We start from the raw sequence: 57342 nt of genomic DNA on the forward strand, positions 1-57342 counted from the left end.
TGCGTAGGGAGGAAATTTCCCAAGGTTAGATTAAACACTTCTTATTCTTTTGGCATCAACGATCAAGATTTTATGTTAGCTTTTGAAGTAGATGATTTGATAATTTTTCAAGATCTGATAGTTCAGCTGCGTGAAACCAGGCTGAGCAAATATGTAATTAAGGACACACCCATGATAGTCGGTGTCCACAAGGATGCTGAGGACATAATTAGGAGCGTAGGATAATAAAAATGTCTTTTTCTATCAAAAGGCAAGCAGCGGACTCCTCTGAGATCTTAGAAGCCGCAACATCCAAAGCCCTAGCACTCAAAGAATGGGCAGTGGTGTGTAAGGCGTTAGAGAAAGGGCGGCAAACAATTCTGCTCCGTAAAGGGGGGATTATGGAATATCGACAGGGGTTCGAGGTGAAGCATAATGACTTTTTTCTTTATCCGACTTTTGAGCATCAGTCCAAAGAATATCTTCAAAATGACTATTTAGATGAGCTCGATAATATACCAATAAACAGACCGGTGAATAATAGAAGTACTATAACAGCTTATGCCAAAGCCGTGGAGGTTAGAGAGACAAATGATGAAAGGGTGTTACAGCAGTTGAGAAAATTTCACATTTGGAATGATCATTATGTCAGCATTAGATTAAACTATAACCCCAAAAGACCAATGAGTGTGATACTTTTACGGGTTTATAAATTGAGTAAGCCGCTTGAAATCGAGAACAGGCCTGAATTCGCGGGGTGCAAGTCATGGATACCCATTCCGCTATCCAATTCCGAATGTGAACCGTCATCAACCGATAAGATGCAACACACTCCCGGTCGATTGAACTCGGTAATAGGACCCATCCAGCCAGTATTAGATGATTCAGACTTCAGTGAAATTGTAACAAACATTCGGCAGGTGCTTGACTAAATGAAATATCGAAGATTAGGCAAAAGCGGAATCAAAGTAAGTGAAATTGGATTTGGGACTTGGACCATAGCTTTAGATTGGTGGACGACTGGAAATAAAAAGATTGACGATGAATATGCAATCAAGATGCTGAAACGCGCTTACGATCTCGGAATTAATTTCTTTGAAATGGCTGATATGTATGGAAGCGGCAAAAGTGAAAAGTTGGTCGCCCAAGCATTCAAGGAGATGCACAACGCAGGTAGCGCCCACGATAAAGATGAAATCATATATTCTACAAAATGGGGTTACGACATGTACAGTAACAGACAAATTGGCCATAGCGAAATACCGCAGAAACATAACGATCCTCAATATCTCGAATTTGCGTTAGAACAGAGCTTGCAAAGGCTACAAACAGACTACATCGATGTATATAGTCAACACAATCCCAAGATGGAGGCAGTTGAAAATGACCGACTTTTCGCAACCCTAGACAATTTAGTAAAAAATGGTAAAATTAGAAGCCACGGTGTGGCTTTGGGTCCGGCAATCGGATGGAAGGACGAAGGCATATCTGCAATGAAGCACAGAAACATTACATGCCTGCAAACCGTATATAACGTTCTAGAACAGGATCCTGGGAGAATTTTTTTTGAATTCGCGAAAAAGAATCAAGTAGGTATTCTAGTTAGGGTCCCTGACGCTTCCGGTGTCTTGACTGGCAAGGTAAATGAGAAAACAGTTTTTGACAAGAATGATCATAGGAGTACTAGGAAGAAAGAATGGATTGCCGAAGCGTTGCAAAAGGTAGAAAAAATCCGACCATTCGCTGACGCTCACAATTGGGATATGGCACAGCTTGCAATAAAATTCATTTTGTCTCAAAAAGAAGTATCAGTCGTACTCCCAACCATCTCTGATCTAGAAGAGTTGGAGAGATTCGTTGAAATGTCAGACGGAAATTATCTTGCTGAGAATGAGATATCGGAAATTAGAGAAATCTATGATAACAATTTTGGCATCCAAGCTGTCGTATGAATGCGAACTTGAGTAGTTTTAAGCTATTGTCTGCTTACCATACCGAAGTGTCCCTCCTATTCTTGCACATATAAGAGGATAGGTTTTTAATAGATGAACAAGCAAAACGACTGCTTTTGGTACCAAAGCAAACTCAGGCGCATCAAATCGATTCTATAGACAAGCAGCTTTTAAACGAAATTCAGTGGGTCTTCCCCTTGGCCGATAGACCATTCTATGAAATTTCAAAGCAGCATAATATTTCTGAAGAGGAAGTTATGAGAAGAATATCACGCTTGAGCCAGATCGGCTTAATTAGACAAATCAATGCGATTTTTGATACAAGACGACTTGGTTACAAGAGCGCTCTGGTTGCTCTTGAGGCAGAAGTTGATAAACTTAATCATGTCGCTCAAGAAATTAACAAACATCCCGGCGTTAGCCACAATTACGAGAGAAATCACGAATTTAATATGTGGTTTACCCTTGCTGTTCCCCCTGATGCCGAAATAAAATCAGAATTAGAACGATTCGCTTCGATAGATGGAGTCAAGAAATATCGAGTTCTTCCGACGCTGAAGGTCTTCAAAATAGGAGTTAGGCTAGATATGGTCAATGAAGACAACAAGAACCCAACTCCCACTGATGAGGTGAAGGCTTTGAATACGCAAAAATTTTCTCTTAGCAATCGAGATAAAGATTTTATCCGAGAGCTCCAAAAGGAGCTGAAAATTGTACAAGAACCCTTTAAGGACATGGCTATGAACTTGGGGATAACTACATCTCAACTTTTTGCAAAGGCAAAGGAGTACGAGGAACTGGGTGTAATGAGAAGATTCGCAGCAATTTTGCGTCATCGAGATGCAGGCTTCGCTGCCAATGGGATGGTAGTATGGAAGGTACCGAATTCAAAAATCGATGAGATAGGTTACAAGTTAGCTGCCTTTCCTCAAGTGAGTCATTGTTATCAAAGGCCAGTTTATTCAGACTGGCCATTCAATCTATTCAGTATGATTCATGCACGCGCTATCGAATCTGCAGAGGAAATGGCTGATCATATGTCTGATAGCATCGGTATCAAAGAATACAAAATATTGTTCAGTTTACGGGAATTCAAAAAGGAACGTGTAAAATACTTCGTGGATAACTAAACACAAGGGCCAGCTCACGAAAGTATACTAAGACCAATTTGTACACCTTAGTTGGATGTGCTCTCAATTAGGCCAAGTTAGGGATTTTTAGAGTATAACATCAAAATGGCTGTTTAACTGTCCAATCCACCAGAGAATGGAAAAATATACCAAGCGATGCTGACAACCTTGTGGTCTCCTCTATTTTTGCAAAATCTTTAGCAGTATTTTTTTTAGTGTCATCGCTACGAATCATTTTCCCATTTTCCGTCATCGCGGACGCTCGAGGTTGCACCAATGCTATAACCGGAAGACCATCTGTTCTTTTGGCCAGGGCTTTTAATTTCTTAAGCTCTAAACCTTTTAGTCTTCCAAAATTTCCGCTTGATTTTACCTGTATTAGCCATTTCTCCGATTTTCTCTGAGCAAACAAATCGGCTGGTCCTCTGCTTCCCGGCGATAGCCTAACATTCCATCCAAAAAGCGCTAACAGGATTGCAACTTCTATTTCTGCACTCCTGCCAAGCTTACTCCACGAAAGAGATGTCACTAAGGCCGCAAATTTCTGTCGCATTGCTATATTGTTTATTCTCAAAAATCGTTTACTACAGACTCAGTTCACTTAGAGTATATAGAAAAGCATATGCCTACATATATATGGAAATCGATACGGATGGATAAGTGAGCGGATGGATGGATGCATAAATCAACTTATTATCAAGAAATTACATTTTAAAGTAAATTTTGAGGGCAATGCTGATAATTCTCTCACCTTACTACGTCTCTGATCATGACAGGTCATGCCTCATTGAAAGGCCATGTTCCTTGAAGCCCACCCTCCTATAAAATTGGGCATTATTTTCTGAGCAGTCAAGAATTACTTTATAGCATTTCATTTCTGCAGCAAAAGCCAAGGCTTTGGCAACAATTGCTCGGCCGACACCCATCCCTTCATATCCGTTTTTTGTAACAACATCTTCGATATGACCAACCTTACCACCGTTGTGTATAAATTTTTGTTCGATTAACAAAGTAATAGAGCCAATAATTTCTCCGTCCGTTTTAGCCGCTACGAAAATCTTGTAGAACGGAGAAGACATTACTCGCTGAAGGACTTCCTTTGCATTTTCTTGTTCATTCTTTATCATTCCGATTTCAGCCAAATTCGACAGGGTTTCGAGAAAACCTTTTTTTAAATCTGCTTCTGATATTTCCCTGACTTCAAATTGCACATTTTTTGTCTGTTCCATGAGAATGTTTTATTTCAATTTCTGGCCAATATTTTACTTTTCGATTAGTATTTCAGCTGATTTATATCTAAATTGACAGACAGCTTCTACTGTGTTTGGTGATAGTGACCCTAGATGCACAATTAGAAGATATGGATGAATCAATCTCCATAAGTGAAGTCTAGTTTCGATCACCCAGATAAACACATTACTTGAGCGGTTCAACCTCATGGCATTTTGGAGGTTCTGCAAATTCAAAATGGTCAAACGATCATATGATGCACGGTCAATAATTGCTCTTGCAAGGTTCTACGTCATCCTTTGGACGCTTTCCTTAAATTACCCCAGAATAAAAGTCTATAGAATGAAGATGCAAAAGGAGCAGAAAAAATTCTGTTCTAAATGCAAGACCCACACGGTTCAGACAGCCTCTATATACAAAAAGGGCAAGGACAGAGCAGGTGCTCAAGGTGCGCGCAGACACGCGGAAGACAAGCGAGGATATGGAGGACAAAAATTCCCTGAACTTAAAAGAACTGCAAAGACGACAAAGAAGATTACTCTCAAATACACTTGCAAGACCTGTCACAAGCAGACGATGAAGGAAGGCATTCGCTTGCGAAAGCTCGAAATACAACCATAAAACTATGAGTTCCATGTCTAAGAGAAATATAATGATTCCAAAACCACGTAGTAATTTTGTTTCTGTCCAGTGTAATGAATGTGGGGAGAAAAGGGTTATCTTCACCTATACTACAAAAGATGTCGATTGCAAGGCTTGCGGTCATGCACTTGCAAGGAAAACAGGTGGAAAAGCGAATATTAATGCAAAGGTCCTAAATATCCTTGATTAGGGCCGCCATTATCTATGATGTGTTCTGAAAGTCCCAATTCTCTTTTCGTATTAACGTTAAATGCAATTTCGATCTCATTCATTACAACATAATGCTCTATCAAGTTAAAGCCTGCCTCAAGTTTAGAAGAATCTATGACAGAGATACCAGAGTGACAGTAAAGCGTGCGACCTAGCGAACGAACTACCACACTGGCCGTTATACCAAGCTTTTCTACAAAGGACTTTTCTAGCAATATTGATACACAAGGTCTGCTGGCAGGACATCTTGCGATTATGCATTGAACAGTTTTCGCATTTAGCAGCGGAAGATCTGCAGGAACTATGAAGGCTCTGGCTGGTTTGAAGCAAGACACTGCAGCAGAAAGATCCCGTGAAAAACCGTGTCCCGCCGTCTCCATTACTTCTATCTCAGTATAAGTGTAAGAAAGATCATGGATAAATGAAGTTGTCCTTGGCGTGTTAACACTAGTGATAGCTACTATTTTTTCAAACATACGTGAGCTCATTAGTGCATGTAGCACTCTCTCAATCAAAGTACTCTCTTTAACCTTTTGTAGCGGCTTTTCAACTCCAGTAGCATCATACATCCTGGTACCTTTACCTCCGCACATTAGAACAGATATCATAGCAATATCTCATCAAATAGTTCCAGAAGACAAAATCACTAAAGACGAAAGCCGGGCAAGTTCATTGGATGCACCCATAACATCTCCTGTAATACCTCCAAAGCTCTTTTTGGAAATATACAGAAGCACTATTCCGACCACCAAAGAGACAGTCAGGGACATAATTCCAACGTATCCCACACCTGTAATAAATAGAATAAGAATCATTATGCCTGTGGAGGCCAAGAATTTCCTTCGATCTTTCATACTCTCAGTAAAAGGAGAACTTAATCCAACCCATGCAGATGTACCAATGTGAGCTTGCAGTACCATCACATATTTCGCACTTGCTTCTGCCAGAATAATGCTAGTCAGCAGTTTAGTTGAATCATTATGGAAACTGGATAGAGTTGCTACCATCCCTGCTACATAAAGGACGATTGATACAGTTCCAGCAGATCCTACAGAGGGCTCAAGCATCGTGCGATGTTTTGCCTCTCTGCCTCCTTTTGTCATTAGCCCGTCCGCAAAATCAGCCAGTGCATCGGTGTGATTTCCCCCTGTTATCACAACTAGTACAGCAGTTGTTAGCACTCCCAAAAGAAATGAACTTACAGTGAGTGAAAGTAAGCAGGCGAGCATCCCCACTAAAGTTCCAATTATTGCACCAACCAGAGGAAAAATGTACATAAAGTCAGCAACATATTTCAGATTGAACGATTTTGAATCAATCGAGGTAGGTATTATCGTCAAAAAAGATAATACCGCTTGGATGGTCTTAAATCCCAAATAGTAATTTCCACCAACCAACAAGGTACAAAATCAATATCACAGGAACTGACAGAACAACTAGGAAAAATATAGTCGTCACCTTCATTATGAAAAGAGCCATCCAACATTTCTCGATAGATAGAGGTTCACGATTTTCACCTAGAGAATAGTAGTCAATCTTTTCAAGTTTAATTCGAAGGGCTCCAGCCATAGCTGCCATCGGGTATCCGGCATTGTAGCTTACAGTATTTTTGTGATCCTTACATAAAATTTTGATAGACTGCTTCCAATCGGCTCTTGTGATCAAGGAGGAGACTACGATCAAATAGGATGTAATTCTGGCTGGAACATAGTTAACGGCTGTGTCAAGCCAAGCTGACATCCAGCCAATATTCTTGTAGTAGTGTGTAGTATAACCTAACATCGAATCAAGAGTATTAACTATTCTGTATGCAAAAGAACCTGCTGGTCCTAATAATGAAAAAAAGAATAAGGGGCCTATTATACCGTCAACCGTGCTCTCCCCTATACATTCTATTGTAGCAGACAAAATAAACTGTCTATCAAGTCCAAGTGTATCCCTTCCCACTATCAAAGATAGGTTGCGCCGCGCAGCCACAATATCATCTGTTTGTAAGGCATTCACAATCTTTAACACATGTTTTTCCATACCTTTTATAGCAATAGTTACTTTCAATATCATGGCTCCTGCAATTGTAGCAGCTACGATACCAAAAAGATGAAGAAGTATATAGACCAGAGTTTGGGTCGAGAGCCAAGTTAACATGACGAAAACTATGGTAAATACAGCGCCCAGAAATTTTTCATATTTTAGGCCCAACTCGCTATTCTTTGATCTCTTGATAAAAAATCCAATCGTAATTCCCGACCACGACACAGGATGATATTTATTTGATGGATCCCCAAAAATTACATCTATTAAAACTCCCCCCATTAGCCCGAATACAAGCCATTCAAAGTCAGTGTTCATCATCTTCTATCTAGGCCAATGATATCCTCTACTATCTCCCTCACATGGATTTCACTCCTTATTGAATTTGCTATCGAATCAATCTCTTTGTTCCATTTTGCAGGAGGAATTTTTGGCCCCAAGTGATTATCAAGCGAATCTTCTTGGGGTAGTCGGATTTGTATCTTCGGTATTATACCGAGGATCTTTTTTCTTGTAATCCTCTCTACACGATTTACGGCTGCATTTAGGATGGTTACATCACCTCGAAATTTGTTGATCAAAAAACCTTTCACTAATTTTCGATCTCCGGGGGCAAGGAGTCGCATTGTACCAACAAGTGCTGCAAAACATCCCCCTCTTTCTATGTCAGCAACAAGAATTATTGGAGCCTTAACTCTATTGGCAAGCAGCATATTAGATATATCGTACTTTGAAATGTTAACCTCCGCGGGGGAACCGGCCCCTTCAATAACAACTACATCATTCTCCTTTCTAAGGTTCTCTAGCGCTTTAATTGCTGCAGGGAAGCCCTTTTGCAGCACGAATGTTCCATAATATTGTTTGACATTTAATTCAGAATGAAAGTATCCATTCAACATAACCCTACTTCGGTAGTTGCCTTGTGGTTTTAACAGAATAGGATTCATTTTTATGTTTGGTCTAATTCTACACGCTTTAGCTTGAATCGCTTGGGCTAGAGCTATCTCTTGGAATTTACTATTAGATTTGATGCGATGGACATCTGAAGACATATTTTGGGCCTTAAATGGCACAACTCGATATCCAAGATCTGAAAGTATCCTGCATAATCCAGTAGTTATTGTACTTTTACCTGCTCCCGATGAGGTTCCTTGGATCATCAAGATTTTCGCTTTCAATTGTCTATTGCCTCCAGTGCATTCATCAAGATCAGGTTCTCCTTGTGAGTCTTGATTGCCACTCTGATGTATTTTGAACCCAAACCAATGAAGGTGCTGCAATCTCTCACTAGAATTCCATCATTGACTAGGAGAAGATCTCTGACTTCAGTCGAAGATTTGTTCTTTGATAAACGTATCAAGAAATAATTCGCGTCAGATTTAAGAGGGGAAAAATTTTGCGTCCGCTTTTTAATGCCAATATGCATAAACTCACGTTCTTTTTCTATAATCGCCCGTGCTGAAGTTAAATGTTGTGGATTCTCAAGTGCTGTGATACCAGCTCTCTGCGCTATCCCGTTAACATTCCAAGATATTCGATACTTGCTCAGCTTCTTTGCTAGTTTAGGACAAGAAACACTATACCCAAGCCTAAGTCCCGCTAACCCAAATGACTTAGTAAGAGATCTTAAAATCACCAAATTGTCGAATTCGTTTATGTACTTAATCATCGTATGTCGATCCGATTCATTGACAAATTCTATGAAACTCTCATCTACTAGAATTTTCGTTGAACTATCTAGATGATTAATGATTTTTTTCAGTGACGTCCTATACAGTAGTCCTGTAGGATTATTCGGGTTGCATAAAAATAACGCGTCACATCCTTTGGCCTTTTCTATAAGTTGATCCGGATCAAGCCTCATTTTCTTAAGTGGTACTGCAACAATTTTAGCGCCTACACGCCTGCATGCAAGTTCGTACTCACAGAAAGTGGGGCTGGGAACTACAACTCTATTTGCTGCAAAAATTCTCGCAAAGGTATGGATTAGTTCTGTAGCACCGTTTCCTATGTTAATGCAATCGGGGTGGATTTTAAGATAATCAGACAGACTTTGTTTCAACTCATTACACTCAGGATCTGGATAAGTACAAGATAGCGAATACATATTTTCTTGAATTGTTTTTAAAACAGTCTTCGAGATTCCTAAAGGGTTTACATTTGAACTAAAGTCCACTTTTACCTTGTTTGGATGGACTGAATATATTCCTCCATGAGAGCAGCCGTTTAAGGCTATCACAATTTTTCAAATCAGGTTCAACCCTTCCATTTATTATGATTTCAGTTAGCAATAAATCTTATTGCTGAGCAGAAAAAAGTCAACTTCCAGAAACTCTAAATTTTCAGAAAACGATTATTAAGTGATTTGAAGTAACCGTCGAGTATGCTAAAAGTTGCTCTGATTGGAGCCACGGGCGCTGTTGGACAGCAATTCGTTCTCGCACTAGACAAACACCCATGGTTTGAGTTAACAAATATGGCATCGTCTGAGCGTTCTGCCGGCAAAACTTATGTCGACGCGATACGCGATCCAAAATCTGGGATTCTACGATGGCATAGTAAGGAAATTCTCCCAGAATACGTAAGCGAGATGATTCTGAGCAAAGTCGAAGATTTAAACCCAAAAAAATTCGATATTGTATTTACTGCTTTGGAGTCAGAAGATGCCCAATTAATCGAGCCCCGATTTGGGAGATCGGTGCCAGTTATAAGCACAGCTGCTGCGTTTCGATATGAAGATGACGTTCCTATCCTAATTCCTGGAATTAACGACGAACATTCGGAATTACTTGGCTTGCAGAGCAAGAAGAGAGGCTGGCAAGGCTTCATTGCGCCATTACCGAACTGCACTACAACTGGACTTGTAATCACGCTAAAACCCTTAATGGATAGGTTTGGAGTCAACAATGTCTTCATGACTTCACTCCAAGCATTATCTGGCGCAGGAAGGTCTCCTGGTGTGATTGCCTTAGATATTATGGACAATGTTATTCCATATATACCCAAAGAGGAAGAAAAGGTCCAGATTGAATCAAAGAAGATTTTGGGTCATATGAACTCCAACTCAATAACCCCAGCTGCGTTTGGAGTAAGTTGTACATGTACTCGCGTGCCAGTTCTCGACGGTCACACTGAAGCTGTATTTGTTGGAACCGATGAATACTGTGAACCAGAAGAGGTAAAGGCTGAGATGCTAAAATTTTCAAAAAACATAACAGATAAAAAATTGCCTACGTCTCCAAGAGACTTTATAATTGTTCATGACGATCCGACCAGGCCTCAACCAAGGATAGATAGAGAGGTTAATGATGGCATGACCACTGTTGTAGGCAGATTGCGAAAGGATACTGTCTTCAAAAATGGAATAAAATATGTTCTGATGTCACACAACGAGAAAATAGGTTCTGCTAAGGGCGCTGTTTTGCTAGCTGAATCTCTAAAAGAAAGAAAAATTCTCTGAGCGAGCATATTATTCTAAAAAACCCCCGCAAGTTTGAAATTAATACATTTATTAGTCGCGCTGGTCATATAAATATGAAATTATATGGCAAAGACTGATGATTTGGATCTCAGAATTCTGGGCGAGCTTGCTACAGATGCGAGCATTTCTGTACCAAAGTTATCAAAGAAAATAAACGTTAATGCCTCAGTAGTGTATAGCAGAATAAAACGGCTTATAAAAAGAGGTCTTATAAAAAAGTTCACGATAGTGGTTAATGACGAAGCATTAGGTTTTAACGTCAAAGCACTCACAGGAATTAATATGGACTCTCGAATGAGAGACAATGTATTAAACGAGCTGTTTCAAATTCCAGAAGTTCGCGAAATTGCAGAAGTGACTGGAAGATTTGACATACTTGTAACGATGACCGCGCAATCTCTCGATGAAATGCATCACTTAATTTCTGAAAAAGTGGGACGAGTCCAAGGTGTTCAAAAGACTGAAACCTTTATCGAAATGAGGAAGACTGCACGAGAATTAATATATCCTACCTCAGTTGTGAAATAGATGTATTTAGCTTCACCAAGCAAGTTGATCATTGAAAACATGGCATAGCAATATTAGCTGAACTTATCTTTGGATATACATTATTTTGTTAGATTCTCAGGTTATAACGGTTGGTATGAAAAGACAGATCCAGTCTTGGCCGCTGCTTTGCACAAGTGCATAGTTGATTGGTAAGCGGTAGAGGCTCAGGCGCAACTTAACGCTGATGTGATTGCCTTTTATAACAGGATAGTTAAAAAAATCAATATGGGTACTTTGCTCCCTCAAATGGGTGCGAGCTATAGCCTCAAGAATTACTACGAGCTGACCAAACCAAAGATTTGGTACTTACTCGTTTTTACGGCATTCGCAGGAGCGCTTACTGCCTCTCTCCTGTCCCATGTAGTCATTACCCCCACGACATGGGCATTACTAATTGCTGGTGTAGCATCTGGTTCGGCTGCAGCAGATACACTCACTGGCTACAATGACCGAGATATAGACGCAGTTATGGAAAGAACCAAGCGAAGACCTATACCCTCAGGTAGAATTTCCCCTCAGAATGCTTTGGTTTTTGGGTTGATCCTAGCTGCAATTTCCTTACTATTTGCATGGCTTATCAATGTCTGGGTTTTTGCGCTGATGTGCTTTGGTCTATTTGACAACATAATAGTCTACAGCAAATGGCTGAAAAGGACAAGCCAAAGTAATATACTCTTGGGAGGCTTTTCAGGTGCTGTACCAGCCATGATTGGTTATGTCGCTGTGACAACGCAAAATATAGAAATCGGTTTGGTGATGGCTGGCTTAGTTTTCCTGTGGATTCCGACTCATATATGGAGCCTTGCATTGCATGTGAGAGATGATTATAAAAAGGCAGGCGTGCCTATGCTACCGGTAATATCTGGAGAAAGAAAGTCAATCAGGATAATAGCGATAACAACTTTAATGATGGTATTGTTCAGCTTGCTCCCGTACTTTGACCATTTTGGTATTATATATTTGGTCACCGCTAGCATCTCGGGCATAATTATGCTTGCATTATCTTTTTGGCTTTTGCTGAAGCCTAGTAATAGAGTATCTTGGGTAGTGTTCAAAGCAACCAGTCCTTATTTGGCTGCTCTTTTCATCGGGCTCATTATGGATTCTTTATTCAGATGAAGCATTAAAGAATAGTTCCTCACTTTAAGACCGGATATTACAGATCTTGCCGAATCAGAATCTAAATACATCAGCAGACAAAACCCAACTAAACAATAATTTACTGTTCGAATAATAGTAATTTCTCACACTCATAAAGTACCCTCGCGACAACTACATGTGCTTCAAGGGGCAATTCTCCAATCGAGTACAAGATATCCAGATACTTTAGTACATTCTCAGAGAAGTGGCCCTTTGGAAAGCCTCCAATTATAATCGCACACCTATTTTCCATGGACGGATTTACGTATTTAGAAACAATTTCTTGTGCGGTACTTGCTACACCAAGGCTAGAAAAGCCAATCGACTTATGGCTTTGTATAATATTTTTTAGCAAATAGCCAAAGGATACGTCGTTGAGGAGTTCAAATAGAAGTTTATTGTCTAATTCACTCCTTATTGACCCGTCTTTGAATAGCTTCATCATCAGTCCCTCGAAACGAAAATATGATTTTGGAATCCTCAAATCGGAGCTAGTCAGGATTAGTTTATTATTGATTGTATAGAGGCAAACATCTAGCTTGTTCCTCAAGTATAGCGGCGTGGAAAACGCCTCTGCTAAAGCGAAATGAACAATATCTGGTCGACCTCGTTTCCAAGCATCCGCAAGTCTTCCTGATACCATCGCAGAATGATGATAGCTTCTATCCAATAGCATCTCAGAGGGTTTTTTTCCGATTCGTTGGGCATGTCTCACTACCGATTTATGCCCCACTATTGATTTAGGGATCGTCTCTAAAGACGCATCCGCGATTATAAGAGTTACCGGAGCTACCAAGTTAGGACGTAAGGTAGATGTAAGCACGCTATATTTGGGTCATTGAACATTATAGACGCACTGTCCAGACGCTTATAAGAAGACTATCTAATGGTTCATCTGAATTAGAACACATCCCGGATAGTGCTGGCAGCATAAGAACCTTAATCATGATGCCAAATTACTTTTCACGAGATGGTGATTCCATATTAACATTTGCAATTCTAGTTCCTACCTCAGGCAATCAAACGTGGCTCACTTCGAGTCACGAATCACTTACATGAATTGCGAAGATATTTGACTCTTCTTGGCAAGAAGCAATTTTCTGAGTTCACTAATGCAATTATTTAGTTCCCTGAGAGAAGCCTTTTTATCCTGCACATTTACTAAGATTTCTCCAGGCCCAAACTTTGCACTCCCTACCAGGATTGGGATCGGTAGGTGCAGTACATCAGAAAGAAATTCGAAGAGATTTTTGAATGTGGAGTTATTCTTATAAATATATGTTGTCTTCCCGTTACTTGATATCACATTCGCCTCTAGTGGAAATTGAAAATTCTGCTTTGAGAAATTATCAATAATGTTTAAGGCTAGCGCTTCCAATTTTTGGTTACGCTTTGCTTGTTCATTGTCTTCTTTTTGAATCTTTAATTGTGCATATTCTTTTGCCAATTCTTCCAGTTGAGCAAAGTTAGTCATCGTACTTATTACAAATAGTCTTCCAACGTAATTACAGTTTTCCTTCTGAACCATGGTAATTGTAGTAAACTTAATTCACCTATCAACATCTTAACTATTTACAAAACAAATCTTCAAAATTCAGGATTAGAACATCGTAATTATCTTGCTAAAGTATCACCGTGAATCGCCCTATGGATCTTCTTATGACCGCAATCGTCCAGGTACCTATGCCGAGGCAATTAAAAATTATTATATGCCGACATAACAGTGATGGCACTTATGCCGGGAGAAGCTGCCAAGGAACTTGCTCTAGAAAGGATCCGGATTCTCATATGCAATGCTCTCGAATCAGCACATACCAGTGAAATATTTGCCGATAAGCAAGCACAACTTGCCAAAAAAATTGCTATGCGATCACGTGTAAGAATGGATTATGATGCCCGGCAATTGTACTGTAAGAAATGCAAAAAATTCATTATCCCTGGAAAAAGTTCTAGGGTAAGAGTGGGAGGAACTAATACAAAGAGTATAAGGATTACATGTATAATGTGTGGACATACCTATAGAAAAATTCTTCAAGGCTCTAAAGCCACGAATAAGGATTTATAAGGGAACTAAGGCGTGGATATCTAGTAATTGCAATGGCTAAGGTTTATGATATACCAGCTACCGAATTGATAAACAGATTAGCCGATCAGCTTCGGAATGATAAGAAGATCCAGCCCCCACTCTGGGCTGCATATGTAAAAACCGGATCTCATGCTGAAAAAGTCCCTCAGGCAAAGGACTGGTGGTATACAAGATGTGCATCAATCTTGAGAAAAGTTTACCTTCATGGGCCAGAGGGAGTAGGTGATTTAAAGAGAGATTATGGAGGAAGAAAACGAATCGGGTATAATCTGGACCATCACAGAGATGCAGGCGGAGCTATAATTCGGAAAGCGTTGCAACAATTAGAGGCAGCAGGTTACATTTCCAAGAAAAAAGAGGGACGTATGATGACCGATGAAGGGATGAAGAAATTAGACAGATTGTCTACGGATATTCATAACGAAATAGTTAAGATCGCTCCTGAACTACAACGATACAGCTAATCAAGAGTGGGAAATTAGGATATATGTCGATACCTCAATCCCAGCAGCCAGATGATGATGAGGCTCGAAAACGCGAAGCTGAAGCAGTTGCGATGCGTCAACGTGCGCTTATGATATTGTTGGATCCATCAGCACGTCAGAGGTTAATGAATGTTAGAATGGTAAAGCCAGAACTTGCTCATGCTGTTGAAAATTACCTTTTAAATGCAGCGTCTGGAGGCAAGATTAATAGGGCATTGACAGACGAAGAACTAAAGCAAATATTGCGCAGTATCCAACAACCAAAGAGAGATTTTAAAATAAATAGGATATAAATTCCATAGTTGTGGATACTTCTTGTGGTTTCCAATACATAATTCGTAAATTCACATCTAAGGCCTGTCTTACTCTCTTTTCAAATCTATTCTATGTTGTTCGGTTTAGTTAACTATATTAAGTCTCTATATCGATTTCAGTTTTATGAAAGCGGCTGTATTCAGGGAATATGGCAAGGATCCCACACAGGTTGTAAAGATTGAAGACGTTGACATGCCTAAGCTGAAGCCAAACGAGGTTATGATTAAAGTTGAATTAGCGTCATATAATTATAATGACCTATGGGCGATATGGGGTGAGCCTGTAAAGACGCCTTTGCCACACATTTCTGGGAGCGATGTGGCTGGCATTGTAGTAGAAGTAGGCGAGGATATTACTAAATTTAAGCCCGGTGACAGAGTAGTGTCTCATTCAAATATGAGTTGCAGAGTGTGCGAAATGTGTACAGCAGGAAGGGAGTACGACTGTTCAGATAGAACAATCTGGGGATTCCAAACTGGTCCACTATGGGGAGGTTTTGCCCAATATACACATCTACCTGAAGTAAATGTTGCTAAAATCCCCGAAAATGTCTCCTTTGAATCAGCAGCTGCTATCTCGATGGTGGGGATGACCGCTTGGCATATGCTCGTGGGCAGAGCCATGATCAAACCTGCCCAAACTGTGTTGATCATGGGTGGTACAAGCGGCGTAGGAATGGCAGGGATTCAAATTGCCAAGCTCTACAATTGCACCGTGATAGCGACTGCAGGAAATAAGGAAAAGATGGAAAAGTGTATCGAAATTGGTGCCGATGACGTAGTAAATCATAGAGAATCTGATTGGTATAAAAAAGTAAGAGAAATTACTAAGAAAAAAGGAGTTGATGTTGTTTTCGAACATATTGGCAAAGCAACCTTCCCTCAAGAGGTGTCACTTTTGAAAACTGGAGGTACTCTTGTCGCGACAGGCGCGACAACTGGCTATGACTCTACTCTAGACCTAAGATACCTATTCTTTAAGGGGACAAATTTGTTAGGATCTACACAAGGAACAAAAGCTGAACTTGAAGAAGTAATTCATTGGACCAGTCGAGGCAGAATCAAACCATTGATTTCAACGGTATTACCATTTGATGAAATGGTTCAAGGCCATGTTATGATGGCTAAGGCAGAACAAATTGGAAAAATTTTGACTACACCACAGAAACTCTAATCTACATTATTTCCTTTGTTTGCTATTGTTTAGAACTATCTTATTTGTTCCCGGGATTAATCAGCGTTTTATTGATAAAGCTAAAAATCTAAGTGCTGATATAATTTGCTTCGATCTGGAAGACTCAGTTCCACAGGGAGAAAAACACATAGCAAGAAAGCTCATTAAAGAGAAGCTAAAGGAAAGGGAACATTTTAGACTCACTAACAACCTCTACGTACGGATAAATTCTCCCGATTCTGGAATCTGTTCAGAAGACATACTCTTATTGGTGCAACGAGGTCTCGACGGCATAATAGTGCCAAAGGTCAATGATGAAATTGAAATAGCCAATATCTGTTCCCATATTACGAATTTAGAGGAAAAGAAGGAGATCGAAAAAGGTCACATAAAATTAATGCCTTCCATAGAAACTGCCAAAGGGGTAGTGAATGCATATTCGATTGCTAAAGCTGATCCACGTATAAACGCCTTGGTTTTTGGGGTTTATGACTTCCTATACGATATGCGGCTTGACTATATTGACACTGATGGAAGTGGTTATATGTACGCACGCATGAAAATTCCTGTCGATGCAAGAGCAGCTGGCATTCTAGCAATAGACTCAGTATGGCAAAAGATCAACGACATCGTAGGGTTGAAAAGTGATGCCGTAACTGCCAAACGATTAGGATATTGTGGGAAAACTATAATTCATCCAAATCACATAGATCCTGTTAACGAAGTTTTTATGCCTAGCAAAATGCAGGTAGAATGGGCCACTAAAGTGGTAAAAGCATTAGAGCCAGTGATGTGCAAGGGAAAAGGCATGGGCGCAATTAAGTTAGAAGGAAAAATGCTCGACATTGTACACTACAAACACGCTAAAGCCATCTTGGACATAGCAGGTGCAGGTACGACTGTTTGTAAAGAAAATTCTGCTTTGGATATTTAGTTGAACTTAAGTTTTTGCCATGCGAAAAGTTTGACATATTTTCAATGAAAACAAACTCCCAGTACCAACAAGGAGGTCAAATCATAAAGAATAATGAGCCCCGATAAACAGTTAGCATTTGAAAACAAGGCTAGTTATTTGGTTAATAAGCTTTTGGCAATGGATAAGACAAGTTTTGTTTACTGGAATCATTGAACAAGTCGCGGAGGTCAAATCAATCTCCAAAGTCGGCAAGGCAGACAGGGCTGCTGCTATTGCCATATCGATAAGGCTTCAAAAAAAGACTATGCGGGATTTGAAAACCGGTGATAGTATAAGCATTAATGGTGTATGTTTAACGGCCCTGAAAATATCAAGAACTATTACCTTTGAATTAATAGATGAGACCGTAAATCGCACAAGTCTTGGCTTGATAAAGGTAGGTGACAAAGTAAATGTAGAAAGGAGTTTAAGGCTAAGCGACAGATTGGAAGGACATTTCTTGCTAGGCCACGTAGAAGGTGTAGGTTTGATCAAGAAGATAATAAAGTCCTTGACAGGAACTAAACTCTGGGTAAAGATCCAAAATAAAAAGCTAATGCCATGTATAGTTCCAAAAGGCTCAATAGCGGTGGATGGCGTAAGCCTTACTATAATAGAGATAGACGAGAAAAGGATGTTGTTCTCTGTGGGCCTGATTCCACATACTTTAAAGGCAACTACACTAGGATCAAAATCGGTTGGAGATAAAGTAAACATTGAAACGGACATCGTAGCCAGATATTTGGCAAAGCAACTACCAAGAAAGTAGTAATAACCAACGCTTTAGTAAACTATATAATTAATTTGAGCTGCAAACTATATACTTGAGCTCGATTGAAGGGGCGATACTAGCTCTAAAAGACGGGAGATTCGTCTTGGTTCATGATGAAGCAGGGCGTGAAGATGAAATTGATCTTGTTATAGCCGCTGAGAAAGTCACGCCACATCACATAGCTATTTTAAGAAGGGTTGCAGGGGGTCTCATCTGCCTTGCTGTCGGGAATGAAATTGCAGCTAAATTGGGACTCGTTTTTATGCATGACATGATGCAAGATTTTTCGAGGATCAATCCGATTTTCAATAAATTAGCCTTCGGAAAGGCACCCTATGGCGACATGCCTAGCTTTTCGATTTCAGTTAATCACCGGAGTACGCACACTGGAATCACTGATACGGATAGAGCAGTGACAATCAGAAAGATGGCCGAGGTGTGCAAAAAAATCAATTCAACAGGTGTGGAAGATTTTTCAGAAAATTTCCGTTCGCCCGGTCACGTGCCAATTCTCATTGCCTCGGAGAAGTTGCTTGCTGGTAGAACTGGCCACACTGAGCTATGCATTCACCTAATGAACTTGGCAGGACTAGCTCCAGCAGTAACGGTTTGTGAGATGTTAGACTCTAAGACGTACAAGGCCTTATCAATAGATAAAGCAATGAAATATGCATTTAAGAATAATATTCCCCTGCTTGAATCAAATCAAATCAGGAGCTACGTATACCAGAACGTCCATTAGGGTGATATTGGTTCTATTTGGATCACGTTAGGCTAGGCATTATAGTATCAGAATTTAACAAGGAGATTACCTTTGTCATGCTTGACAATGCGAAGAAGCAAGCTGAAAAAATGGAGGCACTGATATCTCACATATGCTACGTTCCTGGTTCATTCGACATGCCCCTTATACTAAAAGAACTTCTGAGAAAAGAAGATGTTGATGCGGTGGTTACATTGGGGACAGTAATCAAAGGAGAGACCAAACACGACGAAATAGTAGCAGAAAATGCTGCTAGATTGATTGCAGACTTGTCTGTTGAGCATGGAAAGCCGGTCGCACTGGGAATAACCGGTCCAGGTATAACCTTCGAACAAGCAATGAATAGGGCGGAGATTGTACCCGTTAGGGCAGTAGTTAGCGCGGTAGAGATGACAGATAGACTTAGGAAAATGAAAGAAAATAAATCGGCTGGAGAACAAAAATAGTAGATTGACCATACAACTCACAGTTATCAAAATCGAGGGATACGGTCCCTGGACCATCACACTTGGGAGCGACAGAGAAGCTAAACTACAAATCCTGCAAGCTGGTTTTTATCGTGACCTGCAAAAACTGTTTTCTGACAGAGACTGTCTCGTTTATGCAAACAGATTTGATGAGTATTTTGCAATTACAAATGGTCTTTCAGTAAGACACCATGTAGAGATCAAAAGTGAATTATCTCGGATTTATGAAAACTTAACAACTTCAATGGCAATTGGGAGTGGAACGACTCCATATCAAGCAAATTTGGAAGCGTACAAAAACAGGGAGATTATGAAACAGGGTACTCACAATGACAGGATTATTGCTAGAGATGGTGTGTTATTAACAAGATCAAATTTGACGTTAAACATTGACGACTATATTGTATTACTTCACATAGACATAAGTAATTCTTCGAACATGAGTTCCAAAATGTCTCCCTATGAGATCACTTGTATGGTTTCCAAAATTTATTGCAGACTAGCTGAGGAATTTCTAAAGAAAGAAGCTTTGACTTTCTACCTCGGGGGAGATAACTTCATGGTCGTGTCAAATGCTACAACTAAGCAAGAGATACAAAAGACTATCAAAGAGGTCTCTAATGGTTTGAATGTCAGACTAAATTGTGGGATTGGAATAGGAAGGACCGGAAGACAAGCAGCAAGTGCAGCTACCAAGGCGCTGGATACAATTAGAGATCTTCGGCAAACTGGAAAGGATATACCGGTGTATGAAGTCAGTTGTCTATAATCTTCAAGAATGCAAGCCTGCTAGTTGGAAAAGAGCTATTCTATGTTCCACGTGGTTACCTAGAGGTGGGACACGAAGGCATAATTAAGGAGGCAAAACATGGAATTTATCAGAGTGCTGGAAGGAAAGTAGATAGACGTACAGTATTTGACGCGGAGGGATTTCTGTTAATTCCTGGCATGATAAACGCTCATACACACATTGGGGATTCGATCGGAAAGGATATAGATGTAGATTCAGGGCTTGATGAGCGAGTACATCCAATATTTGGAACAAAACAAAGAATATTACAAAGTAAACCGGACCACTTAAGAATTTTCATAAGGAGTTCTGCGTTGAGAATGATCAAAAACGGGATAACTGCCTTTGGGGATTTTCGTGAGGGAGGACTAGAGGGGATCAAATTATTAAATGATGCAATTTCCGATTTACCAATTAAGTATCGAATATTTGGTCGAATAGAACATTACACAAGTATGAGCTCTCCTAAAAGGAGCCCAAAAGGACTTTCTATCAATGAATTGCAGACGACTTCTGCTGTTTTAGGAATATCCAACGGCCTAGGTCTCAGTGGAGCAAATGAAAATAGCAATGAAGCACTCTGTCAATATAGAAAATTAATCACCGCAAAGAATAGCAATATGTCTAAAGTCAGAGATAGAAACACAAAGCTACTAGTAGCTGTTCACGCTGCAGAATCTAAAAAAACCGCGGATTTTTCAAAGATCCATACTAGCCAGACAGAAGTCTCCCGCATCATGAAATACTTAAAGCCTGATATTCTTGTACACATGACGAATGCTACTGAAAAAGACATTTCAATCGCCTCCAAAAATCAAACTGGAATAATAGTCTGTCCTAGAGCAAATGGTGTACTAGGAGCTGGTATCCCGCCGGTGGCGAAGATGCTAGACCACGGTTGCCTTGTTGGTATTGGTAGCGACAACGTTATGTTGAACTCTCCAGATATTTTACGGGAGTTAGACTACATCTGGAAGGCATCGCGTTCTGTTGAAAAACGATTCTTGAAACCCAAAGAAACATTAAAAATGGCTACCACCAATAATGCCAAGATACTTCGGCTAAACTCGGGGTATCTAGATTCTGGGCGGGATGCTGACATTCTTTTCGTCGATAAGAGTCATCTCGACCTATACCCCATGCATGATCCAATTGCTTCCATAATTCATAGGCTTACTTCAGATTCGATCAAAGCTGTCATGATTGACGGTAAATTTGTAGATGGAGCACTGCTTTGAGAATAACGGTGAATGCTGCAATGACAGTTGACGGAAAAATTGCAACCGTATCTGGGAATTCCAAAATTTCTTCCAAAGAAGATCTAGTGAGGGTTCACAAGCTTCGCTCAAAATCTGATGCAATCATGGTAGGAATTTCAACAGTTCTAATTGACAATCCCTTGCTTACGGTAAGGCTAACAAAGTATAAACAAAAAGATCCATCTAGAGTGATTATCGACAGCTGTGGTAGAATTCCATTAGATTCAAAAATTTTGAAAACTGCATCTAGGATCGAAACAATAATATTCGTATCCGAGGGTGCGCAAAAACAAAAAATCCAGAGTCTCAAGGATAGAGGCGCTAAAGTAATTGTCGCCGGAAGGAAAAATGTTGACTTGATAAAGGCATTATTTTATTTGAAGAAGATGGGGTTTAAACATATACTTGCTGAGGGTGGCGGAGAATTAAATTGGTCTCTGCTGAATTTAGGCGTGGTCGACAAGCTGATAGTGACAATTGCCCCCATCATAGTTGGAGGTAGAACGTCAACTACGTTAGTAGAGGGGTGCGGATACGGAACAATCTCTGACGGGATAAAAATGGAATTGAATAAAGTTTATAGACAAAACCATGGCGAATTAGTTGTGGCCTATAGTCTTAATAGGTTTGATATCTGAACTTGTATCTGGGTATCCACCATAAGTCTTGTGTTAATACTTGGACACGCGAGAATAAAACCGCAAAACCCGGCTTGAAACAGGCCATGTGTGAATTGGCTATTTAGCTGTAATTGCCAAATGGCGGTTGATGTCATATCGCCATTCTATACTTTAAAAGATCCAAACTTGGTTAATTCCAGGTCACAAATGTACTAGCAGTTTTGATTTTTGCATCCTATGATCTTCTATTCAATCACTTTTTCTCGTATCATTATTTATCTGTTTATATTTTTGTCTTAGCAGCAAGTCGAGGCAGTTTCCAACGGCTAGCCCACTTTGCTAATTCTCGTAAGACTATACCAAGTTCTTTAGCCCTAACAGTTAAGCTATACTCCACTTTAGGTGGGATTTCAGCATAAATTTTCTTAGAAACAAGGCCTTCACGTTCTAGTTCTAACAATCTGTCGGCCAAAACTGTACTGCTAATCCCTGGCAACAGGGTCTTGAATTCATTGAATCTTATTACCTCCTTCGTACAAAGGTTTTTTAATATTAACAGGGACCACCTTCGTCCTAATACTTCCCAAATACTTGCTACCTCGACAGTCTCGTTCTCTAATTCTTTAGATGAGGCTGATACCATTTAGTATCAGAATACTCCTGAGTAATATTTAACTACTTGGTTTTGCGTACAAGTAAAATTGTCTGCAGATCACACTCCAGTGAGATAGATACGCATGATAAAATAATNNNNGTTATTTCTATGCAAAAAATGCATGACAATCAGGTTAACTAATGTAAGCGAACTTGTACTAATTAGTATATCTTCAGGCAATAACCAAGACTATACTGACTTATCTTGGAACTGTTAGCGAGAATTAATTTTTTATGATAGTACAAACTATAGTTTCAGTTTGCCAGGGTTTATTCGAAATTTACATACAGCGAGAGATCAGAGGATCTAACCATTTAATTAATTTCAGACTCAAATTGGCCTTAATTCAATAGTAATACCTGGAATTAGAAATAGGTTCGCTCTAAAAATAGAGATGGTTGAAATAGGAATTACTATGTTGGGACATGGTAGTGAACGATAAGTTTACTCCCAGGAGTTGCTAAAATCCAACTTTCATCGATTGTGATTCATATTGTGCTAGCTATATTCTACTGATTTCTTGATATATCAGCAGTGATTTGTTCAATTTTGAAACGAAGTGCCTCTTTTACTCGGCCATTATCGACCATGTTAAGAGGTCCCTTACAATTGGTACACTTAAAGAACAGCTCTACAGCTTCGTCAAACTTAAGTCTCTGGCACTCCTTATTTCCACAATGGTAAAATTCAGAAGATTCTTCATACTCCAAACGAATTTGCAAACGATCTAGGATTTTTTTCTTTTGATTATCTATAAAATACTTGATCTTTTTTCGCCCTCCACCTGTAAACAAACCATCCTTTCTTTTCATCCTTGACTCTTATCCCAGTTATTAGGGCCTTCCCAAACATATCATAAAGGACTTTTCGAATTATATTGATCCGTAAACCAGTTGCGCTCGCTATCTCTTCATCTGTTGCGTCGTCAGTATTTAAAAGCCCTCGAGCAACCTTTAGATATTCCTCGCCTCCAATAAGGCCTGCAATTTTAACGAAAGAATCTTCATATTCAACTGAACGCATATACATTGTTACTAATCGCTATTTTTGGATATATAGTTAGCGATAAGGTTCCGTGGCCATCAGAATCGCCTACTCATATATAACCTTTTAACGGATACGTATTCCGAATATCCGAGTTAAACCAAGAAAAAGGTACTATGGTGTGCAGCCACTAAGAAAATAAAATTCTAAGATTAGCTTTGGCTGTACCTCGAGCAAAAGTATTGAAAAGCATTGAGAATAGGTTTGTTGACCTCTACTTGGTCTCCGTGATAAAGGTTCGCGAGGATTAGTTATGTAATTTATCGCACACGAAATGCTAATACGATTGGCTAGCATATTGAGTGTAGTAACGATGGTTGAAAATAATAATTTATCAGAAAAGAAATTACGTGGATCTGGAGGGTATGTGTTGGCTAAAATCACCGAGGCTGAACAGAAGAAAGGAAACCTAGGTGGACCAGATCTTTTTCTTGCCGGCGTAGGTAGACTGAGCGAGGACCGGTTTTCGAAATACTATTGTAACAAATGTGAAAAGGAATTTCCAGGCTGCCCCAGAATTGATTATGAAACACCCAATGAAGACTTGGGCGAGGGAATAAGATTACTCGAGACTGGCGAGTACAAATGTGCTGGATGTAATAACACGATATCCCAATATCGAAAGTTTAGTTCTCCAGAAGCATCCATAGACACCTCTGGCCCAGAGATACAACACCAAGCCTCATATGACGAAGGAGAGCGGAGCGCAGCAGTATCCTCTCCAGAATTGGGTGCAACAACTACTTTGAATCATCATGCGTATTCGCCTACTAGTAAGGGTGCAGGCGTAGTTAAATCATCTGTAGGTAACGGAGGGAGGTTGGAGGGATTTGTTCCAATTCAATCCCTAATAGGCATGCCAGCGTACGATAGCGAAGCTATGTTGATAGGTACGGTTTTAGAACTGGGGCTGCGTAAAGCATCTAATGGCAAAATGGATCTAAGCATGAAAATTCGCACTGACAATGACCTTTCCAATCGTTCTACCGAAGTTTTGTGGGAGAACATTTCTAAGATTGGGGATGTGGTACTACTGAGTACGAAACCATCATCTGTAAATGATATCCTTCCCAAGTGTTCATCATGTGGACATGAAAATGAAGAGGCGGCCATTTTTTGTGAAGAATGTGGAAAGAAACTGATTTAAAACAGTAGGCTTATCCTAACATCCAGAGTCCTCACGCCTTTTCCTTCTTCCAATACTAGCAGCGGATTTATATCTATTTCTCCAATGTCAGGAAAATCAGTTACTAGTTGGGAGAGAAGTTGCAAACTATCGACTATGGCATTGATGTCTGATGGTTTTTCACCCCTTACACCCTTCAAGAGGCTAAGCGCTTTTATCGAGTGAACCATTTGAGTTGCCTCTTCAGCATTCAAAGGGGCTAACCTGAAAACAACATCTTTGAGAATTTCTACATATACACCTCCAAGGCCAACCATGACTATCGGGCCGAATAATGGATCTTGTTTGGAACCAAGAATTATTTCTTTGCCATTTTTCACCATCTCCTGAACCAGTACTCCTTTAATGTTTGCAGAAGGCTTGTACTTTTTGGCATTTTGAATTATGGTATTAAATGCGGCTTTGACCTCATCCTCAGTAGAAAGCCCAACCTTCACCCCTCCTGCATCAGACTTATGAATAATATCTTGGGATGAAACCTTTAGTACTACAGGATAACCTAGTGTGTTGGAGGCCTGTGTGCATTCCTGCTCACTTTTGCAGAGTACTATTTTTGGCGGTTTGAATCCATACGCTCCAAGAACTTCATATCCTTCATCTTCTGTAAGATTTTTTCTGCCAGATTTTCTAACAATGTCAAAGATTCTCTTCACCTTATCCTTATCCGCTGTGATTGCCTTCGATTTTCCGGCTGGCCTTGTTATCCAGTTCTTAAATCGGTACATAGATTTGAGCGTGCGGATGGCTGATTCAGCATACATAAAGTGTGGAATCCCTCCTTCAGAGAGAATTTCCTTATTTTCGCTACCCTCAGCAAGGCCCATCAAAGCTGCTAAAACCGGTTTTCCGTAGCTCTTTGAAATTTTGACAATCGTCCTAGCCAGATCATTATAATCAAGGGTAGCTGAAGGTGTACACATAACAACAACAGAACCAACAGTCGAATTTGCCATCACTTCGCTAAGAACACTTTCAAACCGAGCAAAATCTGCATCTCCCACAATATCAACCGGGTTCCTCGAAGATCCGTGTGGAGGAATAACGTTTGCAATAGCTTCTTTTGAAGAGGATAGATCGGCCATCTTCAGTCCATATCTTGAACATGCATCAGTTGAGATAATAGCGGGCCCTCCTGCATTAGATACAATTACTACACCGCTATTCTCTGAAGGCATTGGTTGCTTTGAAAACGCAGTTGCGAGCTCAAAGAGCTCCTGCATTGTATCCACCCTAATTACACCTGTTTGAACAAAAAGCGCATCATAAACCTCATCAGCGCCCATCAGCGCACCAGTGTGGGAGATTGCGGCCTTGGCACCCTCCGGAGTTCTACCTGCCTTTAATATTATGATCGGTTTTCTTTCCTCAGTAACAATTCTTTTCGCGATATTCATGAACCGCCTCCCATCGTGAATATCTTCTAAATACATCACGATAACCTTGGTTTCCTCGTCATCAGCTAAAAGTTCGAGGATGTCATTTTCATCCATATCAACCTTGTTTCCCATACTTATGACCTTTGAGAACCCGATACCCTGTCCGATTGCATCTTCTACAGTTGCAGCGCAGATTGCGCCACTTTGGGATAAAAGAGCTATTCGACCATGCCTTGGTGTAAATTTTAAGAATGTGAGGTTCATTATGTTGTTGGCTGAAAGGCTCATAATTCCAAGACAATTGGGGCCAATGATCCTAGTTCCATGCCTTTTCGCAATTGAACCAATGTCTCTTTCCAAGCTCGCACCCCGCTCATCAACTTCTTTGAATCCAGCTGTGACGATAATCGCGCCTTTTATTTTTTTTCTGCCTACCTCTTCCATTACTGATGGGACAACTCTGTTAGGGGTCGCGACAACGGCCAGATCGATTTCGTCTTGTACATCCAGGACAGACTTGTAGGCGGGGATACCCATCACGGTAGGACTGGACGGATTAATCGGATAAATGTTGCCTTTGTATCCATTCATGATATTGGATAATATAGCTCTGCCCACTCCTGCCTTTTCAGACGCACCGATAATTGCAATTGATCTAGGCGATAGGAAAACTTGCTTCTCATCTTTGCTCAGTGAAGAAGATGAAGACATATAGAAAATAGAAAAATGTCAACATGGTTATAAATATATGTAGCTTCACAAATTATTTGGCACCCATAAGAACATTAAAACCCTCAGAAACCTAAAGCATTTAATCTCTTTTTACGAATTTCAATATGTTGAATGAGAGTATCAACGCTATAATAGATTCTGGAATGAAATATCTCATTGCTGACCTTCAAAAACTAATTAGACAGCCCAGTATATCAGCCAAGAATGAAGGAATGAACGACTGCGCCCGTCTAGTGGCTCAGCTCATGGAAAACGCTGGTCTTCAAACAGAACTCTTAACACTTGATAAACAAGGAGATAACAAGAAAAAAGATATACCACCAGTTGTATTCGGTGAGGTGAGATCAAAGGCTCACCCTAATTCTAAGACTTTGCTATTTTATAATCACTATGATGTCCAACCTGTAGAACCAGTGGAACTCTGGAAGGAAGATCCGTTTAGCGGGAAAGTCAAAGGGGACAGGATTTATGGCAGGGGTTCAACAGATGACAAGGGTGAATTAATAACTCGCGTCAAGGCGGTGGAATTTTTATTGAAAAAGTATGGCGATCTGCCATGTAACATAAAATTCGTCGTAGAAGGGGAAGAAGAAATAGGCAGTGTTCACATCAGAAAATATCTTCTCAAATATAAACATAAATTTGCATCTGATAACGTGATCTGGGAGTTCGGATATGTCGATAGTAGTGGCAGACCAATTATAAGCCTAGGAATGAAGGGGCTACTTTATGTGGAGCTGGTTGCAAAGGGTCCCTTTCGTGATGTCCACTCTAGTTTGGCTGTTCTGATTGAAAACCCAGCCTGGCGACTGGTCCAAGCACTAAGCTCGCTGAGAAGCAAAAATGGAAAGATATTGATCGAAGATTGGTACAAGGAGGTACAGCAATTCACACGAGAGGAATTAGAACTCGTTTCAAACGAACCTTTTGATGAACAAGAATTCAGGGAACAATATGGCCAAGAGAAATTCGTGAACAACATACGGGGTAACGAGACAAAGAAAGCACTGGTGGGTATGCCAACGTGCAATATTGCTGGCCTAATTTCAGGATATACAGGCAAGGGACCCAAAACCATTCTACCCTCTACAGCCCTGGCTAAACTTGATTTTAGGTTAGTGCCAGACATGGATCCTAAGACCCAATTCAATCGGTTAAAGACTCATTTGGAAAGAAACGGTTTTGGTGATCTAATTGAAATAGGATTTATTCATGGAGAACGACCATACAGAACGCCTATTGGGAATCCAATGTTAACACTAGTAAAGGATTCTGCAGCTGAAGCATTTGGAACGAATCCAATCATTAGTATATCATCTTCTGGAACCGGACCCATGCATTCTTTCGCAACCATACTTTCAGCTCCTTGTGTTTCTGTCGGAAGCACTTACATTTTTTCTCGAATGCATTCGCCAAATGAGTTCGCAAGAATAGATTTACTAAATAAGGCAACTAAGTGTATGGCCAACATCATCGAAAGATTTGGTTCAGTAAGGAAGTAGAAGAGTCTAACGGATCCAATACTGTAATGGCCTTATGACCTTCGTTTGTTGGGACAATACCATCAGTCATATCGCTTGATCATAAAGAAATAAGCGAATTTGAAAACCCTTAGTGAGGCCGATGACATACACGGTCATCCAAACATTTGAAGAATTTAAGTGAAGGTATAATATAGGGTGAAAGGCAGGGCCTAAAGTCCTTGCATTTGGTATTTAACAATGAAATTATGAATGTAGTACTTGGTAATGCCCTTTTAAAGCTTAATTATGACATCGGATCCTATTTTAGGAGATACTGCGGTTGCCATATAGATTAGATGATGGTAAAATTGAACCCTTATCCTTTACAGCAGATGAGATCGTGCAAAAGCTAAAAGATGACAGAATCAAGTTTCTTGACTTGCAATTTACAGGACTTACTGGAAGATTTCATCATACAACCATGACCGCGAAAATGTTGCATAGAGAGGACTTTGAAGAAGGTCTACCAAAATTAGACGGGTCCTCCATACGTGGTTTTACAGAAATTCATGAATCCGATTTGATCCTTAAGCCTGATCCATCAACGTACGCCACCATCCCATGGATCGAAAAAGATACTACCGCAAGGCTCATTTGTGATATTGTGACCGGCGGCTCTGAAAGAAATCCATTTCCACGAGACCCTAGAGGCATAGCAACTAAGGCAGCTAACTACGTACAGGAAATGGGCTACGAAACCTCTTTTTGGGGCCCCGAGGTCGAATTCTTTGTATTTGACAAACTTGAGGCCAACACTATGACGCCTTACCATGGACAGAGTTACAGAATAACTTCAAAGGAAGCACCATGGTCTACCGAAGGTGTAGGATATTCACTTAGGTTGAAAGAAGGATATCTTCCAAGCGCTCCTGGTGATACTCTTATGGATTATAGAAATGAGTGTGTTGATGTTTTAGGAAACGATTTCGGGATAATATGTGATACTCATCATCATGAAGTGGCGACCGCGGGTCAATGTGAAATTGACATCAGATATGACACGCTTGTGAATGCAGCTGATTCTGTTCAGAGTTACAAGTATGTAGTTAAGAATATTGCAAAAAAATACGAAATGGTTGCAACTATGATGCCGAAGCCAATCGCTCTTGATAATGGATCCGGCATGCACGTAAACGTCAGCTTATGGGACAAAGAAAAGAATCTTTTTTTTGACGAGACAGACGATTATGCAGAAATATCAGAAACTGCACGATATTTCGGAGGTGGAATAATTGAACACGCAAATGCACTAGCTGCCATTGTAGCTCCCACAACTAACTCCTATAGAAGGTTAGTGCCAGGATATGAAGCACCCGTATATGTTGCGTGGAGCAAGGGGAACAGATCCGCAATTATTAGAATCCCCGCCCATTATAAGGGAAGCAAATTTGCACCCATGAAAAGAATCGAGTTCAGAGCTCCTGATCCTTCCTGCAATCCTTATTTTGCATTCTCGGCGATAGTTGCAGCTGGGATAGACGGCATTATCAAAAAGAAGCCTCTTGGTGACGCTATTGATGAAGATATCTTCAAGATGAGTCCACATAGGCGTAGGCAGCTCGGAGTTAAGCAGTTGCCTGCAAGCTTGAGAGAAGCCTACGAGGCATTAGAGTGCGACAGAAATTTCCTTAAGCAGATTTTTGATGATGACGCCATCGACAGTATAATCGAACATGAACTCAGAGAATTTAATGAAGTTGCAATTAGGCCACATCCACACGAGTTTTCTATGTATGCAGATGTATAGAACTTGCTATGTATAGGCCTAGATTGTCTCACTATTAGCGTGTTTATTGTTTACTATTTTGCGATGTGAATATGACATGACAACCCACAGCGAGTTCATGCATTTCTACAAACTATGTATAGAGCAGTCTTGCGTCTATCAAGTATTCTCATTGTTTACTCTGTGATGCCGAATAAACAATATGGTGCTTTATTGTGGGTCTACACCAATCATGAACTTCAATGACTGAAAATAAACATACGTCCTCAAACTACCTGAGGGCCGCTCGTTCAGCCGACTCTGTCTTAGTGGCAATGTCGCGCTTCAAGGATACGATCTGCTCTTCTTTCCTCGATTTCAAAACAGGCATCAGCTCCGTTTCCAGAATGTGTGGTAATGTACGGATTTTATTTTCTACAATATCCCTCATCTGCTCCAAATTTTTAGCACGAATTTTTAGCATAAGATCAAAAGTGCCGTGCATCTCATGAACCTCAAGTACCTCGTCAACAAGAGAAAGATCAATGATAACGCTCTCTACGGAGCCAGGATCTGTATTTATGCCCATAAATGCCAGATGATCATATCCAAGCCGATCGTTATCTACTGAAAGAGTGAACTTGTTTATTATTCCTGCGTCCACCATTCTACGAACCCTCATGTGTATAGTGGCATCAGATACTCCAATTTGTTTAGCTATCTCCACGAATGGAGTGGATGAATCTTCGCCTAACTTGTCTAAAATCTTTAGGTTTATGTCATCTAATATTTCATAGTCGAACTGCAAGTAGTAAAAATTTACCAACTGCCTGTTATATACTTTTATCGAAATGGGAATAGGAATAGATATAAAAATTCCCGACGTACGATCTATGACTACATTTAATTACTGCGTATCCATTTAAATATCCTTTTTTGACAATAATAATAAGGCAGACTCATAATGAAACCCAATAATTTTGCCATGAAAGACTGGCATTTAGAACACGTAGAAAAGATAGTCATCCGCTATATCAAGGGCTTATCGCCCGATGCTTCGTCATTCGAGAAGCGTAATTTTAAAAAATACAGTACCATCTCTAGCTGCGCAAAGCAAATAGACTATGACATTAAACATGGTGTAACAATTGAGGAGGTTTTGGCTGTCATGCAAAGAATTCGGCATGATCAAGCCTTTTCTGATTTGCGACAAAATCCAGAAACGATGCAACGCCTAGATGAGTTAGAAAGGCAGGTCTGTGCCCCAAGGAAACTCGCTACTTGGTAAGTGTTACCCGACGTTCATGACTAGTGATCCTAAATTATTAGGGGATTCTGATATTGGCAGAATGTGCACCCTTAAATCCCTAGTTATGGCAGATAATAATCTTCTGAGATGCGCCGAATGTTCAAATTTTTCCACCCAAAATGTTTAGAATATATTCATTTTTGAATCATAAATACCGTCATGGGTCGTCATAGTCAATCAGGCTAAGATAATCTTTTGCACCTCTAACGATGAAATGGGAGCAGGTCTATCGATTAGTGGAGGCCAATCAAGCTACTTTTCTTTTATGCAATTCGTTCAGACTACCATTCGTATTCTACGACCGGTCTCCATTAATTTTTTATTTTGGTCATCTTAACGATTAGTGGGATAGGTAAGATTTCATCTTACTATTGAGCGCTCTGCTGTGGCTATCAAACTTTCTTAATCTGACTTTATTTTGTCCAGTCCCAGATCACTTGTGCTGTGGGTGTTCACTTTCTGCCTCGCGATAATCTTTCAAAATAATGCAAAATGTCTTCTTGTTTTATTTTCCTGAAAGTCTTTTTAGTTTTTGTTAAATTTAATAGCTCGCCATGATCCCCCATATGCCTGTGCGATAATTATCTGATAAGGGAGATTCTGCAATTATAGGTTGAATATAATTACATTTGACCAGGCTACCTGTTCACAGGCGTCAATGTCAGGCTTATTCTGGTGAGACTGCTACAACATCATTTTGATTCCTTCATTTGCTATAAAAGAGGACAAACAGAATGTTGTGATTGAAACAAGTGCAAGACTCATTTTTATTACAATTATATTGGATAAGCTAGATAGACGTATGCATGACCCCGGATATTGACGAATATATCCTGCTTACAATCTACCCATCAGCAGTTATTTTTGGTCTAGGCTTTTTGGCAAGAAAGGCACGATTTGGGGAAATTCTAAAATATGCTCTTCAAGGTTGTGCCAGCATCACATTTTCGATCTTATATTTTTTCATCGTTCCTGACGGAGGTGCGCAAGGATTATCTATAGTACTTTTCATCTTTGGTGCCCTATTATTATTCTTGGCACGAAAACATATTATCCATCCAGAGATACAAGACCATAAGACAGAATCTGCCAAATCCACTGGCCAATCATGAAGGTACTCATTGTCGGTTCAAGATCGTAATTTGGTTACAGTAATTAATTTTCATCGGGCGAGAGAAGCAAGTCTGTGTTTTACAGTTTAATTATACTTTAAACATTTAATCGTTGCTTAATGCAATGATCACATAGTTGAACTATGAGGGCTCTGGTCAGGGTTTTTCATGAGGAATTTTTTTATAAAGTTTAGATTGCCAGCCAGAGATAGCCCTTTTACCTTGGAGTTGAGCTTTAAGTGCAGTTTAGACCAGCTGGTCGAAATCTAGAAATCGGGCAAATTTCTATGATGTCAACTATGAAGAATACATCACCAAATCGACATTTGTTACGGCTGACTAATTCTCTGTCAACGATTTATGTATATATGTATGTATGAAAAGGTTTTAATTCGATCTTACATCCAGCTACTTTAAGAATAATCATGTTCCTAAGTCGCCGCAGGCTCATTCTCGTTGCGGTTATCGCAGCTGTTGCAATCGCAATAGTTCTTCTCCCTTTGATTCTAACAATTACTCTTCCAAAAGATCTTAATAGAGTCTCAGTTGGTGTAAGCAGTGTAAAGATTCTTAACGTGACAGACAACAGTTTGATAAACTTAAATGTAGCTTTTAATATTCATAATCCGACAGATACCACTCTAACTACATCTGGGATCGATTACCAACTATTTGCCGATGGAGTTCCCATTGGTGAAGGCTCACTTTCCTACGCGGACGTCCCAGTAAACGGGAGACCCCAACTGCTGTCTGGTTCAACAATCACAATTCTATCACAATTACCAGTTGTAAATTCTCACTCTAATGCACAAATCTTCAAATCAATACAAACTCCATCGTTATTCAAGCAGATCAAATGGAGAGTCGACGGCTCCACTGACCTAGAATCAGGTTTCAGTTCTGCCTCAAAACAATTTAGCGCAGCGGTATCGACTAATTCAACCTAGAGACAGGGTCCATTAGTGGCTGACGTACGATAAAGAGGCTCACAGAGCGGAAGCTTATTCCAACTTTTCTCAAATTGGAGGTCAAAGGCTGCTCGAATTTTGTAGTTATGTTTGTACTAATCGCTTTTCTATCAATATCATTCAGACCCACAACACACTCTCCAATGTACATGCCAGGCCAAATTTTATAGAATTATCCACATAGACGGTCCAAACAAGTATCAAAATGAATTTCCCATTGCCTGTCGAGATTGCAAGAACCATTTTTAAGAAATATCGATGCGGTCACCGGGATTTGAACTCCCGCTCTACCTTATAAAAGTAAAGTCCCGGGTTACGGGCTAGCCTCGTATTCACAGATCGGAGATACTTGGAAGGCCAGTGTCCTAACCAAACTAGACGATGACCGCATTTGTGCATCGATATAGCGAGAAGACCTAGATATTAAATCTTAGCGATTTGAGCGGTAGAAAGTATATTCACTGTTTTTCGCGGAATATGTAATTTAGAAGCATGTCAACTGCTTTACTTTTTGCCCTTTTTTTATAGTATTTTGAATTTTTTCTGGGAGCCTCCAATATCTTTTCTTGTTCGACAACTTCAATAGATCTGTCGTCCGGTGCACCATCAAATTGAACTCGATATCCTTTAAGCTTTGATTCTACTAGGGAGTCGTAAATATCTCTAAGCCAGAAAGGGCATATAAAGTACATGTGGGGCGGGTTAGCCCTGGGTTTAATCATACGTATAGCTAAATCGAAAATCTCTGAGATATTCTTTGGGCCTGAATCAATTCTGATTGTATCTTGGTCAACACCTTCTTGGATTAATACATCTCTCGCCAATTTCCCGACATCCAAGGTTGAAATGATGACTACTCTGGTGTCGTTTTTGTCTGGTTTTGAACTTTTAATAAGTTTGATTGTGTTTAGGCAGGTCTTCACTCGCTCATGAATATGTATAGGTAGATGTTGCGCCTCTGAATCTTTGGTTCTCTGATTGGCGTAAAGCATAATCAGATTTCCCTCGGTGAATTTTTCCTCCGACATGCCTACTCAACTACCTAGCTCCAAGATTCGACCTTATATATCATATGGAAAACAATAGTCTTCCGAAAGAGAAAGAATTGATCAGTACAGGAACAAATACCGCGATTCAAAACGGTCACACGCATCTTCCCTTACCGGAGTTGACTGCTTCTTATTGCACATACTCCTGATCTTAATACCATGCACAAGATTTGAATTAATGCTCTTTATGAGACTTAACTTTTTTTAATTATGTCAACGTTTGCTTGGAACATATAGCTTGGAGACTCTGTTAACAGACTTAAAAAATGAGTTGTTTAATGCAGTTGCACAATCGATAAAGGATGATGCTCAAATAGCAATAGCTTTTTCTGGTGGTATAGATAGTACCCTGCTTGCACAAATATGTAAAAAGATTGGCATAAAGGTTACTTTGCTAACCGTGGGATTCCATGGGTCTCAGGACATACAATTTTCTGAAGTTATTGCTCAAAAGCTAGCCTTGCCTCACAAGATCAAGGAATTGAATAGACAAGATTTCCAAAAAAAACAGGAATATATATATAACAAAGTGGAATGTCGAAATATTTCCCATCTTGAGAATTGTATAGCTTTTTTGTATATTGGAATTCTCGCCAAGGAGGCAGATGTGGTGTCAATTCTAACTGCAAATGGATGTGACGAACTTTTCTGTGGCTACGATCGATTCAGATCAGTTTACGAGCTTGGCAGTGCACAAATTAAACATCTAATCATTGAAAAGATTACAAATGAACTTCATTTGATGAATGAGGTACAAATAGCAACGTCGGAATTGGGTATAAAAATAAAGCAGCCCTTCTTATCTGAGAAATTTAGATCATTTGCTATGCATATTCCGATTGAAAATAAGATCAAGGGTTGCAATGACCTGATCCGCAAGCACATATTAAGAGAGGTTGCTTTGTCGATCGGTGTTCCCGGTGATTCAGCAACGAGGCCCAAAAAAGCATTGCAATATGGCACACTAATACATAAAAATTTCCGACCGATGTAGAGGAAAGTATGTTATGGCTATTTCAAATCTTTCGTTTGAAATATCTGTCTCTTACCGCCCGTACTTTTTCTGCGACATTGGCAATTATTTGTGGGGATGCTCCCAAGTGGTTACTTGGTTTGAAGATAAATCTCAGCTCTGATGAGGTAAGTAACTTTGCAAGCTTTTGGTCTTTCTTTATGGCATCACGCAAGTGTTCTCCTCTTTCCAAGGCGGAAAAAGCTACTCTTTGAATATCCCTATACGCTTCGATTCTAGAGACTCCCTTCCTGACTAGCCCATCAAGAACGAATTCTGAAAATATCTGACCTCCACTAAGATTTAAATTTGAGGTTACTTTTTGGGTATCAACCTTCAGTCCTTCCGTAACTAAAATCATTGAATTTAACATTTCGTCTAGCAAAATTGCACCCATCGGGATTGTGAATCGCTCGTTTGCGGAATTAGATAAATCTCGTTCATGCCACAATGGTATATTCTCCAACGATACGTCAACTAGAGACTTGAGGATACGAGAGAGCGAAGAAACCCGTTCACTCTTAATTGGATTGCGCTTTATAGGTACAGCACTACTTCCCATTTGTCCTCTTCTAAAGGGTTCTGAAATTTCACCCAACTCAGTCCTCTGCAAATTCCTAACTTCAGTTGCTATTTTGTCTAAGGTACATCCGACGAGGGCGATTAAATATTGAACCTCTGCAATTCGTTCTCGCGCAATCACTTGTGTTGCCGCATCCACAGGATGCAAATTCAGACCGCTAGCGACGATCTTCTGCACCTCTAAAGCTTTTTTTCCCATTAAAGAGCCAGTGCCCACTACTCCTAGTGTCTTACAAAGCAAAAATCTCTTTTTTCCTTCTTCTATTCTTTCTATATGCATAGCTAATTCTAAAGCCCAAACAGCAAATTTGAGGCCAAATGCAATAATGCTTGCATGTTGTCCATGTGTCCTTCCTACCGCTGCTATGGCTCGAAAATTGATAGAGTGATTCACTAAAAGTCCTGCGAGTTTCAAAATCTTGGGCTCAATAATATTTAAGGCATCCCTAATTTGCATTGATATTGTAGTGTCGACAAGGTCATTGCTGGTTAATCCGTAGTGGATCCAAGGCTTTGATTTCGATGAACACTTCTCGCTTAAGGCTTCAACAACTGCTGCTGTATCGTGGTCGCTAACTGCTTCTAATTCTGATACCCGCTTTAAAGTAATCCTACCTGATTTTGCTGTTTTGGCAATTTCAGCAGCAGCGTTTTTGGGTATCATCTTGATTGCTGCCTGCGCCTCTGCAACAGTAGCCTCAATTATTAGCTGATAGTGCAGTCTATTGTTCTCCTGGAATATTTGCTTAATCTGAACGCTTCCATATCTACCGGCATCAATTGGAAGGATTGGCATATACTTAACCTCGCATATGATATGAAAGATAAACCTTGTTACAAAAGAAGCCGATTTAGTTTTTGGAACATTACTGCTTGATTGAACACGGCGCTTACAGTGAGGCAATTTATTGCCCTTCCTAATGAATAATAGGGACTTCAATTTTTAGATCTGAAATGATTCGGAGTTAGAAGACGAATGAAAAGAAAGTTGAAGTAAGGCTTATAACGACTGTAGCCCAAAATCACAAAGGATAATGAGCGATTTAGTGACCAGAATTGGCAATCATAAGGTCACCAAGATCAATGATTTTGAGTTTAGGGTTGAAATGGATCGCTCTAAGGGCATGAATGTACCAGTGACGATCTATGCAAATGATGATCTCATTTCTAAAATGATAACTGATCGAACCATCCATCAAGCTACAAATGTTTCTACATTACCAGGCGCAAAAAAACATGTTGTTGTCCTTCCTGACGGACATGAAGGATATGGATTTCCAGTTGGAGGGGTAGCTGCTACAGATGCACAGGAGGGTGTAATTAGCCCTGGTGGCGTGGGATATGATATAAACTGCGGTGTGAGGTTGATTAGGACAGGTCTTTCAGAAAGGGATCTAAAACCTAGACTAAAGGAATTAGTAAATGAACTCTTCAAATCTATACCATCAGGGGTAGGGAGCTCTGGCAAAATTAAGCTGACCAAAGCAGAACTTGATGACCTACTTGTTGAAGGCATCGACTGGGCAATACAAAAAGGATATGGTTGGGAACAGGACGCCGATATGTGCGAAGAGCGAGGAAGGATGAAAGGCGCTAATACTGAATGTATTTCAGAAACCGCAAGAAAGCGTGGAGCGCCACAATTAGGAAGTCTAGGATCTGGAAATCACTTTCTCGAAATCCAGAAGGTTGACAAAATTTTCGACGAAAAGGCTGCTAGAACAATGGGTATTAATGGCGAAGGACAATTGACTATTTTGATTCATTGCGGATCAAGAGGCTTAGGTCATCAAGTCTGCAGTGACTATCTGCGCATTTCAGAGATCGCTTTGAAAAAATATGGGACCGAGTTGGTCGATAGGGAACTCGCTTGTGTGCCTAACCAATCAAAAGAGGGAGAGAACTATAGAAGTGCCATGAGTTCTGCCCTAAACTTTGCATGGTGTAATCGAGAAATGATAACCCATTGGACTAGGATGACGTTCGAAAGAGTCTTTGGGATGAGTGAACAACAAATGGACATGGGACTTGTATATGATGTTGCCCATAACATAGCCAAGCTGGAACGATATCGAATCGACGGAGAAGGGACGCGAGACCTGATAATTCATCGAAAAGGTGCTACTAGAGCGTTCCCAGCTGGTATGGATGAAGTTCCGATAAAGTATCGTAACATAGGGCAGCCTGTAATTATTCCTGGTTCCATGGGAACTGCTAGCTGGATATTGTTGGGCAATAAAAAATCTCTTGAATTGAGTTTTGGATCCACTGCACATGGCGCGGGTAGAATGATCTCAAGATCTGCGGCAAAGAGAAACAATACAGCTGAGCAAGTTAGGTCGGTTCTAGAGTCTAAGGGCATTTATGTCAAAGCATTAACAAACGAAGGATTAATTGAGGAAACACCTAATGCATATAAGGATGTGGATAAGGTAGCAGAAGTCTCTGATACCCTTGGAATCGCGACTAAAGTAGCAAGATTAGTTCCTTTGGGAGTGATAAAAGGATAGTGTCTGAGGCAGAGGATCCGGATATTACCATCATCAAGGCCAGGAAGCTGAAGGAATTGCAGAAAATAGCTGCGATACAAGAAAAGTTGAAATCAAGGAATCAAAAGGATACCATGCCTAAAACGAATAGAGAAATCGTATCTGTATACCTTTATGATAGAGGGGACGAAGTGTTAGCTCTAGCTGAGACTCAATTTCCGATTCAAACCAGAGCAATAGTAGACAAAATAGCGGAAATAATAAGATTAGGGGAGATTAATCAGAAAATATCAGGCGGAGAATTGTTAGCACTCTTCCGTTCTGTCGGTATCAATATAAGGCTGAATACAAGCATTAGAGTCGAAGATCATGGTAAATTGGTGTCCTTCTCAGATAAATTGAAATACGAAAACGAGGACAGTTCTGCTAAGGCATGAGTTAATGTCCCTAATAGATGCTTTCCTTTTGGACTTTGTGACGACAGATTTCGATCAAGACAGCAGAGTAGCAGAAAGTATACTTCAACAGTTTCAGGCGAATGGAGGGTGGAGTAACGATAAGGACAATTTCCTTCTCGATACACCTGTCACAAGTGCTGGTTGGTACTTTGCAAAATTATTCCTATCAGCACATTTCGTACGAAGAATATACGAACTTAATACAGATCAAATTATTAAATCAAAAGGTAAAAAGTTTGAAGAAAAGTTCGTCGCTTGGTTAAACACAGAATTCAAAAGCAAAAAATGCGGCGCCCAAATAAAAATTGCCGTTGAAATGAGATAGAAATTGAATTCATAAACTGAGAGCCAAAGTTATCAAATTTGAAGATTCCTCTTAATCGGGGCTCTCTCCCTACCGTAAAGTACCTTCCTGAAATATAAGACAAGAAGCTGCTCTTGCGTAATAATGTGTGACAACTCTGTCTGTTTGCAGTTAGGTAGCGCAATGAAGCTTCCACGGTCGGGAAATATTATAAAAAGACTCATGAATCCCCTCTCTCGCAACACTAAATCTCGAGAACTCAATTATGGAAATCCAAATCCAAAATACTCTGAAAAAATTTTAACCGTGGCTTTCTGGGACATCAAGAATTTCTCAGTATTATGCAACATCCTCAAATCGCATCCATCATTGCTTGTTTCATTTTTGAGGGAGTTCTTAGAAATGTCCAGGTATATTATCTGCAAACACGATGGCACACTGGACAAGTTCTTGGGAGATGGTGCTATGGGCATTTTCGGATTTCGCGGCCAAACCAAAAGTAGCACTACGAACGCAGCAATTTGCGCCGTCGTTTCAGCACTACAGCTGAGAGACGCCTTTAATTCAAGGCAATCAGTTTGGATGAAATTATGGAATGGACATGTCACAGATAGAATATCTATTGGGCTGAAATGTGGCATCAACACCGGCTATGCCACCACATTCGATGACAATGAATCTGTTCATAGAACACAATTTACAGCTGTCGGAAATACTGTAAACATAGCTCGCAGACTGACAGATATATGCGGTAGTAGCCAAATCATTATTTCCGGAGGTACCGAATCGAAAATACGGAGCCAGTTTGAAATAAGCAGAATCGGAATAGTTACGGATTTAAAAAATATCCAAGGGTCTTACGAAATTTTCAACGTAGTTAGAATAAAGCAGGTTGAAACAACTGCTAAATTCTGACAGCTTGAAATCACAACTCATCGCATTTGTAAGACTTAGGTGTGTGGGCTAGATTTTTTTCAGTTACTCACTATTTAGGTATTTTATAACAATCAGGGGTAGTAAGATTCTCACTTTAATCAATTTGACGAACTGGGTTAATAGTCCAGGAGGCAAAGGATACTGGATGTGTGTTGAGATTGAACAAATAAATTTTCAAACTCTTCGTCCTCTCCTGCCACCTGGCTTCCGTGTCGTGTCATGAGGAACTGGTGTTACATCATCTATCCGGCCGATCCTAAACCAGCCCGTGCCAAGGCTCTAATTGCTGCCTGAGCACCTGGGCCTGGTATCCTAGGACCCACACCTCCCACAGCCCTCACACGTATGTGCAACGCATTTATCCCCTTTGTTTTTGCTGCATCGGCTGCTGCGACAGCGGATTTCATTGCAGCATAAGGAGAGGATTCGTATCTGTCTGCGGTTACGTGCCTCCCACCAGAACTAAATGCAACAGTCTCGGCTCCGCTAACGTCCGTAATGTGGACCAGAGTATTATTATAACTACTAAAGATATGTGCGACCCCCCATTTGAGTTGAGTAATGTCGGCTATTTCAGTGGACATGAATCGAGAAGACCTCTAAGACATCGCAGATATATTAATGTAGTCAGATTTTCGAATTCTAATCTTCTTATCGAGCTGCATCGCGTCCTTGGCTAAATAAAAAATATCTGTAGGTTGAACATATCCTTTTTGTGTTGCTATTTCAACCCATTATTAGAAATCCTAAGGACGTTACTTTTTATCCCAAGCATAACGACCTTTCGGTAACATAATACATTTCCCTTATCAAGCTAATGAGCAAAGGCATTGTTACTCAAAATGGATGTATCCTTTTTCCTCCAGCTCACTATACTTAACTGCTTTTCCCTCCCTTAATAGTACTTTGCCGTGTCCCTTTCCTTTACTACTTTGCCAATTATATGCAATTTCATTTGTGCACGCTGAGATATAGTCTTTGCTTTGATCAAATTACGCTGGGACACGGTGGCAATAATTTCATATTCCTCTCCTCCGCGAAAAATCAGTTGTTTCTGGTCTAATTGATTCTTTCTAGCGAAACCGTATATTCCACTTGCTGACGGAATATTGTCAATAAGAATATCGACATCACTTTGCCTTGCAATCTCATAAAGCGAGATACCCAGTCCATCGCTGGAATCCAATGATGCAGAAAACAAATTTGCGAGAGATAATCCAAATTTCTGTGCAGGTTGAGGCTCCAATACCGAGGAGATCGCTTTCATTCTAAATTGACCGTATGCCTTGGCGTTATTTGTTAGAATTTGGAGTCCCGCTGAAGTATATCCAAACTCTCCTGAAACAATTACTGAATCACCCACTTTGGCACCGTCTCTGCCAGGAAGGTCATCTTCACTATGTTCTGAAAATCCAATCATACTACAATCGATTATCAGCTCTTTAGACTCATTAGTGTCTCCTCCTATTATGCTAACTTGAAACTCTCTTGACGCTATTTGAAATCCCCTTGCGAGAGCTTCGATGTCGGTTTTTGAATATTTTCTGGGAATTCCTAATGAAATTAGAGCAACAGCCGGTTTAACGCCTTTTGACGAAAGATCGCTCACACAAGCAGTTATGCTCTTCCTAGAGATTTGCCACGCGTGCATGCCCTTAGGAACATCCGTACTTTCTACCAACATATCGCATTTGAGTATTAGGGTATTCATTCCCTTCAGCCTTTTTAAAGAAAGTGTGGAAATGTCATCTTTATTTACCCTGTTTCGACGAAGATCGAGAGTATCAACAAGGATATCAATAATTTCGTTTTCAGTTAACATGCTCAGAAACTGATCTGACTATCTCCATAATCTTTTTATGGATGTAGTCTACCTTTCCGACTTTGGATTCAACCGATATCCTTAGTACTTGTTCGGTGTTTGATGTTCTCACAAGGACCCAAGAATCTTCATCAAGCGTTGCCTTGATACCATCTAGAGTCGATATTTGTGATGATTCTGACTGCAACAGGTCCAGTAATTTTTCGATTAAGATCTGATGATTTGAAGAATTCACAGGAATTTTAGATCTGATTTGGGAGTATTCTGATCCTAATGTCAAGCACTCCTTAATTGAGGCACGATCAAGTGAGGAAATTATGGCTGCCGCAAGCAGTCCATCCCTGCACAAGTTGAATTTAGGGAGAATAAAGCCGCCGCTGCTTCCTTCCCCCCCTGCCTCGGCGCCGACTTCTAACATTTTTCGTACAACATTAGCCTCACCAACTTTAGCATATTCCAAGCTACCATAATTTCTATCTATCAATTTTTTAATACAAATACTCGTATCCAAGCTTGTTACAAACTTTCTTGCTCCCATTTTTAGGGCACTCGCTACACATAGTAATAGTGTAGAATCCGGATTCTGCTTTTGGCCATTACTATGAACCACCACTACCCTATCGCCGTCTAAATCAAAGGCAAAGCCGAAATCGAGCTTATTTTGACGTACCAAAAAACTTAGTTCGGACAGGTCATCACTAGTTGGATCAGGGGCTCTCGAAGATATGCCAGGAGTGTCATTGATGCACACGAACTTGTAATTAAGCCTCTTAAATAGGCCATCTGTGTAACCACACGTTGCACCCCCACCTAGATCAAAGCCTAACGCGACATCGTTAGGGTTATCTGAAACTGAGATCAGATTGTAGAGGTCATCTAGGTAATTTGATTTTATGGAGTATGTCTCACCAAATTTATCCGGGTCAGAAACCGTGCCTTGGAGAATATCATTTAATTCTTCTTCGAAAATCCCTCTTCCCTCTGTCACAAACTTTAGACCATTCCACTCTAGAGGGTTATGCGAAGCAGTCACTACAATGCCAGCGCCGTACCTTTTTGCTTCCCTAAATAATACAGGAGTTGGAGCCACATCAAGGTCATAAACATCGATTCCACGTTCCATCAAACAGGCAGATAGGGTTCGAAGAAGAATTTTCCCAGAATCCCGTGTATCTCTTGCTGTTAAACACTGTCTTTTTTTTCTCTGTGTCAAAAAAGATGCGAAAAGTCTCCCAAATCTAACAACTTCATGTAAGTTCAAATCCTCTCCGTAAATTCCTCTGACTCCAGAGATCGATATTTTCATGTTCGATTTGGATCTAAAAGTACGTATCTAATTTGAATCAAGCTTCCAAACAATTTTCACTGAATCGACAGTCAAGCTTGAATATGAAAGATTAAATAGTGAATTATTGACTGCCTGTAATTGATTGCCTTAGTAGCTCAGCCTGGCAGAGCGAAGGTTTCGTAAACCTTAGGTCGTGGGTCCAAATCCCACCTAAGGCTTGATTGGCAACAATCCGTCGCTTACTAATTATATCAAAATGATAGATTCATATCCATTGATCTAATTCGATATTACCAATGAGGACAATACTCGTATTAAATTCACTTTCAGAGAATATTTTAGAATCACATACTTAATGATGCAACTACTAAAATTGAGTAACCACAGAAAGATAAATTACTGCAATACCGGATTGCGTTGCGGTGCGATTACGGATCAATTCAGTCTCCTACAGACACAAATACATTATGTGAGTTTACAATTCAGACTGAATACATTATGCCTCCTGACACGATAGGTACGAATTCTACCCCCGCAAGTTCCTTTGTTCTAGCAATAATGGCATTAAACCAAAGGCTGTCAATTCCTTGGCTCCAGATTGTTATTTTATTGTACTTCCTTCTTAGTCCGCCATGAAAGAATCCATGGCACTCTTCTACGGTTATGTTGTAATACTTCTGACTCACTTCTTCGATTATACTTTCTGCCTCTGCAGGCAAATAGAGTATTGTCAATGTAGGAAACGGGATAGTGTTCGAAGCTGCAGGTGATGTATTTTCGGCCATTATTTTATAAGTAACCCTAAATTATTGTGCCCAATATCTGGATTTCGTACAGTTATCAAAGTCAATTATGCTTCGTAGATTTTGTACATTTATCATTCTTCTCGATACCAACTTATGCGCTATACTATTGATATTATCTCTTAGAAGTTTATCGATTGCCAACCTACTGGCTGATTAGCTGAGACCTGGGATGCTAAATTGTGCTTGACCATTGGCCCGCCTATCATCCAAAAGCTTCTCAAAGGGAGTTATCCACTGAGTTATAAGAGTTGAGTGAGTGATATTCTTTTAGTTTTAGCTACTAACTTTATGGTCTTAGGCGCAGAATAGGTCAATTTGAGTCAAAAATGGAATATCATCGCTATTCAATAAATAGAACCATAAGGTCTACAACCAGTACCAGTGGTAGCCATGATACAACCAATGGCTCATTACTCCAGAACATTCAAAATTCTTTCAAAATTCCGCCTATTTCTGTCCCGCTTATATACCCTAAGCGATTGGAGTAGCTCATCTTGTTTCCCGATTGTTATGTACTTCCCAATGAGCTTTGAAATACGGCCATTAAGTAGAAGCGCATGACTGACTGAAGTAACATTCCGGGGTGGTCTAGTCATGCTAGAGGATTCGAAGTCTATTATTTGGGCTTCCACGTCCTTGGACACCAACAGGTGATGACTGAGAGAGCTTAATTCGCCATGATCTAGATTTGCACTATCCAGGCTGTAACATTGTTCCAGTGCGCCAGTCACAATTGCACGGACCTGAGTAGAGCTAATATTCTGTTGGCTTAACCAGCATTCAATATTCCATCCATCTATAAGATCCATCAAAATGAAGTTTTCAGAGCTGGCATAAACACTAGGACCTACGCCAACTGAATTCGCCATTTTAAGGAAGATGGCTTCCATGTCCATGGATGAACGGTTTGCATCAACCCTCCTAATTTTGAGTGCATAGACCTTGTTGTCCTTGCCTTCAACCTTCGCTACGATGCCAACTCCCCCCTTTCCTAAAATGTTAAGTCTCCCGATTTTGGTATTCCCAGCTGGCAAAAATGAATGAACACCGAGACAATCTATTTCTTTTAGGCGACGAACATATGCTTGTGTATTGATTTCCCTTGGATAAGAAAGGATAGGGATGAGCTCCACACTGCCTATTTCGATTTTTCTATAACAGGCCTTGATCGGAGGTGAGAAGGTCGGCGACAGCCTCCATTACTATATCAGATGTCTTTAAATCATTACCGGAGTAAATGTGAAATGATTTACGAATGTCTTCGATCAGTCCCTTCGTGATGCCAATGCTGTTTATTTTGCAAGTTAACAAATATTTCAAGAACTCGATGGCATCTGTCCTCCTTCTTCTCATTACACTTCTGACTCTCATGTCATTGTCTACCCATGACATAAGCAACTCTTTTCGATTTTCTGACATAAATTTGTCAGTTTCCTTTTTCATAAGAACTTTTGGTCCGCTTTTTTGGGCATATGTGGGCAAAGTAATTGATTCTAGTAAAAAGCCAAACGCAGCGCTTCCCTTTTCATCGGTAACACACGTGATCCGGATTACCTTAAAAGCAGCAAGCTCCAATTGTTTCGAGATGGCTATCATGCTTTTCTTTAGTTGCCCTCGAAGTACATCAGGGCTACGATTTTCATATTTGAATTCGAGCACTAGTAGATTACCATGAAGCTGCCAATATTTTTTGATGGTTTTTTTGCTCTTGCAGAAGAAATCAAACGATGGCTTCGCCAAAAATGATCTGGCAGATAGTATAAGCTTCCCCAAAGTCACAGCAGAAATTGCTGCACCGAGATTTCGTTTGTGGTCAATAGGATCAATTATTATAAGAGGGGTTGTAAAATTCAATTTATTTTCATTGTGATTATGAAGTGAGATGACATTGTCGTTCGGCCCCATGCTAGATATAACGTTCAGTACCTCTTTACAAGAGCCATATTTCAAGATCAGAATTTCCGTCACGTAGCCACTAAGGCCTCCGGTTGCAATATCTGCGCCATAGGTTCCCGTTGATTTCAGAAACTTCTTTAGTAGCCGTACATTGTTCCTTTTCTCGTCGTCTAGGTGATCATTCATGTATTCTGTATGGAAAGGCGACCTATCAGCCGCACTTTTCCATTCACCTATTGCCACATCGTAACATGGAACCACATTAACTCTAACTCCCTCAATAACTGCTTCGACGTAAGGATGATCAGAAAAGCGAACATACGGATCAAACCCCCTAAGAGACTCCCAGCCTATGATCTCGCCGAGTTCCCTGAACTGCTCATCAGCAACTGATTTATCAAACTTAACAAATATGTCTATATCTACGTCATCAGTGATCCATGTTCCTTTAGCGAATGATCCACCTATAATAACATCAACAACCTTTGGAGTGATTCTTTGTTTGACGCGCTTTGTGGTCTCATTTGCTATCTTTGTTAATTTTTTTACGTCATCAACAGAAGGTTGTACTTGTCTTAGAGCCTCTAAAATGATTGAATCAACGTTATTCATGTAGCGTGCACCGTAAAGATATTGGTATACGTAGGCCCAGAGGAAGAAAGTTCACTTCGCTTGAAATGAACTCTATCAATTGTATCGTGCGCAATGGCTTTGTCGTAATATTTACTGATTACCTCAGGTCTCAGCTGTAAGGGCATGACTTTGGCTCGGAATATTGTAAGATGAGGTTCAAAAGGTCTATCCGGACTTATTTTGATTCTTGACAATCCTGAGACTATTTGCTGAGCGAGATTAACCATCGCACGCTTTCCATTTTCATCAACACCAACCCAAATAACTCTCGCATGCCCTGGATGCGGGAAAGCACCAATTCCTCGTAACACTAGATTTAGTGGTTTGAATTTTATGTCAGAAAGTATCATCTGTACTCTGTCAGAGGTCTCAAGCCCGACATTTCCTAAGAAGATAAGAGTAAAGTGGAGGTTCTGGCTTCTTACTGGCATAAAATGTCCTGATAACCATTTTGTTTCCGCAACCAAATCCTGTTGCAGCTTTTCAACGGCATCCGTGCTTGATAACTCAACTGCAATAAAGGCCCTCAAAGTAACCCCACCAGTCAGGTTATTTTTCGCATATTTTTACATTATCTACAGAAATTGGCAAATAAATAGATTTCAAAGTGTTGATGCATATTTAAATCCCAAAGAGCGAATATTTAATAAATTCCTTAATCCGACAGTTTTGTACGTCGCAGACATGGCAGAACGGTATGGCAAAAAGTATAAGAAAAAGATTAAAATTGAAGGCCAAAGTCATCTGAACGAAAATAAAGAGTTAGTTCTCATAGTATGCCTTACTGGGATGCCTGGTTCTGGCAAATCCACAGTAGCCAAATTTTTGGAGGAATATGGTTTATTCCTAGTTACGATGGGTGATGTAGTACGTGAAGAGGCGAAACAAAGTCACATAGAACTTACTGACACTAATTTGGGCAATCTAATGGTGAAAATGAGGGATGATAGTGGCCCAGGAGCAATTGCCCATTTGATAAAGGGGAAAATTGAAAGAATCAAAATGAAATTTAAAACCAATAATTTTGTAGTAGATGGAATACGAAGCTTATCAGAAGTTGAGATACTAAGAACCGCTGGATCAGTTAGATTACTTTCTATTCATGCTTCTACTAAGATAAGATTTGAACATCTAAAGAGAAGGGCTAGGGATGACGCACCATTGACAATTGAGGATTTTGATAACCGTGACAAACGTGAGCTCTCAGTGGGCATAAGTGAAGCAATTGCATTATCTGATGAGGTGCTCTCAAATAACAGCTTGACGATTAGTGAGCTGAAGCGAATATCTATTGGTATAGTTGCGCAATGGGTCAAACTACACTACAGTAACCGCAAAAAATACACATCTAAAGCTGGGGGAACGCACCACTGAAAAAGCCTCCTATTACATCTACTGTTGAGATAAAGATTGTGGCCTCGGTTAAACCATCTGAGTCCTCTGAGAAAGTTACAATAGCCATAGCTAACATGATCGATTGTTCGCCCGAGTTCAGATATGGAAGCATGGTTGTTGGCAAATCCTATAATACAGAGTCATTACGTACAATTTATGAGCAGGTTAGGTCAAGATCTGCCATGGGAGTTCTAAGGCGAGTCTTAAACTATAATCGATTAGGAAATACCACGCACTTCTTACTAAACAAGCAAGCTGCTTATGCTGGCACTGTTGTGGTAATCGACGACGAGCAAGAATCCCCTCTCGGTCCAATTAGGGTAACGCTAAACTGTCTTGAGATGGATTGCATTATTGAATGGTTAGTACCTATATGACTTAAGTATGCTGGCCGTGGATTCCATGGGATCGTTCTTCAGATTACGATGTGAGGTCCTTCTTGTTCGATCTAGCTTAAATTCTATAATTTTAAACTAAATACGGCTCTTCGAGAATCAGATTTAGAATATTGTTGTTAGGACAACTATGAAAGATGTCTTCATTTCTGAGACAGATAGGAACCTCCTTCTCACCAAGCCCTTAAATCAGGATTTTTGAAACCATTTGAGCAGATAATATGGAGAATGACAGCAATAAACAGATAAAGCCAATAATTTGACATTTAAGATGTGCATAATTTGCCGTCATAATATCCCAATAATATCAATTCTGATTGAAAACCATTTTTGAAGTTCAATTAAACTAGAGATGTAGTTATGTATATAATACGACAGCCAGTGTTAATCGACAAATGCACTAGTCTCAATATTATCCATACAGGTAAGACCTCTGACACCACAGGTTGAATCCAACATTTGAGCTGTAATTGACGTTCAGTGGTACAAATAATCCCTACTAATGTAGCACATCCTACTACTTGTTCTGACTCTTTTCCAGACAACGTAAACTCAATCAGTTAACATTATCTCAATTCAGGTGGGAGTGGAAATATTGAATTCCCTGTTGCTGAGGCTAGTCATGTCAAAAGATTAGTTCAATTAAAGAGGGCTGTACTCAATGGAAACCAGAGGCTATGGGCCAAATGATCAACCCCTTGACTTGTTTTATACGATTAGCCGGTGGACAATAGTACTGATAATATCAAATCTCTACAGATCATTTAAAGCGCTACTAAACCACTGTTACGAATTTGCCCTTCGGTTAATATAACATTAAATAATATGACACATTGGCCCACCATTTACGCATGCGCTATTCCTGGATACTATCTATTCATCCAAGGACTTTATATAAAAGGACTAATTATTACTGCTTTTATGATTTTAGCGTCTCGCTCAGGTTTAATAGCTTTTTCTTGCCCTTCTATTTTCTTTGCGATATAAAGTATCCGGCTGCTAGGTTGTTACACTCTTTACGAAATAAAGTCTCATCTTGGTGTACGATTACCACCAAACCATTGTCCGATTGTAAAATTACATGAAGTAAATTTATTAAATCCGAAATACTAATTTTCATTTAGTTGAAAAATTATGGCCCGGAGTCTTAGAGGGAATGAAGATCTTGAGAGAGATGATGACCTTGATGATTACTCTGACGAGAATTTAGATAGGAAACCTTCAAAGGATGAATTGAATTCGCCTTCACCATATTCTCAACAAGCCTCTTCTGCTCAATCTGGTGATGAAGACGAGGTCTCGACTTCAGGATCAGCGAATAAGCAAGATAACCAAGGGTCTGAACCAAGAACTAATTTAGACTCAAAGTTCTTCGCTGTAAGGACTGCAGGTGGACAAGAGAACATAGTGGCAAATATCATACAGAATAGAATTAATGCGAAAAAAATTGGGATTCATTCGATCCTCATACTTGACAATTTTAAGGGTTACATTATTGTGGAGGCGCCCGATTCAAATATTGCTTATGAAGCTTTAGCGGGAGTTCGTCATGTCAGAGGCCAGATTCGTGGAGAATTACCTTTCAAAGATATAGAAGGCTACCTCGTCAAGAAGCCTGTAGTGTCCGATCTTGGTATTGATGACACGGTAGAAATTATTGGTGGGCCCTTTAAAGCCATGAAAGCAAAAATTACCAGGGTGGACTATGAAAAGCAGGAAGCGACAGTGGTGTTACTTGATTCTCCATACCAGATACCAGTGACGGTGGATGCAAATTATTTGAAAAAGGTAACGCACTAAGTACGATCTTTGCAGGAAGCTTTTTAGAGATGTTGAATCGCCAGTCACCCTAAGCACTTAGAACCTTCAGCATATACGACTGACGTTTATATTTCAGTTCTAATTTTGTCAAACTATGGCAGATACAAAAACCATTTCTGCATTAGTTAACGGGGGTGAAGCAAGTGCAGGTCCACCGCTAGGCCCTGCTTTGGGTCCCATCGGTGTGAACATATTACAAGTTGTAAATACAATCAATGAGAAAACTAAGGATTTTCCAGGGATGAAGGTCCCTGTAAAAATTGAGGTTGACACATCCACAAAGAAATTCAACGTAGAAGTGGGAATTCCTCCGACCGCTGCATTGGTATTAAAGGAATCAGGAGCATCCAAGGGTTCAGGGACTGCCGGTACGGATCATTCTGGGAATATACCCATGGAAACTGCGATTAAAATAGCCAAGATGAAGATTGAGAGTTCGTATGCAAGCAATTTGCTTGGAGCAGTAAAAGAGGTGATAGGAACCTGTCTTAGTATTGGGATGAGGGTTGAAGACAAACCTGCAAAAGAATTGTATGCAGAGCTAGCAAGCGGAAAGTATGATGAATTATTAAAATGACCTACACCACATGTAACTTGTAACCAGTCTTAGATTCACGCTTGAGATTCAACTACATATTGGTAACTAAAGATTCTTGGCTTTTCTCAAAGAAATGCAGTAGCGAAGTTTGAGTAAGTTTAAAATATCCCAAATTGTGCCATAATTTACAAATTTTAGAGGAATATGGATATGGCTACAGTTCAACAAGGATCAGCTGGTGGAATGCCAGTACTAATTTTGAAGGAAGGAGCGACTCAGACAAAAGGCAGAGACGCCCAAAAAAATAACATCACCGCTGCTAAGTTAATTGCAGAAGTGGTGAGGACAAGCCTCGGTCCGAGAGGAATGGACAAAATGTTAGTCGATACCCTCGGTGACGTGACGATTACAAACGACGGCGCCACAATTTTGAAGGAGATTGATGTACAGCACCCTGCCGCCAAGATGATGGTTGAGATAAGCAAGGCAACAGATAACGAGGTAGGAGACGGTACTTCCTCTGTGGTAATATTAGCTGGTGCCTTGATAGAAAGGGCCGAAGAGCTCATCGGAAAAGACGTTCATCCAACCATCATTGTTGATGGCTATCGGAAGAGCGCTTTGAAAGCGATAGAGACGCTCAACAGCATGGGTATGAAGATTAGAGATAATGAAAAAGAAGATTTGATAAAAATAGCGAAGACATCTATGCAAACCAAGCTTGTGTCAAGGGAATCCGCACAAATAGCAGAGCTAGTTGTTAATGCCTGCTTACAAGTTTCTGACAAAGCAGATTCGGTATCAAAGATAGACATCGATGACATCAAAGTAGAGAAAAAGGCTGGTGGCTCATTGCATGATACTAAATTGATTAAAGGAATTGTTCTAGATAAAGAGGTGGTCCATGGAGGAATGCCAAAGAGGATTGAAAGAGCAAAAATAGCTCTCATTAACTCTGCTCTCGAGATAGAAAAGACGGAGTTTGATGCAAAGATAAACATTAGTTCGCCGGATCAGATGAATTTGTTTTTGGAAGAAGAGAACAAAATGCTCAAGAATATGGTAGACAAGATAACAGCAACCGGTGCTAATGTAATTGTTTGCCAGAAGGGAATAGACGATATTGCTCAACATTACCTTGCCAAAGCAGAGATCTTGGCAGTTAGAAGAGCCAAGGAGAGTGACATGTCAAAGTTGGCCAAAGCAACAGGTGCTCGCGTGGTGAGCAATCTTGATGACTTGACATCGAGGGATTTGGGCTCTGCGGATCTAGTAGAAGAACGGAAGATTGAAACAGACAAATGGGTTTTTGTCGAGGGTTGCAAGAACCCAAAAGCTGTAACTTTACTTATTAGAGGTGGATCTCAAAGAGTTGTTGATGAGGCAGACAGATCAGTTCATGACGCACTAATGGTCATAAAAGATGTTTTGGAAAGACCAGTTATAGTTGCGGGAGGCGGTTCGCCGGAGGCATACACTGCAGCAAAGTTAAGAGATTGGGTAAGTACCTTGACCGGTAGGGAACAATTGGCTGCAGAAAAATTTGCAGAATCCTTAGAAGTAATTCCATTGACGCTGGCTGAAAACGCTGGCATGGATCCAATTGACACTCTCACTGATTTACGATCAAAGCAAAGTAAAGGTTCAAAGTGGACAGGAATAGACGTAAGAAACGGCAAAATTGCAGATATTTCTAAGTTGGAAGTTTTCGAACCACTCGTAGTGAAGGAGCAAATCATTAAATCCGCGACTGAAGTTGCATCGATGATTCTAAGAATCGACGACGTAATAGCCTCAGGCAAATCTGGCGGCCCGCCAGGAGGCGGAGGTATGCCACCTGGAGGAATGGGCGGCATGGGTGACATGTAAGACTGGATTCAAACTGAGCAAATCTTTAATCCACCATTTTTGATTGGATACTATTATTTTTTCCGAATAGTATAGTCCTGATTGACTGTTTATCTATTCATCGCCTTTGAAATGAATAGTTTTAACTAGATAGTTAACTTTGGTAAAATGAATAGACCACTGGAATGCTAGGCTCAGGTGAAGGTATCACCGACCCCTGCACGAGTCTTTTTACGCTGAGTTGTCATCGAATAAAGATATTTAATTTATGATTAGAAATACTTCTTTTGATTGGATAATTTGTTATAAATATGTGAACACAGGAGGATTTCAGATTCCCACCTATTAATCTGATCTAAAGGAACTATCAACTAAAAGTGCTTAATACCGGGCAGCTATAATAGAATATGAGTGAAGGGAAGATGTACAGCTTTCGTGGTGAATCTAACAATCTAGTATAGACCAACTGTGACATATGAAAATTGCTTGGCAAAATTATTTAGCCAATTCTCACAATTGCCAGCAAACCTTTTTATAGAAATATTCTGCGGGTAGGTTATGTTTCCACACATCAATATAGGTCAATCAGCTCTTATTGTTGCTGTCGTCTACATAATAGTATTTTTCCTGCTTGGATCAGGTGTCTTCAATTCAATTATAGAAGGACCAAACCAAGGATCAACTACCTTCATTGTCCCATCTAGATCTGTTCAGACGATAGGGGAAACTATCGTGACAACAATGATTCTGTTTATAGGGATGGCAGGAACCTTTCTCTTATACAGATCCGGAAAAACTGCAAATCCAAAAACGCAGGGAGGTTTGTTGGCAGCAGGCTTCACTATTATAGGTATAGCATTAATACTTGGCTTCAGATTAGTAAATATTAAGGCCTAACTACATCAAGTCACTCAACGATAATACATCAGTCTTGACACTTATTGCTTAACAATCTTCATACCAGAAACAGCTAGGCAAGAGCATGGCGATCAGACCTAATGGCCCAAAGCGAGAGAATTTGGTGATGGAAGTCATCCATGGGCTTGATGGTTTCATCAGCCTGAGATCAGTGGGGACTCGGAGCCTTTAGCTAACGTGACTATTACTAACAAGAGGGTATAAGCTGTAATAAGATACCCGAGATTGCAAAGACAACATCAGAATATCAACGGGATAGTTCGCCAGATCCAGAGATATCACCCAAAGAGGCATCATAGAGTTATCTGACTTCCCCAGGTACGAATATTGGAATCGCCAGTCAAGCTTCAATTGGAATAGTCGAAATGACTTCTTAGAAGGGGAGACAGGCGGACTAATAATATTTGTTGGGTAGCCAACCCTTGTTAGAACGTTTTTATGCGAGTTCACCTGAGGACGATCTGTGCGAGTCATGTTTTTATTTCACCTGAAACTGACAGCTGCTGTTGGGCTGAGTTGCACCTGAGATCTTAATTTGATCTGAGGACTTGTTAAGAATTGGAATTGTTCCAGCAGAAATTAAAGTATCTGTGATTTTTGTAATAAAATCTCAAAAGTTATAGCAGCCAATTAGAAAAACATAAAATGTTGTACGTATAAATGATATTCATAATGAGACACACTTATCTCTTCGCTGCTATTGGAGGAGCAGCTGTAATTATCACAATATTCTTGTTGTTTTCTGTTTTTGCAGTAGCAACACAGGACTATGCAGTAAGTGTCGATCCAATCAAGGATAATCAATATCTTTTTAACACGGCAAGAGTAACAGTAGCAAATACTGGAAGACTTCCCTTGACGAATATCGTGGTTAATTATGGTAATAACTCTGCCGATAAATTGGCCATATTGTCGCCTGGGGACAGGGTGCTTCTATCGCCACCGGATAATTCATCGCTCAAGTCAGTGACTGTAACTGCGGATCACGGGATAGCAGTCACTAAAGATTATCGGACACCTTTGAAAATTCCTGGCATGATGGGATCATAAAAATATTAAGCATAGAAAGAATTAGAAATTAAAATATAGTTTCGATGTGTTGATTTTGATCTTCGATGGCATAAATGAAGCCTAAGCTGGTCCTGATTGAAGTAATTTGTTTATAAGTTATCTGTTCTATTTCACTCTCCTTTAGCACACTGGAACAATGAAAAACTACTTTAAAAAATAAGTAAATACAACAATTAGAGCTTTATTCCATAATCATTAAAGATAAGCGTCTCTTTAGGTCTACTAGGGTGTTCTGTTATTCTTAGAGACAGGTCACTTTCGTTAATCATTTCCACAAAGAATGTAACAATGCTTTTCCTTCCCAGAAGTCTATTACTGGCAGGTATCTGGATCCAGTTTACATGTTTCTTATAACGAAGCATACTAGTCGCTAAGATTGGAACATGCGATTCCGAACCAAGCTTAACAAGCAACATGAGAAATACTGATAGCAAATGATTGACACTACTAAGCCCATGTCCAGTCTCGATACTGATTTTATCGTAATATAGGTTAAAAAAGGAATTTAAAGAATCAACAATGACAAGAGCGGATTCTGACATCGAGTCTAAAACGTGACTCAGTATTGATTCGAAACTGCCTATAACTGGCATATAGATGCGAAGGTTTTTGTGAATATCTTCCATGGTCTGAGTAGCGAATATATCTTTGTTTTCGACTGGAACAAAGATCAACTCTCTTAGTATCAATCCGCCTTTTACAAAAGCGCTGAAAGTACTATCCAAATCTATGTAAACCACTCTTTTTACCGGATCAGGAGTTTGGATATGGTCTCGAGTCTGCATATGTAGGCAACAATTACTAACAAGTGTTGAAGTGCAACAAAGTTTTGCATAAGGGTCATTAAAAATAAGAGCATTCAATCCCTTCGGACTTAGAATTTCGAATACATTACCCATAAATCACATTATTACTATAGGCAAGGTATTTAATGTAATATAATTAATGTAACATAAAAATAATATTCTGACTAATAATCAAACAGGGCTATCAACTACAATGCATTTAGTGACTTAGGACCTGTAGATATATTCACGCAGTGTTGACAACGTCCTGGATCTCATTCCTGATAGTATATTATCAGAAGAATGAGTCAAAGTCCATGAAATAAAGATCCATGGGTCAAAGAATGAAGAGCTCAAAACATCGGTATAGTTGTTCTTTCAGGTTACGGTGTACTGGATCCTAAATCACAAGCCTGAACAGTGACAGATCGCATGCTATTAGATATTACGAATTAGGAAATGAGATAAGGACTCCGATATAATGACAGGTTTAGGACAGGTAAACGAGAATGAATGAAAGCAAAATAGTAATTTCCCAACTGAATTACAGATGAATCAAGAATAATAGCTAAAGACACACGAGTAGGCCACAGCGTTTCCGAGTTGATACCAAATATCATACAGTTCTAGTACTAACATAGCTTCACAATCAACACATTAAAGCCCAAAAAAGAGAATGAGTATTATTAATAATACCGAAGTAAAACATGATAGACCGAAAATTTTTATCTACCTAGGCTATAAGAAGGTCAGAAGTAGTGTGGATAGAAAGATTCTTTGTTTGGATGGCTCAAGAGATTTACACGAATGCAGGCACGATATGAGAGATTAGCACCAGCCCATAAATCTAGGATTTATTCAATGTGGCTGTATAATGGTACTAATGAGACCTTTCAGATTAATTCATAATTGTCTTGTGAAAAGTATTATGCACGGTAGATTTGATTGAAGTTGATTATAGTGAAATTGACAGAGGCTATTTTGATATTAAGAGCCGCTTAATTAGTGCTAGAAGTCAAGTTTCTGTCTTTTGCCTTTGTCCCCTTGGCCCTCAATGACGATCATTGTTAAGGTTGACCTTACTTTGTCGATTCTTCTTACATGCCATGTAATAGTTTCTCGCAGCTTGTCCATAGTATCGGATTTGATCTTCAGGATTATATCATAAACTCCATACACACCGCTCACTTCAATAACCTCAGTTAATTTTTTCAATTCCCTTAATATCTCCTCCTCAGAGCCAAGGTCGCAGTTAATTAAGACATATGCTGTTGGCATCTATTATAGTAATTTCACAGCAGTTATTAAACTCTTTTCAAACTTCCTAAACGCCGTTTGTGATTCGAAGATAACTATGCTATTTTATTAAATTTTGGAATGTCTATTAGATAGAATTCTAGCACTACGAATATGTCGTATAGATATGAAAGAAGTGGCGGTAAAATTAATAATCATACCGAATGTATCGAATGTTGTGCAGGTTATCGATCTTACACTTGAAATATCATCAAGGAGCAGAGTTTTTCCTGGATATCCCCAGCCCACGTTTATCAAATGGTCAAAATTTGATGTGCACGGCTATGACTCTGAGGTAGTGTTTCTAAGTACCCATACTGGAACTCATATTGACTCTCCTTCTCATTTTTGCCCCAAGGGT

The 57342-nt window shown here is 39.9% G+C and carries 65 protein-coding genes, 2 tRNA genes and 1 pseudogene (2 of these 68 cut by a window edge); 42 read left to right on the plus strand and 26 right to left on the minus strand.

Annotated features, from left to right (window positions below; all coding sequences use genetic code 11):
* From DYY65_RS13135 to ahbA, 5 genes are all read left to right on the plus strand, one after another.
* Nucleotides 1-7, plus strand: partial view of a chlorite dismutase family protein gene (locus DYY65_RS13135; RefSeq protein ID WP_441338305.1) — the final stretch only. Its footprint begins 305 nt before the window's first position; 7 of the gene's 312 nt are visible here — the last part of the coding sequence; the start codon falls outside the window, past its left edge; it ends in the stop codon at nt 5-7.
* 47 nt (nt 8-54) lie between these two features.
* Nucleotides 55-225, plus strand: a complete 171-nt coding sequence (locus DYY65_RS12685) for a chlorite dismutase family protein (protein WP_370519268.1) — start codon at nt 55-57, stop codon at nt 223-225.
* A 5-nt stretch (nt 226-230) separates the two neighbouring features.
* Nucleotides 231-911 carry a DUF1802 family protein gene (locus DYY65_RS01760; RefSeq protein WP_162476277.1) on the plus strand — a complete coding sequence of 227 codons (681 nt, stop codon included), beginning with the start codon at nt 231-233 and terminating at the stop codon, nt 909-911.
* Nucleotides 912-1931, plus strand: a complete 1020-nt coding sequence (locus DYY65_RS01765; protein ID WP_162476278.1) for an aldo/keto reductase — start codon at nt 912-914, stop codon at nt 1929-1931. It begins immediately after the preceding gene.
* 146 nt (nt 1932-2077) lie between these two features.
* Entirely contained in the window at nt 2078-3061 is a 984-nt protein-coding gene (gene ahbA / locus DYY65_RS01770; protein ID WP_370519269.1) for a siroheme decarboxylase subunit alpha, read from the plus strand.
* Nucleotides 3062-3161: 100 nt separating this feature from the next.
* Here ahbA and DYY65_RS01775 read toward each other — a convergent pair whose 3' ends face one another.
* Both DYY65_RS01775 and DYY65_RS01780 read right to left on the minus strand, forming a co-directional pair.
* The gene (locus DYY65_RS01775) at nt 3162-3635 is read right to left on the minus strand and encodes a hypothetical protein (RefSeq protein ID WP_162476280.1); all 474 of its coding nucleotides are present in this window, start codon (nt 3633-3635) and stop codon (nt 3162-3164) included.
* A gap of 193 nt (nt 3636-3828) precedes the next feature.
* A complete protein-coding gene (locus DYY65_RS01780) occupies nt 3829-4290 on the minus strand; it encodes a GNAT family N-acetyltransferase (RefSeq protein WP_162476281.1) in 462 nt (153 codons plus the stop codon).
* 238 nt (nt 4291-4528) lie between these two features.
* Here DYY65_RS01780 and DYY65_RS01785 point away from each other — a divergent pair, with 238 nt between their 5' ends.
* Nucleotides 4529-4912 (plus strand): 50S ribosomal protein L44e, encoded by a 384-nt coding sequence (locus DYY65_RS01785; RefSeq protein WP_236561601.1) that lies wholly within the window; start codon nt 4529-4531, stop codon nt 4910-4912.
* A gap of 31 nt (nt 4913-4943) precedes the next feature.
* Entirely contained in the window at nt 4944-5123 is a 180-nt protein-coding gene (locus DYY65_RS01790) for a 30S ribosomal protein S27e (RefSeq protein ID WP_236561602.1), read from the plus strand.
* Here DYY65_RS01790 and DYY65_RS01795 read toward each other — a convergent pair.
* Genes DYY65_RS01795 through DYY65_RS01815 form a run of 5 tightly spaced genes read right to left on the minus strand, consistent with a single transcriptional unit; the run spans nt 5092 to nt 9413 of the window.
* Nucleotides 5092-5751, minus strand: a complete 660-nt coding sequence (locus DYY65_RS01795) for an NTP transferase domain-containing protein (RefSeq protein WP_162476283.1) — start codon at nt 5749-5751, stop codon at nt 5092-5094. The two genes, DYY65_RS01790 and DYY65_RS01795, sit on opposite strands and share 32 nt — an antisense overlap.
* A 12-nt stretch (nt 5752-5763) precedes the next feature.
* Nucleotides 5764-6519 carry an adenosylcobinamide-GDP ribazoletransferase gene (gene cobS, locus DYY65_RS01800; RefSeq protein ID WP_162476284.1) on the minus strand — a complete coding sequence of 252 codons (756 nt, stop codon included), beginning with the start codon at nt 6517-6519 and terminating at the stop codon, nt 5764-5766.
* Entirely contained in the window at nt 6509-7495 is a 987-nt protein-coding gene (locus tag DYY65_RS01805; protein WP_162476285.1) for a cobalamin biosynthesis protein, read from the minus strand. Before DYY65_RS01805 ends, cobS begins: the two co-directional genes overlap by 11 nt.
* Nucleotides 7492-8352 (minus strand): cobyric acid synthase, encoded by an 861-nt coding sequence (locus DYY65_RS01810; protein WP_236561603.1) that lies wholly within the window; start codon nt 8350-8352, stop codon nt 7492-7494. Before DYY65_RS01810 ends, DYY65_RS01805 begins: the two co-directional genes overlap by 4 nt.
* Nucleotides 8349-9413 carry a pyridoxal phosphate-dependent aminotransferase gene (locus DYY65_RS01815; protein WP_162476286.1) on the minus strand — a complete coding sequence of 355 codons (1065 nt, stop codon included), beginning with the start codon at nt 9411-9413 and terminating at the stop codon, nt 8349-8351. The genes DYY65_RS01810 and DYY65_RS01815 overlap by 4 nt, the downstream gene beginning before the upstream one ends.
* Nucleotides 9414-9557: 144 nt before the next feature.
* On the opposite strand from DYY65_RS01815, the gene asd reads away from it, so the two are divergent.
* The 3 genes from asd (at nt 9558) to DYY65_RS01830 (ending at nt 12323) form a co-directional block, all read left to right on the plus strand.
* Complete coding sequence (asd, locus tag DYY65_RS01820) at nt 9558-10634, plus strand: aspartate-semialdehyde dehydrogenase (protein WP_162476287.1); 1077 nt, start codon at nt 9558-9560, stop codon at nt 10632-10634.
* Nucleotides 10635-10718: 84 nt separating this feature from the next.
* Nucleotides 10719-11183, plus strand: a complete 465-nt coding sequence (locus DYY65_RS01825) for an Lrp/AsnC family transcriptional regulator (RefSeq protein ID WP_162476288.1) — start codon at nt 10719-10721, stop codon at nt 11181-11183.
* Nucleotides 11184-11429: 246 nt separating this feature from the next.
* On the plus strand, nt 11430-12323 hold the full coding sequence (locus tag DYY65_RS01830) for a heme o synthase (protein ID WP_236561604.1): 894 nt from the start codon (nt 11430-11432) through the stop codon (nt 12321-12323).
* 100 nt (nt 12324-12423) lie between these two features.
* Here DYY65_RS01830 and DYY65_RS01835 read toward each other — a convergent pair whose 3' ends face one another.
* Both DYY65_RS01835 and DYY65_RS01840 read right to left on the minus strand, forming a co-directional pair.
* Complete coding sequence (locus DYY65_RS01835) at nt 12424-13140, minus strand: ribosome biogenesis protein (RefSeq protein WP_162476289.1); 717 nt, start codon at nt 13138-13140, stop codon at nt 12424-12426.
* 255 nt (nt 13141-13395) lie between these two features.
* On the minus strand, nt 13396-13872 hold the full coding sequence (locus DYY65_RS01840) for a hypothetical protein (RefSeq protein ID WP_162476290.1): 477 nt from the start codon (nt 13870-13872) through the stop codon (nt 13396-13398).
* Between the two features lie 207 nt (nt 13873-14079).
* Here DYY65_RS01840 and DYY65_RS01845 point away from each other — a divergent pair, with 207 nt between their 5' ends.
* The 11 genes from DYY65_RS01845 (at nt 14080) to DYY65_RS01895 (ending at nt 22047) form a co-directional block, all read left to right on the plus strand.
* Complete coding sequence (locus tag DYY65_RS01845; RefSeq protein ID WP_162476291.1) at nt 14080-14409, plus strand: ribonuclease P protein component 4; 330 nt, start codon at nt 14080-14082, stop codon at nt 14407-14409.
* A gap of 32 nt (nt 14410-14441) precedes the next feature.
* Nucleotides 14442-14894, plus strand: coding sequence for a 30S ribosomal protein S19e (locus tag DYY65_RS01850; RefSeq protein ID WP_162476292.1), 453 nt, complete (start codon nt 14442-14444; stop codon nt 14892-14894).
* 23 nt (nt 14895-14917) lie between these two features.
* Entirely contained in the window at nt 14918-15208 is a 291-nt protein-coding gene (locus DYY65_RS01855; RefSeq protein WP_162476293.1) for a DNA-binding protein, read from the plus strand.
* A gap of 145 nt (nt 15209-15353) precedes the next feature.
* Nucleotides 15354-16403, plus strand: coding sequence for a zinc-binding dehydrogenase (locus DYY65_RS01860; RefSeq protein WP_162476294.1), 1050 nt, complete (start codon nt 15354-15356; stop codon nt 16401-16403).
* Between the two features lie 25 nt (nt 16404-16428).
* Nucleotides 16429-17337: an HpcH/HpaI aldolase/citrate lyase family protein gene (locus tag DYY65_RS01865; RefSeq protein WP_236561605.1), complete on the plus strand. Its 909-nt coding sequence runs from the start codon at nt 16429-16431 to the stop codon at nt 17335-17337.
* A 118-nt stretch (nt 17338-17455) separates the two neighbouring features.
* Nucleotides 17456-18127: a riboflavin synthase gene (gene ribE, locus DYY65_RS01870; RefSeq protein WP_236561606.1), complete on the plus strand. Its 672-nt coding sequence runs from the start codon at nt 17456-17458 to the stop codon at nt 18125-18127.
* Nucleotides 18128-18182: 55 nt separating this feature from the next.
* Nucleotides 18183-18872 carry a 3,4-dihydroxy-2-butanone-4-phosphate synthase gene (gene ribB, locus DYY65_RS01875; protein WP_162476297.1) on the plus strand — a complete coding sequence of 230 codons (690 nt, stop codon included), beginning with the start codon at nt 18183-18185 and terminating at the stop codon, nt 18870-18872.
* A gap of 17 nt (nt 18873-18889) precedes the next feature.
* Nucleotides 18890-19339: a 6,7-dimethyl-8-ribityllumazine synthase gene (ribH, locus tag DYY65_RS01880; RefSeq protein WP_162476298.1), complete on the plus strand. Its 450-nt coding sequence runs from the start codon at nt 18890-18892 to the stop codon at nt 19337-19339.
* Nucleotides 19340-19343: 4 nt separating this feature from the next.
* On the plus strand, nt 19344-20129 hold the full coding sequence (locus tag DYY65_RS01885) for a GTP cyclohydrolase IIa (protein ID WP_162476299.1): 786 nt from the start codon (nt 19344-19346) through the stop codon (nt 20127-20129).
* Nucleotides 20120-21388: an amidohydrolase family protein gene (locus DYY65_RS01890; protein ID WP_162476300.1), complete on the plus strand. Its 1269-nt coding sequence runs from the start codon at nt 20120-20122 to the stop codon at nt 21386-21388. The genes DYY65_RS01885 and DYY65_RS01890 overlap by 10 nt, the downstream gene beginning before the upstream one ends.
* Nucleotides 21385-22047 carry a 2,5-diamino-6-(ribosylamino)-4(3H)-pyrimidinone 5'-phosphate reductase gene (locus tag DYY65_RS01895; protein ID WP_236561607.1) on the plus strand — a complete coding sequence of 221 codons (663 nt, stop codon included), beginning with the start codon at nt 21385-21387 and terminating at the stop codon, nt 22045-22047. Before DYY65_RS01890 ends, DYY65_RS01895 begins: the two co-directional genes overlap by 4 nt.
* A gap of 265 nt (nt 22048-22312) precedes the next feature.
* On the opposite strand, the gene DYY65_RS01900 is transcribed toward DYY65_RS01895, so the two are convergent.
* The 3 genes from DYY65_RS01900 to DYY65_RS12360 form a co-directional block, all read right to left on the minus strand.
* Nucleotides 22313-22672 (minus strand): winged helix-turn-helix transcriptional regulator, encoded by a 360-nt coding sequence (locus tag DYY65_RS01900; RefSeq protein WP_162476301.1) that lies wholly within the window; start codon nt 22670-22672, stop codon nt 22313-22315.
* Between the two features lie 521 nt (nt 22673-23193).
* Nucleotides 23194-23496: a hypothetical protein gene (locus DYY65_RS12355; protein ID WP_236561608.1), complete on the minus strand. Its 303-nt coding sequence runs from the start codon at nt 23494-23496 to the stop codon at nt 23194-23196.
* Complete coding sequence (locus DYY65_RS12360) at nt 23432-23707, minus strand: hypothetical protein (protein WP_236561609.1); 276 nt, start codon at nt 23705-23707, stop codon at nt 23432-23434. Before DYY65_RS12360 ends, DYY65_RS12355 begins: the two co-directional genes overlap by 65 nt.
* Before the next feature lie 334 nt (nt 23708-24041).
* Here DYY65_RS12360 and DYY65_RS01910 point away from each other — a divergent pair, with 334 nt between their 5' ends.
* Nucleotides 24042-24875 (plus strand): zinc-ribbon domain-containing protein, encoded by an 834-nt coding sequence (locus DYY65_RS01910; RefSeq protein ID WP_201449258.1) that lies wholly within the window; start codon nt 24042-24044, stop codon nt 24873-24875.
* Here the strand turns inward: DYY65_RS01910 and DYY65_RS01915 are convergent.
* On the minus strand, nt 24872-27001 hold the full coding sequence (locus tag DYY65_RS01915; RefSeq protein WP_162476303.1) for an acetate--CoA ligase family protein: 2130 nt from the start codon (nt 26999-27001) through the stop codon (nt 24872-24874). The two genes, DYY65_RS01910 and DYY65_RS01915, sit on opposite strands and share 4 nt — an antisense overlap.
* A gap of 125 nt (nt 27002-27126) precedes the next feature.
* Between DYY65_RS01915 and DYY65_RS01920 the strand changes: the two genes are divergently transcribed.
* Together DYY65_RS01920 and glnA are read left to right on the plus strand one after the other, a co-directional pair.
* Complete coding sequence (locus DYY65_RS01920) at nt 27127-28524, plus strand: M20/M25/M40 family metallo-hydrolase (RefSeq protein WP_201449259.1); 1398 nt, start codon at nt 27127-27129, stop codon at nt 28522-28524.
* A gap of 301 nt (nt 28525-28825) precedes the next feature.
* The gene (glnA, locus tag DYY65_RS01925; protein WP_162476304.1) at nt 28826-30292 is read left to right on the plus strand and encodes a type I glutamate--ammonia ligase; all 1467 of its coding nucleotides are present in this window, start codon (nt 28826-28828) and stop codon (nt 30290-30292) included.
* Nucleotides 30293-30542: 250 nt separating this feature from the next.
* Here the strand turns inward: glnA and DYY65_RS01930 are convergent, their stop codons facing one another.
* Nucleotides 30543-31058, minus strand: coding sequence for an Lrp/AsnC family transcriptional regulator (locus tag DYY65_RS01930; RefSeq protein ID WP_162476305.1), 516 nt, complete (start codon nt 31056-31058; stop codon nt 30543-30545).
* A 156-nt stretch (nt 31059-31214) separates the two neighbouring features.
* Here DYY65_RS01930 and DYY65_RS01935 point away from each other — a divergent pair, with 156 nt between their 5' ends.
* From DYY65_RS01935 to DYY65_RS01945, 3 genes are all read left to right on the plus strand, one after another.
* Nucleotides 31215-31538 (plus strand): hypothetical protein, encoded by a 324-nt coding sequence (locus tag DYY65_RS01935; protein WP_162476306.1) that lies wholly within the window; start codon nt 31215-31217, stop codon nt 31536-31538.
* Nucleotides 31539-32365: 827 nt separating this feature from the next.
* Nucleotides 32366-32671, plus strand: a complete 306-nt coding sequence (locus DYY65_RS01940; protein WP_162476307.1) for a hypothetical protein — start codon at nt 32366-32368, stop codon at nt 32669-32671.
* Nucleotides 32672-33096: 425 nt separating this feature from the next.
* Nucleotides 33097-33618: a hypothetical protein gene (locus tag DYY65_RS01945; protein ID WP_162476308.1), complete on the plus strand. Its 522-nt coding sequence runs from the start codon at nt 33097-33099 to the stop codon at nt 33616-33618.
* Nucleotides 33619-33898: 280 nt separating this feature from the next.
* On the opposite strand, the gene DYY65_RS01950 is transcribed toward DYY65_RS01945, so the two are convergent.
* Nucleotides 33899-34028, minus strand: a tRNA-Gly gene (locus DYY65_RS01950).
* Between the two features lie 69 nt (nt 34029-34097).
* Complete coding sequence (locus DYY65_RS01955) at nt 34098-34667, minus strand: hypothetical protein (RefSeq protein ID WP_162476309.1); 570 nt, start codon at nt 34665-34667, stop codon at nt 34098-34100.
* A gap of 259 nt (nt 34668-34926) precedes the next feature.
* Here DYY65_RS01955 and DYY65_RS01960 point away from each other — a divergent pair, with 259 nt between their 5' ends.
* Entirely contained in the window at nt 34927-35682 is a 756-nt protein-coding gene (locus DYY65_RS01960; protein ID WP_162476310.1) for an asparagine synthase C-terminal domain-containing protein, read from the plus strand.
* Between the two features lie 22 nt (nt 35683-35704).
* Here DYY65_RS01960 and purB read toward each other — a convergent pair whose 3' ends face one another.
* A complete protein-coding gene (purB, locus tag DYY65_RS01965; RefSeq protein ID WP_162476311.1) occupies nt 35705-37078 on the minus strand; it encodes an adenylosuccinate lyase in 1374 nt (457 codons plus the stop codon).
* 238 nt (nt 37079-37316) lie between these two features.
* Here purB and DYY65_RS01970 point away from each other — a divergent pair, with 238 nt between their 5' ends.
* From DYY65_RS01970 to DYY65_RS01985, 4 genes are all read left to right on the plus strand, one after another.
* Nucleotides 37317-38792 carry an RtcB family protein gene (locus DYY65_RS01970; RefSeq protein WP_162476312.1) on the plus strand — a complete coding sequence of 492 codons (1476 nt, stop codon included), beginning with the start codon at nt 37317-37319 and terminating at the stop codon, nt 38790-38792.
* Entirely contained in the window at nt 38792-39208 is a 417-nt protein-coding gene (locus DYY65_RS01975; RefSeq protein ID WP_201449260.1) for a DNA-binding protein, read from the plus strand. The genes DYY65_RS01970 and DYY65_RS01975 overlap by 1 nt, the downstream gene beginning before the upstream one ends.
* A 4-nt stretch (nt 39209-39212) precedes the next feature.
* Nucleotides 39213-39554, plus strand: coding sequence for a hypothetical protein (locus DYY65_RS01980; protein ID WP_162476313.1), 342 nt, complete (start codon nt 39213-39215; stop codon nt 39552-39554).
* 123 nt (nt 39555-39677) lie between these two features.
* On the plus strand, nt 39678-40448 hold the full coding sequence (locus tag DYY65_RS01985; protein WP_162476314.1) for an adenylate/guanylate cyclase domain-containing protein: 771 nt from the start codon (nt 39678-39680) through the stop codon (nt 40446-40448).
* Between the two features lie 195 nt (nt 40449-40643).
* On the opposite strand, the pseudogene DYY65_RS01990 reads toward DYY65_RS01985, so the two are convergent.
* The 3 genes and pseudogenes from DYY65_RS01990 to DYY65_RS02000 all read right to left on the minus strand — a co-directional run bounded on the left by DYY65_RS01990 (nt 40644) and on the right by DYY65_RS02000 (nt 43597).
* Nucleotides 40644-41053, minus strand: a pseudogene (locus DYY65_RS01990) (30S ribosomal protein S11).
* Nucleotides 41054-41364: 311 nt separating this feature from the next.
* Entirely contained in the window at nt 41365-42291 is a 927-nt protein-coding gene (gene thiL, locus DYY65_RS01995) for a thiamine-phosphate kinase (protein WP_162476315.1), read from the minus strand.
* Entirely contained in the window at nt 42281-43597 is a 1317-nt protein-coding gene (locus DYY65_RS02000) for a phosphomannomutase (RefSeq protein WP_162476316.1), read from the minus strand. Before DYY65_RS02000 ends, thiL begins: the two co-directional genes overlap by 11 nt.
* A gap of 126 nt (nt 43598-43723) precedes the next feature.
* On the opposite strand from DYY65_RS02000, the gene DYY65_RS02005 reads away from it, so the two are divergent.
* Nucleotides 43724-43797 (plus strand) — tRNA-Thr (locus DYY65_RS02005).
* 264 nt (nt 43798-44061) lie between these two features.
* Here the strand turns inward: DYY65_RS02005 and DYY65_RS02010 are convergent.
* The 4 genes from DYY65_RS02010 to thpR form a co-directional block, all read right to left on the minus strand.
* Complete coding sequence (locus DYY65_RS02010) at nt 44062-44364, minus strand: hypothetical protein (RefSeq protein ID WP_162476317.1); 303 nt, start codon at nt 44362-44364, stop codon at nt 44062-44064.
* Between the two features lie 431 nt (nt 44365-44795).
* Entirely contained in the window at nt 44796-45419 is a 624-nt protein-coding gene (locus tag DYY65_RS02015; protein ID WP_162476318.1) for a serine/threonine protein kinase, read from the minus strand.
* Between the two features lie 118 nt (nt 45420-45537).
* Entirely contained in the window at nt 45538-46893 is a 1356-nt protein-coding gene (gene cca / locus DYY65_RS02020; protein WP_162476319.1) for a CCA tRNA nucleotidyltransferase, read from the minus strand.
* Nucleotides 46890-47444: an RNA 2',3'-cyclic phosphodiesterase gene (gene thpR / locus DYY65_RS02025; protein WP_162476320.1), complete on the minus strand. Its 555-nt coding sequence runs from the start codon at nt 47442-47444 to the stop codon at nt 46890-46892. Before thpR ends, cca begins: the two co-directional genes overlap by 4 nt.
* Before the next feature lie 154 nt (nt 47445-47598).
* Here thpR and DYY65_RS02030 point away from each other — a divergent pair, with 154 nt between their 5' ends.
* The 7 genes from DYY65_RS02030 (at nt 47599) to DYY65_RS02060 (ending at nt 54879) form a co-directional block, all read left to right on the plus strand.
* Nucleotides 47599-48288 carry a nucleoside monophosphate kinase gene (locus DYY65_RS02030; protein ID WP_201449264.1) on the plus strand — a complete coding sequence of 230 codons (690 nt, stop codon included), beginning with the start codon at nt 47599-47601 and terminating at the stop codon, nt 48286-48288.
* A 38-nt stretch (nt 48289-48326) separates the two neighbouring features.
* A complete protein-coding gene (locus tag DYY65_RS02035; protein ID WP_162476321.1) occupies nt 48327-48686 on the plus strand; it encodes an RNA-binding domain-containing protein in 360 nt (119 codons plus the stop codon).
* A gap of 1152 nt (nt 48687-49838) precedes the next feature.
* Entirely contained in the window at nt 49839-50504 is a 666-nt protein-coding gene (locus tag DYY65_RS02040; protein ID WP_162476322.1) for a transcription elongation factor Spt5, read from the plus strand.
* 115 nt (nt 50505-50619) lie between these two features.
* Nucleotides 50620-51102: a 50S ribosomal protein L11 gene (locus DYY65_RS02045; RefSeq protein WP_162476323.1), complete on the plus strand. Its 483-nt coding sequence runs from the start codon at nt 50620-50622 to the stop codon at nt 51100-51102.
* 171 nt (nt 51103-51273) lie between these two features.
* A complete protein-coding gene (thsB, locus tag DYY65_RS02050; RefSeq protein ID WP_162476324.1) occupies nt 51274-52932 on the plus strand; it encodes a thermosome subunit beta in 1659 nt (552 codons plus the stop codon).
* A 537-nt stretch (nt 52933-53469) separates the two neighbouring features.
* Entirely contained in the window at nt 53470-53808 is a 339-nt protein-coding gene (locus DYY65_RS02055) for a hypothetical protein (RefSeq protein WP_162476325.1), read from the plus strand.
* Nucleotides 53809-54501: 693 nt separating this feature from the next.
* Nucleotides 54502-54879, plus strand: a complete 378-nt coding sequence (locus DYY65_RS02060) for a hypothetical protein (RefSeq protein ID WP_162476326.1) — start codon at nt 54502-54504, stop codon at nt 54877-54879.
* A gap of 194 nt (nt 54880-55073) precedes the next feature.
* Here DYY65_RS02060 and DYY65_RS02065 read toward each other — a convergent pair whose 3' ends face one another.
* Nucleotides 55074-55685 carry a hypothetical protein gene (locus tag DYY65_RS02065; protein WP_162476327.1) on the minus strand — a complete coding sequence of 204 codons (612 nt, stop codon included), beginning with the start codon at nt 55683-55685 and terminating at the stop codon, nt 55074-55076.
* A 676-nt stretch (nt 55686-56361) separates the two neighbouring features.
* Between DYY65_RS02065 and DYY65_RS12125 the strand changes: the two genes are divergently transcribed.
* Entirely contained in the window at nt 56362-56517 is a 156-nt protein-coding gene (locus DYY65_RS12125) for a hypothetical protein (RefSeq protein ID WP_201449262.1), read from the plus strand.
* Between the two features lie 176 nt (nt 56518-56693).
* On the opposite strand, the gene DYY65_RS02070 is transcribed toward DYY65_RS12125, so the two are convergent.
* The gene (locus DYY65_RS02070; protein ID WP_162476328.1) at nt 56694-56963 is read right to left on the minus strand and encodes an Lrp/AsnC ligand binding domain-containing protein; all 270 of its coding nucleotides are present in this window, start codon (nt 56961-56963) and stop codon (nt 56694-56696) included.
* 145 nt (nt 56964-57108) lie between these two features.
* On the opposite strand from DYY65_RS02070, the gene DYY65_RS02075 reads away from it, so the two are divergent.
* Nucleotides 57109-57342, plus strand: partial view of a cyclase family protein gene (locus DYY65_RS02075; RefSeq protein WP_162476329.1) — the 5' end (the start) only. The gene runs 480 nt beyond the window's last position; 234 of the gene's 714 nt are visible here — the first part of the coding sequence; the start codon lies at nt 57109-57111; the stop codon falls past the right edge of the window.

Source organism: Nitrososphaera sp. AFS (genome assembly GCF_009898475.1).
Classification (GTDB): domain Archaea; phylum Thermoproteota; class Nitrososphaeria; order Nitrososphaerales; family Nitrososphaeraceae; genus Nitrosopolaris.

What these genes read in the sequence shown, in the direction of transcription:
- DYY65_RS01760 (WP_162476277.1), top strand. Translation starts at nt 231, where the DNA reads ATGTCTTTTTCTATCAAAAGGCAAGCAGCGGACTCCTCTGAGATCTTA.
- DYY65_RS01765 (WP_162476278.1), top strand. Translation starts at nt 912, where the DNA reads ATGAAATATCGAAGATTAGGCAAAAGCGGAATCAAAGTAAGTGAAATT.
- DYY65_RS01780 (WP_162476281.1), bottom strand. Translation starts at nt 4,290, where the DNA reads ATGGAACAGACAAAAAATGTGCAATTTGAAGTCAGGGAAATATCAGAA.
- DYY65_RS01785 (WP_236561601.1), top strand. Translation starts at nt 4,529, where the DNA reads ATGGTCAAACGATCATATGATGCACGGTCAATAATTGCTCTTGCAAGG.
- DYY65_RS01790 (WP_236561602.1), top strand. Translation starts at nt 4,944, where the DNA reads ATGATTCCAAAACCACGTAGTAATTTTGTTTCTGTCCAGTGTAATGAA.
- DYY65_RS01795 (WP_162476283.1), bottom strand. Translation starts at nt 5,751, where the DNA reads ATGATATCTGTTCTAATGTGCGGAGGTAAAGGTACCAGGATGTATGAT.
- DYY65_RS01805 (WP_162476285.1), bottom strand. Translation starts at nt 7,495, where the DNA reads ATGATGAACACTGACTTTGAATGGCTTGTATTCGGGCTAATGGGGGGA.
- asd (WP_162476287.1), top strand. Translation starts at nt 9,558, where the DNA reads ATGCTAAAAGTTGCTCTGATTGGAGCCACGGGCGCTGTTGGACAGCAA.
- DYY65_RS01825 (WP_162476288.1), top strand. Translation starts at nt 10,719, where the DNA reads ATGGCAAAGACTGATGATTTGGATCTCAGAATTCTGGGCGAGCTTGCT.
- DYY65_RS01830 (WP_236561604.1), top strand. Translation starts at nt 11,430, where the DNA reads ATGGGTACTTTGCTCCCTCAAATGGGTGCGAGCTATAGCCTCAAGAAT.
- DYY65_RS01840 (WP_162476290.1), bottom strand. Translation starts at nt 13,872, where the DNA reads ATGGTTCAGAAGGAAAACTGTAATTACGTTGGAAGACTATTTGTAATA.
- DYY65_RS01845 (WP_162476291.1), top strand. Translation starts at nt 14,080, where the DNA reads ATGCCGGGAGAAGCTGCCAAGGAACTTGCTCTAGAAAGGATCCGGATT.
- DYY65_RS01850 (WP_162476292.1), top strand. Translation starts at nt 14,442, where the DNA reads ATGGCTAAGGTTTATGATATACCAGCTACCGAATTGATAAACAGATTA.
- DYY65_RS01855 (WP_162476293.1), top strand. Translation starts at nt 14,918, where the DNA reads ATGTCGATACCTCAATCCCAGCAGCCAGATGATGATGAGGCTCGAAAA.
- DYY65_RS01860 (WP_162476294.1), top strand. Translation starts at nt 15,354, where the DNA reads ATGAAAGCGGCTGTATTCAGGGAATATGGCAAGGATCCCACACAGGTT.
- DYY65_RS01900 (WP_162476301.1), bottom strand. Translation starts at nt 22,672, where the DNA reads ATGGTATCAGCCTCATCTAAAGAATTAGAGAACGAGACTGTCGAGGTA.
- DYY65_RS12355 (WP_236561608.1), bottom strand. Translation starts at nt 23,496, where the DNA reads ATGAAAAGAAAGGATGGTTTGTTTACAGGTGGAGGGCGAAAAAAGATC.
- DYY65_RS12360 (WP_236561609.1), bottom strand. Translation starts at nt 23,707, where the DNA reads ATGCGTTCAGTTGAATATGAAGATTCTTTCGTTAAAATTGCAGGCCTT.
- DYY65_RS01910 (WP_201449258.1), top strand. Translation starts at nt 24,042, where the DNA reads ATGGTTGAAAATAATAATTTATCAGAAAAGAAATTACGTGGATCTGGA.
- DYY65_RS01915 (WP_162476303.1), bottom strand. Translation starts at nt 27,001, where the DNA reads ATGTCTTCATCTTCTTCACTGAGCAAAGATGAGAAGCAAGTTTTCCTA.
- DYY65_RS01920 (WP_201449259.1), top strand. Translation starts at nt 27,127, where the DNA reads ATGTTGAATGAGAGTATCAACGCTATAATAGATTCTGGAATGAAATAT.
- DYY65_RS01935 (WP_162476306.1), top strand. Translation starts at nt 31,215, where the DNA reads ATGAAACCCAATAATTTTGCCATGAAAGACTGGCATTTAGAACACGTA.
- DYY65_RS01940 (WP_162476307.1), top strand. Translation starts at nt 32,366, where the DNA reads ATGACCCCGGATATTGACGAATATATCCTGCTTACAATCTACCCATCA.
- DYY65_RS01945 (WP_162476308.1), top strand. Translation starts at nt 33,097, where the DNA reads ATGTTCCTAAGTCGCCGCAGGCTCATTCTCGTTGCGGTTATCGCAGCT.
- DYY65_RS01955 (WP_162476309.1), bottom strand. Translation starts at nt 34,667, where the DNA reads ATGTCGGAGGAAAAATTCACCGAGGGAAATCTGATTATGCTTTACGCC.
- purB (WP_162476311.1), bottom strand. Translation starts at nt 37,078, where the DNA reads ATGCCAATCCTTCCAATTGATGCCGGTAGATATGGAAGCGTTCAGATT.
- DYY65_RS01970 (WP_162476312.1), top strand. Translation starts at nt 37,317, where the DNA reads ATGAGCGATTTAGTGACCAGAATTGGCAATCATAAGGTCACCAAGATC.
- DYY65_RS01980 (WP_162476313.1), top strand. Translation starts at nt 39,213, where the DNA reads ATGTCCCTAATAGATGCTTTCCTTTTGGACTTTGTGACGACAGATTTC.
- DYY65_RS01985 (WP_162476314.1), top strand. Translation starts at nt 39,678, where the DNA reads ATGTGTGACAACTCTGTCTGTTTGCAGTTAGGTAGCGCAATGAAGCTT.
- thiL (WP_162476315.1), bottom strand. Translation starts at nt 42,291, where the DNA reads ATGTTAACTGAAAACGAAATTATTGATATCCTTGTTGATACTCTCGAT.
- DYY65_RS02000 (WP_162476316.1), bottom strand. Translation starts at nt 43,597, where the DNA reads ATGAAAATATCGATCTCTGGAGTCAGAGGAATTTACGGAGAGGATTTG.
- DYY65_RS02010 (WP_162476317.1), bottom strand. Translation starts at nt 44,364, where the DNA reads ATGGCCGAAAATACATCACCTGCAGCTTCGAACACTATCCCGTTTCCT.
- cca (WP_162476319.1), bottom strand. Translation starts at nt 46,893, where the DNA reads ATGAATAACGTTGATTCAATCATTTTAGAGGCTCTAAGACAAGTACAA.
- DYY65_RS02030 (WP_201449264.1), top strand. Translation starts at nt 47,599, where the DNA reads ATGGCAGAACGGTATGGCAAAAAGTATAAGAAAAAGATTAAAATTGAA.
- DYY65_RS02040 (WP_162476322.1), top strand. Translation starts at nt 49,839, where the DNA reads ATGGCCCGGAGTCTTAGAGGGAATGAAGATCTTGAGAGAGATGATGAC.
- DYY65_RS02045 (WP_162476323.1), top strand. Translation starts at nt 50,620, where the DNA reads ATGGCAGATACAAAAACCATTTCTGCATTAGTTAACGGGGGTGAAGCA.
- thsB (WP_162476324.1), top strand. Translation starts at nt 51,274, where the DNA reads ATGGCTACAGTTCAACAAGGATCAGCTGGTGGAATGCCAGTACTAATT.
- DYY65_RS02055 (WP_162476325.1), top strand. Translation starts at nt 53,470, where the DNA reads ATGTTTCCACACATCAATATAGGTCAATCAGCTCTTATTGTTGCTGTC.
- DYY65_RS02060 (WP_162476326.1), top strand. Translation starts at nt 54,502, where the DNA reads ATGAGACACACTTATCTCTTCGCTGCTATTGGAGGAGCAGCTGTAATT.
- DYY65_RS02065 (WP_162476327.1), bottom strand. Translation starts at nt 55,685, where the DNA reads ATGCAGACTCGAGACCATATCCAAACTCCTGATCCGGTAAAAAGAGTG.
- DYY65_RS12125 (WP_201449262.1), top strand. Translation starts at nt 56,362, where the DNA reads ATGAGTATTATTAATAATACCGAAGTAAAACATGATAGACCGAAAATT.
- DYY65_RS02070 (WP_162476328.1), bottom strand. Translation starts at nt 56,963, where the DNA reads ATGCCAACAGCATATGTCTTAATTAACTGCGACCTTGGCTCTGAGGAG.